At 62.0% G+C, this 54474-nt stretch carries 55 protein-coding genes and 3 pseudogenes (2 of these 58 only partly in view); 31 read left to right on the top strand and 27 right to left on the bottom strand.

Features of this window, described 5'->3' with window-relative positions:
- On the top strand, nt 1–331 hold the 3' end of the coding sequence (locus ACMUVN_RS29675) for an NADH:flavin oxidoreductase/NADH oxidase (protein WP_063476607.1). The gene continues 767 nt to the left of window position 1, outside the view; only the last 331 of its 1098 coding nucleotides appear in the window; its start codon lies beyond the left edge, outside the window; its stop codon occupies nt 329–331.
- 108 nt (nt 332–439) lie between these two features.
- Here the strand turns inward: ACMUVN_RS29675 and ACMUVN_RS29670 are convergent.
- The 4 genes and pseudogenes from ACMUVN_RS29670 to betI form a co-directional block, all read right to left on the bottom strand.
- Nucleotides 440–593 (bottom strand): annotated as a pseudogene (locus tag ACMUVN_RS29670) (oxidoreductase); the annotation flags it as partial.
- Between the two features lie 10 nt (nt 594–603).
- Entirely contained in the window at nt 604–2256 is a 1653-nt protein-coding gene (betA, locus tag ACMUVN_RS29665; protein ID WP_097623260.1) for a choline dehydrogenase, read from the bottom strand.
- A gap of 203 nt (nt 2257–2459) precedes the next feature.
- The gene (betB, locus tag ACMUVN_RS29660) at nt 2460–3923 is read right to left on the bottom strand and encodes a betaine-aldehyde dehydrogenase (protein WP_414815849.1); all 1464 of its coding nucleotides are present in this window, start codon (nt 3921–3923) and stop codon (nt 2460–2462) included.
- Complete coding sequence (betI, locus tag ACMUVN_RS29655; protein ID WP_047614175.1) at nt 3920–4546, bottom strand: transcriptional regulator BetI; 627 nt, start codon at nt 4544–4546, stop codon at nt 3920–3922. The genes betB and betI overlap by 4 nt, the downstream gene beginning before the upstream one ends.
- A 155-nt stretch (nt 4547–4701) precedes the next feature.
- On the opposite strand from betI, the gene ACMUVN_RS29650 reads away from it, so the two are divergent.
- The 4 genes from ACMUVN_RS29650 (at nt 4702) to ACMUVN_RS29635 (ending at nt 8833) form a co-directional block, all read left to right on the top strand.
- Nucleotides 4702–5298: an HdeD family acid-resistance protein gene (locus ACMUVN_RS29650; RefSeq protein WP_063476611.1), complete on the top strand. Its 597-nt coding sequence runs from the start codon at nt 4702–4704 to the stop codon at nt 5296–5298.
- Between the two features lie 169 nt (nt 5299–5467).
- Nucleotides 5468–5710: a type II toxin-antitoxin system ParD family antitoxin gene (locus ACMUVN_RS29645; protein ID WP_047614177.1), complete on the top strand. Its 243-nt coding sequence runs from the start codon at nt 5468–5470 to the stop codon at nt 5708–5710.
- Nucleotides 5711–5867: 157 nt separating this feature from the next.
- Nucleotides 5868–7706 carry a GGDEF domain-containing protein gene (locus ACMUVN_RS29640; protein ID WP_183844667.1) on the top strand — a complete coding sequence of 613 codons (1839 nt, stop codon included), beginning with the start codon at nt 5868–5870 and terminating at the stop codon, nt 7704–7706.
- Between the two features lie 125 nt (nt 7707–7831).
- On the top strand, nt 7832–8833 hold the full coding sequence (locus tag ACMUVN_RS29635) for an NAD(P)H-quinone oxidoreductase (protein WP_414815848.1): 1002 nt from the start codon (nt 7832–7834) through the stop codon (nt 8831–8833).
- Between the two features lie 56 nt (nt 8834–8889).
- Here ACMUVN_RS29635 and ACMUVN_RS29630 read toward each other — a convergent pair whose 3' ends face one another.
- A complete protein-coding gene (locus tag ACMUVN_RS29630; RefSeq protein WP_414815847.1) occupies nt 8890–10317 on the bottom strand; it encodes an MFS transporter in 1428 nt (475 codons plus the stop codon).
- 103 nt (nt 10318–10420) lie between these two features.
- On the opposite strand from ACMUVN_RS29630, the gene ACMUVN_RS29625 reads away from it, so the two are divergent.
- Nucleotides 10421–11044 (top strand): helix-turn-helix transcriptional regulator, encoded by a 624-nt coding sequence (locus ACMUVN_RS29625; RefSeq protein WP_127430424.1) that lies wholly within the window; start codon nt 10421–10423, stop codon nt 11042–11044.
- Between the two features lie 25 nt (nt 11045–11069).
- Here ACMUVN_RS29625 and ACMUVN_RS29620 read toward each other — a convergent pair.
- Nucleotides 11070–12280: pseudogene (locus tag ACMUVN_RS29620) on the bottom strand (MFS transporter).
- A gap of 648 nt (nt 12281–12928) precedes the next feature.
- On the opposite strand from ACMUVN_RS29620, the gene ACMUVN_RS29615 reads away from it, so the two are divergent.
- On the top strand, nt 12929–13936 hold the full coding sequence (locus ACMUVN_RS29615; RefSeq protein WP_097623255.1) for an asparaginase: 1008 nt from the start codon (nt 12929–12931) through the stop codon (nt 13934–13936).
- 129 nt (nt 13937–14065) lie between these two features.
- Entirely contained in the window at nt 14066–14809 is a 744-nt protein-coding gene (locus ACMUVN_RS29610; protein ID WP_414815846.1) for a hypothetical protein, read from the top strand.
- On the opposite strand, the gene ACMUVN_RS29605 is transcribed toward ACMUVN_RS29610, so the two are convergent.
- On the bottom strand, nt 14784–15539 hold the full coding sequence (locus tag ACMUVN_RS29605) for a DeoR/GlpR family DNA-binding transcription regulator (RefSeq protein ID WP_097630610.1): 756 nt from the start codon (nt 15537–15539) through the stop codon (nt 14784–14786). The genes ACMUVN_RS29610 and ACMUVN_RS29605 overlap by 26 nt on opposite strands.
- Nucleotides 15540–15680: 141 nt before the next feature.
- Here ACMUVN_RS29605 and ACMUVN_RS29600 point away from each other — a divergent pair, with 141 nt between their 5' ends.
- Nucleotides 15681–16037, top strand: a complete 357-nt coding sequence (locus tag ACMUVN_RS29600; protein WP_047614493.1) for an NUDIX hydrolase — start codon at nt 15681–15683, stop codon at nt 16035–16037.
- A gap of 356 nt (nt 16038–16393) precedes the next feature.
- Entirely contained in the window at nt 16394–17014 is a 621-nt protein-coding gene (locus ACMUVN_RS29595) for a glutathione S-transferase family protein (protein ID WP_047614494.1), read from the top strand.
- On the opposite strand, the gene ACMUVN_RS29590 is transcribed toward ACMUVN_RS29595, so the two are convergent.
- Both ACMUVN_RS29590 and ACMUVN_RS29585 read right to left on the bottom strand, forming a co-directional pair.
- Nucleotides 16999–17358 (bottom strand): MmcQ/YjbR family DNA-binding protein, encoded by a 360-nt coding sequence (locus ACMUVN_RS29590; RefSeq protein WP_047614187.1) that lies wholly within the window; start codon nt 17356–17358, stop codon nt 16999–17001. The two genes, ACMUVN_RS29595 and ACMUVN_RS29590, sit on opposite strands and share 16 nt — an antisense overlap.
- A gap of 38 nt (nt 17359–17396) precedes the next feature.
- On the bottom strand, nt 17397–17591 hold the full coding sequence (locus tag ACMUVN_RS29585) for a hypothetical protein (RefSeq protein WP_047614189.1): 195 nt from the start codon (nt 17589–17591) through the stop codon (nt 17397–17399).
- Between the two features lie 177 nt (nt 17592–17768).
- Here ACMUVN_RS29585 and ACMUVN_RS29580 point away from each other — a divergent pair, with 177 nt between their 5' ends.
- The gene (locus ACMUVN_RS29580; RefSeq protein ID WP_132574042.1) at nt 17769–18665 is read left to right on the top strand and encodes a LysR substrate-binding domain-containing protein; all 897 of its coding nucleotides are present in this window, start codon (nt 17769–17771) and stop codon (nt 18663–18665) included.
- Between the two features lie 3 nt (nt 18666–18668).
- Here the strand turns inward: ACMUVN_RS29580 and ACMUVN_RS29575 are convergent, their stop codons facing one another.
- Together ACMUVN_RS29575 and ACMUVN_RS29570 are read right to left on the bottom strand one after the other, a co-directional pair.
- A complete protein-coding gene (locus ACMUVN_RS29575; protein WP_132574040.1) occupies nt 18669–19334 on the bottom strand; it encodes a glutathione S-transferase family protein in 666 nt (221 codons plus the stop codon).
- A 175-nt stretch (nt 19335–19509) separates the two neighbouring features.
- Entirely contained in the window at nt 19510–20877 is a 1368-nt protein-coding gene (locus ACMUVN_RS29570; RefSeq protein ID WP_414815845.1) for a TIGR03808 family TAT-translocated repetitive protein, read from the bottom strand.
- Nucleotides 20878–21132: 255 nt separating this feature from the next.
- Between ACMUVN_RS29570 and ACMUVN_RS29565 the strand changes: the two genes are divergently transcribed.
- Nucleotides 21133–23430 (top strand): EAL domain-containing protein, encoded by a 2298-nt coding sequence (locus tag ACMUVN_RS29565; RefSeq protein ID WP_047614196.1) that lies wholly within the window; start codon nt 21133–21135, stop codon nt 23428–23430.
- A gap of 16 nt (nt 23431–23446) precedes the next feature.
- On the opposite strand, the gene ACMUVN_RS29560 is transcribed toward ACMUVN_RS29565, so the two are convergent.
- The gene (locus ACMUVN_RS29560; RefSeq protein WP_047614496.1) at nt 23447–24169 is read right to left on the bottom strand and encodes a helix-turn-helix transcriptional regulator; all 723 of its coding nucleotides are present in this window, start codon (nt 24167–24169) and stop codon (nt 23447–23449) included.
- A gap of 665 nt (nt 24170–24834) precedes the next feature.
- Between ACMUVN_RS29560 and ACMUVN_RS29555 the strand changes: the two genes are divergently transcribed.
- Nucleotides 24835–26703 carry a diguanylate cyclase gene (locus ACMUVN_RS29555; protein ID WP_063476620.1) on the top strand — a complete coding sequence of 623 codons (1869 nt, stop codon included), beginning with the start codon at nt 24835–24837 and terminating at the stop codon, nt 26701–26703.
- Between the two features lie 45 nt (nt 26704–26748).
- Here the strand turns inward: ACMUVN_RS29555 and ACMUVN_RS29550 are convergent, their stop codons facing one another.
- Entirely contained in the window at nt 26749–27720 is a 972-nt protein-coding gene (locus ACMUVN_RS29550; protein WP_414815844.1) for a glycerophosphodiester phosphodiesterase family protein, read from the bottom strand.
- A gap of 121 nt (nt 27721–27841) precedes the next feature.
- Here ACMUVN_RS29550 and ACMUVN_RS29545 point away from each other — a divergent pair, with 121 nt between their 5' ends.
- The 3 genes from ACMUVN_RS29545 to ACMUVN_RS29535 all read left to right on the top strand — a co-directional run bounded on the left by ACMUVN_RS29545 (nt 27842) and on the right by ACMUVN_RS29535 (nt 31590).
- A complete protein-coding gene (locus tag ACMUVN_RS29545) occupies nt 27842–28654 on the top strand; it encodes an alpha/beta fold hydrolase (RefSeq protein WP_414815843.1) in 813 nt (270 codons plus the stop codon).
- 70 nt (nt 28655–28724) lie between these two features.
- Complete coding sequence (locus ACMUVN_RS29540; protein WP_414815842.1) at nt 28725–29735, top strand: ligase-associated DNA damage response exonuclease; 1011 nt, start codon at nt 28725–28727, stop codon at nt 29733–29735.
- Between the two features lie 229 nt (nt 29736–29964).
- A complete protein-coding gene (locus ACMUVN_RS29535; protein WP_414815841.1) occupies nt 29965–31590 on the top strand; it encodes a cisplatin damage response ATP-dependent DNA ligase in 1626 nt (541 codons plus the stop codon).
- A gap of 53 nt (nt 31591–31643) precedes the next feature.
- On the opposite strand, the gene ACMUVN_RS29530 is transcribed toward ACMUVN_RS29535, so the two are convergent.
- Nucleotides 31644–32369 carry a nucleotidyltransferase family protein gene (locus tag ACMUVN_RS29530; protein WP_342588817.1) on the bottom strand — a complete coding sequence of 242 codons (726 nt, stop codon included), beginning with the start codon at nt 32367–32369 and terminating at the stop codon, nt 31644–31646.
- A 28-nt stretch (nt 32370–32397) separates the two neighbouring features.
- Between ACMUVN_RS29530 and ACMUVN_RS29525 the strand changes: the two genes are divergently transcribed.
- The 7 genes from ACMUVN_RS29525 (at nt 32398) to ACMUVN_RS29495 (ending at nt 36863) form a co-directional block, all read left to right on the top strand.
- Nucleotides 32398–33318, top strand: a complete 921-nt coding sequence (locus ACMUVN_RS29525; RefSeq protein WP_414815840.1) for an alpha/beta hydrolase family protein — start codon at nt 32398–32400, stop codon at nt 33316–33318.
- A 190-nt stretch (nt 33319–33508) separates the two neighbouring features.
- Nucleotides 33509–34315 carry a L,D-transpeptidase gene (locus ACMUVN_RS29520; protein ID WP_414815839.1) on the top strand — a complete coding sequence of 269 codons (807 nt, stop codon included), beginning with the start codon at nt 33509–33511 and terminating at the stop codon, nt 34313–34315.
- 140 nt (nt 34316–34455) lie between these two features.
- Nucleotides 34456–35190 (top strand): L,D-transpeptidase family protein, encoded by a 735-nt coding sequence (locus ACMUVN_RS29515; RefSeq protein WP_414815838.1) that lies wholly within the window; start codon nt 34456–34458, stop codon nt 35188–35190.
- Between the two features lie 303 nt (nt 35191–35493).
- A complete protein-coding gene (locus ACMUVN_RS29510; protein ID WP_003546468.1) occupies nt 35494–35703 on the top strand; it encodes a cold-shock protein in 210 nt (69 codons plus the stop codon).
- 235 nt (nt 35704–35938) lie between these two features.
- Nucleotides 35939–36223 (top strand): hypothetical protein, encoded by a 285-nt coding sequence (locus ACMUVN_RS29505; protein ID WP_029868111.1) that lies wholly within the window; start codon nt 35939–35941, stop codon nt 36221–36223.
- A 56-nt stretch (nt 36224–36279) separates the two neighbouring features.
- On the top strand, nt 36280–36516 hold the full coding sequence (gene rpsU, locus ACMUVN_RS29500; RefSeq protein WP_003569533.1) for a 30S ribosomal protein S21: 237 nt from the start codon (nt 36280–36282) through the stop codon (nt 36514–36516).
- A gap of 113 nt (nt 36517–36629) precedes the next feature.
- Nucleotides 36630–36863: a hypothetical protein gene (locus ACMUVN_RS29495; RefSeq protein ID WP_029868110.1), complete on the top strand. Its 234-nt coding sequence runs from the start codon at nt 36630–36632 to the stop codon at nt 36861–36863.
- Between the two features lie 43 nt (nt 36864–36906).
- Here the strand turns inward: ACMUVN_RS29495 and ACMUVN_RS29490 are convergent, their stop codons facing one another.
- On the bottom strand, nt 36907–37392 hold the full coding sequence (locus ACMUVN_RS29490; protein ID WP_414815837.1) for a MarR family winged helix-turn-helix transcriptional regulator: 486 nt from the start codon (nt 37390–37392) through the stop codon (nt 36907–36909).
- 124 nt (nt 37393–37516) lie between these two features.
- On the opposite strand from ACMUVN_RS29490, the gene ACMUVN_RS29485 reads away from it, so the two are divergent.
- Nucleotides 37517–37939: an organic hydroperoxide resistance protein gene (locus ACMUVN_RS29485; RefSeq protein WP_029868108.1), complete on the top strand. Its 423-nt coding sequence runs from the start codon at nt 37517–37519 to the stop codon at nt 37937–37939.
- Nucleotides 37940–38027: 88 nt separating this feature from the next.
- Here ACMUVN_RS29485 and ACMUVN_RS29480 read toward each other — a convergent pair whose 3' ends face one another.
- Genes ACMUVN_RS29480 through ACMUVN_RS29470 form a run of 3 tightly spaced genes read right to left on the bottom strand, consistent with a single transcriptional unit; the run spans nt 38028 to nt 39150 of the window.
- The gene (locus tag ACMUVN_RS29480; protein WP_414815836.1) at nt 38028–38345 is read right to left on the bottom strand and encodes a LysE family translocator; all 318 of its coding nucleotides are present in this window, start codon (nt 38343–38345) and stop codon (nt 38028–38030) included.
- A 27-nt stretch (nt 38346–38372) separates the two neighbouring features.
- Nucleotides 38373–38621 carry a hypothetical protein gene (locus tag ACMUVN_RS29475; RefSeq protein ID WP_414815835.1) on the bottom strand — a complete coding sequence of 83 codons (249 nt, stop codon included), beginning with the start codon at nt 38619–38621 and terminating at the stop codon, nt 38373–38375.
- A gap of 7 nt (nt 38622–38628) precedes the next feature.
- Nucleotides 38629–39150: a MarR family winged helix-turn-helix transcriptional regulator gene (locus ACMUVN_RS29470; RefSeq protein WP_048338328.1), complete on the bottom strand. Its 522-nt coding sequence runs from the start codon at nt 39148–39150 to the stop codon at nt 38629–38631.
- 68 nt (nt 39151–39218) lie between these two features.
- Here ACMUVN_RS29470 and ACMUVN_RS29465 point away from each other — a divergent pair, with 68 nt between their 5' ends.
- The 3 genes from ACMUVN_RS29465 to ACMUVN_RS29455 all read left to right on the top strand — a co-directional run bounded on the left by ACMUVN_RS29465 (nt 39219) and on the right by ACMUVN_RS29455 (nt 41322).
- Nucleotides 39219–39947 (top strand): DUF899 domain-containing protein, encoded by a 729-nt coding sequence (locus ACMUVN_RS29465; protein WP_414815834.1) that lies wholly within the window; start codon nt 39219–39221, stop codon nt 39945–39947.
- A 50-nt stretch (nt 39948–39997) separates the two neighbouring features.
- Nucleotides 39998–40462: a DUF1579 domain-containing protein gene (locus ACMUVN_RS29460; RefSeq protein ID WP_047614219.1), complete on the top strand. Its 465-nt coding sequence runs from the start codon at nt 39998–40000 to the stop codon at nt 40460–40462.
- A gap of 80 nt (nt 40463–40542) precedes the next feature.
- Nucleotides 40543–41322, top strand: coding sequence for a VOC family protein (locus ACMUVN_RS29455; RefSeq protein ID WP_414815833.1), 780 nt, complete (start codon nt 40543–40545; stop codon nt 41320–41322).
- Between the two features lie 138 nt (nt 41323–41460).
- Here ACMUVN_RS29455 and ACMUVN_RS29450 read toward each other — a convergent pair whose 3' ends face one another.
- Complete coding sequence (locus tag ACMUVN_RS29450; RefSeq protein WP_414815832.1) at nt 41461–42981, bottom strand: ABC-F family ATP-binding cassette domain-containing protein; 1521 nt, start codon at nt 42979–42981, stop codon at nt 41461–41463.
- A gap of 168 nt (nt 42982–43149) precedes the next feature.
- Nucleotides 43150–43590, bottom strand: coding sequence for a hypothetical protein (locus tag ACMUVN_RS29445; protein WP_164735922.1), 441 nt, complete (start codon nt 43588–43590; stop codon nt 43150–43152).
- On the opposite strand from ACMUVN_RS29445, the gene ACMUVN_RS29440 reads away from it, so the two are divergent.
- Nucleotides 43572–44564, top strand: coding sequence for an AraC family transcriptional regulator (locus ACMUVN_RS29440; protein ID WP_127430414.1), 993 nt, complete (start codon nt 43572–43574; stop codon nt 44562–44564). The genes ACMUVN_RS29445 and ACMUVN_RS29440 overlap by 19 nt on opposite strands.
- Before the next feature lie 81 nt (nt 44565–44645).
- On the opposite strand, the gene ACMUVN_RS29435 is transcribed toward ACMUVN_RS29440, so the two are convergent.
- The 6 genes and pseudogenes from ACMUVN_RS29435 to ACMUVN_RS29410 form a co-directional block, all read right to left on the bottom strand.
- Nucleotides 44646–45122, bottom strand: a complete 477-nt coding sequence (locus tag ACMUVN_RS29435; protein ID WP_127430413.1) for a chemotaxis protein CheW — start codon at nt 45120–45122, stop codon at nt 44646–44648.
- Nucleotides 45122–47080: a methyl-accepting chemotaxis protein gene (locus ACMUVN_RS29430; protein WP_414815831.1), complete on the bottom strand. Its 1959-nt coding sequence runs from the start codon at nt 47078–47080 to the stop codon at nt 45122–45124. Before ACMUVN_RS29430 ends, ACMUVN_RS29435 begins: the two co-directional genes overlap by 1 nt.
- Before the next feature lie 476 nt (nt 47081–47556).
- Nucleotides 47557–47733 (bottom strand): annotated as a pseudogene (locus tag ACMUVN_RS29425) (ABC transporter ATP-binding protein); the annotation flags it as partial.
- A gap of 66 nt (nt 47734–47799) precedes the next feature.
- A complete protein-coding gene (locus ACMUVN_RS29420) occupies nt 47800–48402 on the bottom strand; it encodes a hypothetical protein (protein ID WP_127430412.1) in 603 nt (200 codons plus the stop codon).
- A 226-nt stretch (nt 48403–48628) separates the two neighbouring features.
- Entirely contained in the window at nt 48629–50221 is a 1593-nt protein-coding gene (locus ACMUVN_RS29415) for an ABC-F family ATP-binding cassette domain-containing protein (protein WP_414815830.1), read from the bottom strand.
- 319 nt (nt 50222–50540) lie between these two features.
- Entirely contained in the window at nt 50541–52106 is a 1566-nt protein-coding gene (locus ACMUVN_RS29410; protein WP_025554710.1) for a helicase HerA-like C-terminal domain-containing protein, read from the bottom strand.
- A gap of 232 nt (nt 52107–52338) precedes the next feature.
- Between ACMUVN_RS29410 and ACMUVN_RS29405 the strand changes: the two genes are divergently transcribed.
- The 3 genes from ACMUVN_RS29405 to ACMUVN_RS29395 all read left to right on the top strand — a co-directional run bounded on the left by ACMUVN_RS29405 (nt 52339) and on the right by ACMUVN_RS29395 (nt 53756).
- Nucleotides 52339–52731: a hypothetical protein gene (locus ACMUVN_RS29405; protein ID WP_003546502.1), complete on the top strand. Its 393-nt coding sequence runs from the start codon at nt 52339–52341 to the stop codon at nt 52729–52731.
- A gap of 114 nt (nt 52732–52845) precedes the next feature.
- Nucleotides 52846–53301: an NUDIX hydrolase gene (locus ACMUVN_RS29400; protein WP_097595749.1), complete on the top strand. Its 456-nt coding sequence runs from the start codon at nt 52846–52848 to the stop codon at nt 53299–53301.
- 131 nt (nt 53302–53432) lie between these two features.
- Nucleotides 53433–53756 (top strand): hypothetical protein, encoded by a 324-nt coding sequence (locus ACMUVN_RS29395; RefSeq protein WP_025554717.1) that lies wholly within the window; start codon nt 53433–53435, stop codon nt 53754–53756.
- Nucleotides 53757–53771: 15 nt separating this feature from the next.
- On the opposite strand, the gene zwf is transcribed toward ACMUVN_RS29395, so the two are convergent.
- Nucleotides 53772–54474, bottom strand: partial view of a glucose-6-phosphate dehydrogenase gene (gene zwf / locus ACMUVN_RS29390; protein WP_097630651.1) — the 3' end only. 815 nt of this gene lie beyond the right edge of the window; only the last 703 of its 1518 coding nucleotides appear in the window; its start codon lies off the right edge, out of view — the gene reads right to left on this strand; it ends in the stop codon at nt 53772–53774.

The following is a 54474-nucleotide window of genomic DNA, read 5'->3' as shown; positions in this document are numbered from 1 at the left end:
AGTGGCCGGCCTCGACTTCATTGACGTCAGCCTCGGTTTCTCGACCCCCGCCGCCAATATTCCCTGGGGCCCGGGGTTCATCGCGCCTTACGCCGATCGGGTCCGGAAGGCGGCAGCCCTGCCCGGTGCGGCGAGTTGGAACATCACTCAGCCGGAGCAAGCGGACGAGCTCATCCGAAGCGGACAGCTCGACCTGGTGATGGTCGGCAAGGCGATGCTCGCCGATCCGCATTGGCCCTACGCGGCCGCGCGCAAGCTCGGTGTCGAGCGTCCGTCCTGGACATTGCCTGCCCCCTACGCACATTGGCTCGCCGCCTACCGCACTGCCTGAGTGATCGGGGCTCTCGGACTCGTTGAGGGCCCCTCGTTCTCTTCGCTTTGAAAAAACGCGAAGCACGGCCGCTGATTCACGGTTGCGATGTCATAGACACATCGCGCCTCACGTCAGACGGTTGAGCCGTGGCCGGAGCAGGATTTCCTTGATACGACATCTCAGGCACGTTCACCGCGACAGCGACGGTTCGGGCGAACGTGTCGGGACCGACGATCTTGCTTACGAATTCCGTCGTGCCGGCCTGAATGTCCTTCACTGATGTTGGTTTCTCATCGGTCGCTGACGGCCGCGCGCGGATTGATCCACGGTTCCTGGTTCGAGCGTGCCAGCGGCTGTTTGCCGAGGATATGGTCGGCCGCCTTTTCTCCGGTCATGATCGACGGCCCGTTCAGGTTGCCATAGGTGACGTGCGGGAAGATCGAGCTGTCGGCGACACGCAGGCCGTCGACGCCGATCACCCGCGTTTGCGGGTCGACCACCGCCATCGGATCGTCCTTGGCGCCCATGCGGCAGGTGCCGCAAGGGTGATAGGCGCTTTCCAGATGTTCGCGCAGGAAGGCGTCGATTTGTTCATCGCTCTGCACGCCTTCGCCCGGCTGGATCTCCGGGCCGCGATAGTCGTTGAAGGCGCTCTGGCCGAAGATCTCGCGGGTGAGGCGCACGCAGTGGCGGAATTTTTCCCAATCCTCGGCATGGCTCATATAGTTGAAGCGCAGCACCGGATCGGCCTTGGGGTCTGCGGAGCGCAAGCTCACGCTGCCGCGCGATTTCGACAGGTTGTAGCCGACATGGACCTGGAAGCCGTGGCTTTTCGCCGCCGCCTTGCCATCATAGCTGATCGCCACCGGCAGGAAATGATACTGGATATCGGGCTGCTTCAGCCCCGGTGCCGAGCGCAGGAAGGCGCAGGCTTCGAACTGGTTGGAGGCGCCGAGACCGCCACGCGAGAGCAGCCATTGCGCGCCGGCCACGCCCTGCCAGAACCATGGTAGCCACGAATAGAGCGACACCGGCTTGGTGCTCACCTGCTGGAAGTAGAATTCCATATGGTCCTGCAGGTTGGCGCCGACGCCCGGCCGGTCGGCTTTGACTTCAATGCCCATGTCCTGCAGATGGCCGCCGGGACCGATGCCCGACAGCATCAGGAGCTTCGGCGAATTGAAGGAGGAGGCCGAGACGATCACCTCGCGGTTCGCCTTCACCACCTCGATCTTGCCCTTGCGTTCGATCTCGACGCCGGTGGCGCGTCCGTCCTCGATCACGATCTTCCGCGCCAGGCCGTAGACGATCCCGACATTATCGCGCTTCAGCGCCGGTTTCAGATAGGCATTGGCGGCAGACCAGCGGCGACCGCCGAAGATGGTCTGCTCCATCAGCCCGAAACCTTCCTGCTTGCTGCCGTTGTAATCCTCCGTCGTCTCGAAGCCTGCCTGTTTGCCGGCCTCGATGAAGGCGCGGAACAGCGGATTGGTGAAGCCGCCGCGCTGCACGTGCAGCGGCCCGTCCGTGCCGCGCCAGCCGTCTTCGCCGCCATGCGAATGCTCCATCCGCTTGAAATAGGGAAGCACGTCGGCATAGGCCCAGCCGCTGGCGCCGAGTTCCTCCCAGCGGTTGAAGTCTTCGGCATGGCCGCGCACATAGACCATGCCGTTGATCGAGGAGGAGCCGCCGATTACCTTGCCGCGCGGCGCGGTGATGCGCCGGTTGTTGAGGTTTGCCTCCGGCTCGGAGAGATAACCCCAGTTATACCGCTTCATGCTCATCGGCCAGGCAAGGGCTGCCGGCATCTGGATGAACGGCCCGAAATCGCTGCCGCCCGCCTCGATGACGAGGACGCTGTTCTTGCCGTCTTCCGACAGGCGATAGGCGAGGGCGGAACCGGCCGACCCGGAGCCGATGATGACGAAATCTGCTTGTTGCATGACGTTCCCTTAGATTCTTTGCAACGGTTCCGAAGACCCCGGACATTAAGACCCCGCCCCAAACCCCTCCCCACAAGGGGAGGGGCTTAACTTGCGGCACTGCCTCACTTCAAAATCAGCGCCGCAAGCGATGCGATGGAAGGAGGGCAGAACCGGTGCCCCGGATTGGCCCCTCCCTCTTGTGGGGAGGGGTCTTCACTCCTTCAATAAGGCGCCGCCACCGGTCCCATGCCGACATAGACCGTCTTCAGCTCGGAATAATGCTCCAGCGCGGCCAGCGAATTCTCGCGGCCGAAGCCGGATTGTTTCGAGCCGCCGAAGGGGATTTCGACCGGGCAGAGATTATAGGTGTTGATCCAGAGCGTGCCCGCCTCCAGCCGGTCGACGACGCGGTGGGCGCGGGTGAGGTCGGCGGTGAAGACGCCGCCGGAAAGGCCGAATTCGCTGGCATTGGCGCGCGCGATCACCTCGTCTTCGGCGTCGAAATCGAGCACTGACATGACAGGCCCGAAGATCTCTTCGCGGGCGATGCTCATGTCGTCGGTGACATCGGCAAAGACCGTCGGCTGCACGTAATAGCCTTCACCGGAGACGTTGTTCGGAATGCCGCCGCCGGCAATCAGCGTTGCGCCCTCGGCCTTGCCCTTCTCGATGTAGGAGATCACCTTCTCGCGCTGTGCCCAGGAGACCATCGGGCCGATCTGCGTCGCCTCGTCCATCGGATCGCCGATCAGCATCGCCTCGGTGCGGGCCTTCAGCCGCTTCAGGAACTCGGCTTTGATCGTCTTCTGTACGAAGACGCGCGTGCCGTTCGAGCAGACCTGGCCGGTCGAATAGAAATTGCCGAGCATCGCGCCCCCGACCGCCGAATCGAGATCGGCATCGTCGAAGACGATGAGCGGCGACTTGCCGCCGAGTTCCATCGTCACATGCTTGAGGTTGCCGGCCGCCGCCGCCGCGACCCTGCGGCCCGTCGGCACCGATCCGGTCAGCGATACCTTGGCGACGTCGGGATGGTTGACGAGCAGCGGCCCGGTGTCGCGGTCGCCCTGGATCACATTGAAGAGCCCCTTCGGCAGTCCTGCCTCATAAAGGATCTCGGCGATCTTCAATGCGCCGAGCGGCGTATTCTCGGACGGTTTGAACACCATGGCATTGCCGCAGACAAGCGCCGGCGCAGCCTTCCAGCAGGCGATCTGCTGCGGATAGTTCCAGGCGCCGATGCCGACGCAGACGCCGAGCGGCACCCGCTTGGTATAGGCAAAGTCCTGGCCGAGCGGGATCTGCGAACCGTTGAGACCGGCCGGCGCAATACCGCCGAAGAATTCGAAGGCATCGGCACCCGAGGTCGGGTCGGCGACTATTGTCTCCTGGATCGGCTTGCCGGTATCGAGCGTTTCCAGTTCGGAGAGCGCCTGGTTTCTCTCGCGCATGATGTCGGCCGCCCGCTTCAGGATGCGCCCGCGCGCCATCGGGCTCATCGCCGCCCACTCCGGTTGGGCGCGTTTGGCCGCCGCGATCGCCCGCTCGACGATCGCAGGCGTTGCGGCATGCAGCCGGGCGATCACTTCGCCGGTCGCGGGATAGAGGCTCTCGATGACGGTGCCGTCGGTATCCTCGACATATTCGCCGTCGATGAAGTGCGAGGCTTTCGGCTGGGCTTTCATGTCATTTGTCCTTGGGTGGTTCGATGGGGTCGTCCCTTCTCCCCTCGGGAGGAAGGGGAGGCGGTGGCCAGGAGCGCATTCAGGTAATCCTCGGTCAGCGCGATCGAGGCTTCGATGCCGATCGGCGCTGATTTCAGACTTTGCCTGATATAGAGCCCGTCGATCATCGCCGCAGCGCCTTCGGCGATGCGTTCTGCGGCGTCAGCCGGCAGGAGTGCTTTCAGATCGGCCAAGAGATTGGAACGCAGCCGCCGGGCATAGATCACCAGGAAACGGCGGGTCTCTTCCGAGCGCTGCGCCTCGGCGTAGAAGGCGAGCCAGGCGGCAATCGTCTCCGGCGCGAACTGGTCGGCGTGGAAGCTGACGCGGATGACGGCCGAAAGCCGCGCCCGCGGCGTTCTGACCGCCTTGAGTGCTGCCACCGTATCGCTGCGCAGCTGTCGGAGAAGCGAGCGGATCGTCTCGATCAGCAATTGCTCCTTGCTGCCGAAATAATGATGCGCCAGGGCTGGCGACACGCCGGCCTGCCGGGCAATGTCGGACATGGTGACGGCAAGCGAGCCGTGATCGCCGATCACCCGCAGCGCCGCATCGACAAGCGCTTTGCGGCGCACCGGCTCCATTCCGACCTTTGGCAAGCTGCCAGCTCCTGTAAAAATTTGAAGCAGGTTATTTTTGATTGACTGATCAATCAATAAAAATCTTTCTCGATTTGATCTGGCGCAGATCTTTCCGTGAAAAATTGCTGCAACATATTCCAAATCTCAGGAGGTGCATCATGGCCGATGTCTTTGAGGGAACACCGACATCTTCACTGCAGTCGAAATGGATCTGGTTCGTCGGCCTCGGCGTGGTGTTGCTCGTCTGCGGTCTGATCGCGCTCGGCAATCTGATGCTCGCCACCGTCGTCTCGGTCTACTATGTCGGCATGCTCATGCTGTTCGGCGGCGTGATCTATCTCGTCCATGCCTTCCAGGTGCGCGGCTGGGATCACGCGCTGTTCTGGGTGCTGAGCGGCCTGCTCTACCTGCTTGCCGGCATCTGCGCCTTCATCAATCCGATCCTCACCTCGGTGGCGCTGACGCTGTTTCTCTCTTTAACCCTCGTCATCGCCGGGGTCTTCCGCACCTGGGTCGGCATGCGCATGAAGCCCACCAAGGGCTGGCGCTGGATCGTCGCAAGCGGCGTCATCACCGCCCTTGCCGGTTTCGTCATTGCGCTTGGCTGGCCGGTGAACAGTCTCTGGATTCTCGGCCTGTTCCTGGCCGCCGACCTCATTATCCAGGGTTGGACGATGATTGCCTTCGGCATCGGCATCCGCAGTGGGGCTGTGGAAAGTGATGCTCCGGCGTCGCTTTCCGACCGTTCTTTTTGACAAGGGGATGACAGGGGATTAGACTTTAAGGGTTAATGCCGGTCCAAAGACAGAGGACCGGCTACGTGCGAATGCACCAAGGCACCGGCTGGTATCGCCGAGAATGCTGAAAATGGTCATGCGTCCCCCAGAGGCAGGGTTCTGCCTGATCAGAAAAGGGAGGAAGTTCATGCCGATGGTCACCGTATCCATCTCTCCGCAACAGGCAGCGGGTATCCGCGCCGCCGTCGACAATGGCGGCTATGCCTCGAGCAGCGAGGTCGTCCGCGAAGCGCTGCGCCTGTGGGATACCGCCCGCAAGCTCAACGAATTCCGGGACGATGTCCTCGACGATGAGGGCGCTCCATCCGGCGGCAGATGCGTCGCCGACATGTTCGCCGATCACGAGGCGGAGCGCCGTCGTTCCGCCTGAGCAAGCATTTGATTGCATTTGAAAAATTGAATAAACGCGGAACGCGCGGCGAGTCTCTGCGCGTTTCATAAAACCTTCATACTGGCGAAAGAGTTCGTTGATCCTTCTGCGGCATGTTCCGGACGAAAAGAACAAGTCACAGTGGAGATCCGCCACAATGAATACCGGCCACGTGAAGACCGACATGTCTTTGGTTGCTACCGTCGAGCCGGGTGTTCTGCGCCGCTACGCCAGCGATCAAATCATCACGCTTGCCAAGCTCGTGGTCGAGAACGCCTTCCAGCCGATCGTCGAGGCCGGCACCGGCACGGTCTTCGGTTATGAATCCCTGATGCGCGGCCAGGAACGCATCGGCTACGACACGCCGGTCGAACTCCTCGACGAGGCCCATCAGCTCGGCCAGCTGCTGCAGCTCGAACAGATGCTCGCCAGCCGGGCGCTCGCCAAATTCGCCACGCTGTCGAATTTTGCGACCTCCACGCTGTTCCTTAATCTCGACGTCCGGCTGATCCCGCATGGCGAACGCCTGGTCGAGAACCTGCTGCAGCATCTGCGCAAGGCCAATATTCCGCCATCCTCAGTCTGCTTCGAATTCTCCGAACGTTTCGACAATACCAGCGTGCCGGAATTTTCCGCCCTGGTGTCCAGGCTGCGCAAGGCCGGTTTCAAGCTGGCGATCGACGATTTCGGCGTCGGTCACGGCGAGATGAAGCTGCTCTGCGATTATGCCGTCGATTACCTGAAGATCGATCGACATTTCGTCGCCGAGATCGACCGCAGCCCGCGCAAGCGCCATCTGTTGAAGAGCATCGTCAACATCGCCCATGTGCTCGGTACCCGTGTCATCGCCGAAGGCATCGAGACCGAGGCCGAATTCATCGCCTGCCGCGAATACGGCGTCGACCTCGTCCAGGGCTGGTTCATCTCCCGCCCGACGACGCATATATCGGAGCTGACGCCGTCATTCCCGCATCTGCAGGAGCTCGGCAAGAGCAAGCGGGGCAGCCAATCGCTCGACGAAATCCTCATCCGCAAGCAGATCGAACTGTTGCCGACGGTTTATGAGAACGACAGCATTGACAGCGTCTTCGAACTCTTCCGCCGCAATCCGCGCCAGGCCTTCTTTCCGGTTCTGAATGCCAATGACGAGCCGCGCGGCATCATCCACGAGCATCACCTCAAGGAATATATCTACCAGCCCTTCGGCCGCGATCTCCTGAAGAACAAGATGTATGAGCGCTCCATCTCGCATTTCGTCGAGATGGCGCCGATCGTCGGCCTCGACAGCGATGCCGAGCAGCTGATGGCGATCTTCGCCAATATGGAGGGCAGCAACTGCCTGATCCTGACCGACAATATGCGTTATGCCGGCGTCGTCTCCGCTGCCTCGCTGATCAAGGTCATCAACGAGAAGCAGTTGAAGACCGCCCAGGACCAGAACCCGCTGACCGGCCTGCCGGGCAATCGCGCCATCCGCGATTTCATGCGCCAGTCCGGCCGCGACGGCGATGAGGTCCGCCACTTCTGCTATTGCGACTTCGACAATTTCAAGCCGTTCAACGATGCCTACGGCTTCCATCTCGGCGACCACGCGATCTCGCTGTTTGCCGCGCTGATGCGCCGCTATTTCTTCGCCGAGCGCCATTTCCTCGGCCATGTCGGCGGCGACGATTTCTTCATCGGCGTCGTCGGCTGGACCGAGGAGGAGTTGAAGGAGATCCTCGACCGGCTGATCAGCGATTTCCACGACGATGTGCGCGATCTCTATTCCGACGAGGACCGGGCCGCCGGCCGCATCCTCGGTCACGACCGCACCGGCGCCGAAGCCCTGTTTCCGCTGATGCGCTGCTCGATCGGCGTTATCGAACTGCCGGAAGGCCTCGTCATCGACGATATCAACCGCGTCAGCGCCGAGATCGCCATCATCAAGTCGGCCGCCAAGGAAAGCGAGGAAGGGCTCGTCTTCCACCTCCTACAGCGCCGCGCGTCTTTCTAGACGCGCAAAGGACGCTGTAGCACTGATGCAGTGGCCGAGGCGAATTGACGCCCTTGCCACTTCCAGCCTTCCCAAGCCTCCGGGGCTGATCTATTCCGAACATTCGGGATCAGGAGGGCCGCGACATGTCACTGCCTCAGGAAATGCACTTCGTCGATCTGCCGTCCTTCGGCGGGCCGGAGGTGATGGTGATCGGCAAACGCCCGCTGCCGGTGCCTGGTGAAGGTGAGATTCTCGTGCGCGCCGAGGCCATCGGCGTAAACCGTCCGGATATCGCCCAGCGCCAGGGCAGCTATCCCCCGCCCAAGGGTGCGAGCCCGATCCTCGGCCTGGAACTTGCCGGCGAAATCGTCGCGATCGGCCCAGGCATCACCGGCTACGCCGTGGGCGACAAGGTCTGCGGCCTTGCCAATGGCGGCGCCTACGCCGAATATTGCCTGCTGCCGGCAGGCCAGATCCTGCCCTTTCCCAAAGGCTATGACGCGGTCAAGGCGGCGGCTCTTCCCGAGACCTTCTTCACCGTCTGGGCCAATCTCTTCCAGATGGCCGGGCTGACGGAAGGCGAGAGCGTGCTGATCCATGGCGGCACGAGCGGCATCGGCACCACGGCGATCCAGCTTGCCCGCGCCTTCGGCGCCGAAGTCTACGCGACGGCAGGTTCGAAGGAGAAATGCGAGGCCTGCGAAAGGCTGGGCGCCAAGCGCGCGATCAACTACCGGACCGAGGATTTCGCCGCGGTTATCAAGGCCGAGACCGGTGAGGGCGTCGACATCATCCTCGACATGATCGGTGCAGCCTATTTCGAGCGCAACCTCGCCTCGCTCGCCAGGGACGGCTGCCTGTCGATCATCGCCTTCCTCGGCGGCGCGATCGCCGAAAAGGTCAATCTCTCGCCGATCATGGTCAAGCGCCTGACGGTCACCGGTTCCACCATGCGCCCGCGCACGGCGGAGGAAAAACGCGCCATCCGCGACGATCTGCTCTCGGAGGTCTGGCCGCTGCTCGAAGCCGGCACCGTCGCCCCGGTCATCCACAAGGTCTTCGCCTTCGAAGAGGTCGTTGAGGCGCACCGCCTGATGGAGGACGGCAACCATATCGGCAAGATCGTGCTCACCGTCCGAGGTTAGTGGACAAGGCGCAGCGTTCAATTGTGAAAAGGCGCCCCGAACCCGAGGCGCCTCTTTCAATTCCGGCGGTCTCTCAGCGTCATCGCCGCCGCAATCGCGACGATGCCGGGCAGCGCCATCAGCAGATAGAGCCAGCGGGCCGCCGAGATGCTGCCGGCAATACCGCCCGGATCGACGAGGCCGGCGCCATTGGCAATGACCCCTGAGAAGGCCGCGCCGAAAGCCCCGCCGAGCGAACTCATCGTCGGGATCGCCGAAGAGGCCTTGTCCTGCTCATTGTCGGCAACGAGCCTCAGGACCATGGCGACGAGATGCGCCCAGCCGAGACCGATGCCGAAGCCCATCATGAACATGCCGATTGCCGCCGGCACGATGAGGAGCAGATGCCCTTCCGGATTGTCGCTGCCGAGGAAGACGGCGAGCAACGCGGTCGCCGCCGCCTCGATGAGAGCGCCGATGACGATCGCCGCATAGGCTCGGCGGCCGGTCAGCGAGCCGCTGAGGAAGGCCGCGAATGTCCAGCCGAGGGCGACCAGCGCCACCAGATAACCCGATAGGAGTGGCGTCACCCCATGCAGCGTCTGCAGGAAATAGGGAATGAAGACGTCGCTGACCAGCACGACGGTCAGGGCGAACATCGTCAGATAGACCCGTGCAATCGGCCGGGACAGGCTGACGGCGCCGGAGGGCAGCAACCGGTTCGCGCTTCGCCTCTCGATGAGAAACATGCCGGCGACGGCGGCGACCGCGGCGGCAATCAGCGCTCCTCTCGCGCCCGTCGTCTCGATCGCGCCGGCCGCGCTGACCATCAGCACGGCCGCCAGCAGCAGCCCGATCTGCGCAACCGGCGTTTTCGCCTGCTCGCGATCGTCCTCGACTTCGGGCAACAGCCGCGGCGCCAGCGCCGCCATCAGCAGGCCGAGCGGCACGAGGACGATGAAGGCGTAGCGCCAGTGGCTGCCGGACGAAAAGAAACCGCCGAGCGTCGGCCCGATGACGGTCGCCACACCCCAGATCGCCGCATAGAGCGTCGAGGCCTTCGGCCAGAGCGGCTCGGGATAGACGAAGCGGATGAAGGCATAGCCGAGCGCGGCCAGTGCCCCGGTTCCCAGACCCTGGACGGCGCGTCCGATCAGCACCACCGGCATCGAGGGGGCGGCTGCGGCAATCAGGCTGCCGACGCCGAAGACCAGTGCTGCGATCACATAGACGGTGCGAAGCCCGATCCCTCGCGGCCGCATGGCGACGAAGATCGAGCCAAGCACGGCAGCCGCTACGAACAGGCTGGTGACCCAGGAAAACAGCGCCAGCCCGCCGATATCGCGCACGATCGAAGGCGCGATCGTCGCCATGATGTAACTCTCGATGGCGTAAAGCATCACGCCGCCGGCCAGCATCAGCGTTGCCGGCAGGTGCTCGGGCAGGAACAGGCGAAAGACGGAGCTAGGATTCGAGAGAGCTGCGGTCTGGTCGATATTCGACATGGGAGAATCCCCGAGATTTTGACTGGCCAAGGATTATTTTCCAAGTTATAAATTGGAAAATTGCATGCCGTCTCAAATTAAACAAGACTTGACTTGGAAAAATATGCGCCAGTCCCCTGCCAACCGCATTCTGATCCTGATCAAGACCGACGGCCCGCAGCTCGCCGCGGCGATCGGCGATGCGCTCGGCATCTCAGGCGAGGCCGCTCGCCAGCAGCTTTCGAAGATGGCGGAGGAGGGGCTGGTGGAACCGGTCACAACAGCCGCCACCGGCAGGGGCCGGCCGCGCCAGCTCTGGCAGCTCACAGCGAGCGCCAATCGCCAGTTTCCCGATGGTCACGCCGAATTGACGGCAAACCTGCTCGGCACGCTGGTCGAACAGCTCGGACCCGCAGCCCTCGATACCGTCATCTCCGCCCGCGAGGCCGAGACGCTGCAGCGCTATCGGAAAGAGCTGGAGACTGCCGGCGACCTTGCTGCCCGCGTCGAGGGGCTTGCCGGCATCCGCACCCGCGAAGGCTATATGGCCGATCATTGGCAGGAGGCGGACGGCGCCTATATACTGGTCGAAAACCATTGCCCGATCTGCGCCGCCGCCACCGCCTGCGCCGGCTTCTGCCGCTCCGAACTCGAAACCTTCCGCACCGTCCTTGGCGCCGATGTCGAGCGCAGCGAACACATCCTCCTCGGCGCCCGCCGCTGCGCCTATCGCATCACGCCGCGTTGAGGCGGATTGTTCGGAACGTCGCACTTCATGCCGGCTGCCGCGCCTGACGCTTGCTGCTTTCGAGATAGAGCAGGGCGCCGATCGACGCCAGACCCGCGACCGCACCGACGAAAGCGGTGCCGGAATAATCGGTGATCGCGGTGCCGAAGGCGAAGAGGCCGGCGCTGATGCCAACCCCGATGAAGGTGTTCAGCGAGATCAGCGAGCTTCCGAGCCCCGGCCGATCGGCGATCAGGTCCTGCAGATAGGTGATCGGCACGCTGAGGATCGCTGCCACCCCGCAGGCATTGACCAGCAGCAGCGCATAGATGTGCCAGCGCGCGGACGCAAAGCCGAGCAGCGAGAGATAGACGCAGTAGATCAGCGCGCCGAAGGCGAGCACGTGCACGGTCCGGAAGCGGCGCTGCGCCAAGCCCCACATCACCATGAACGGCATTTCGAGAAAGGCCGTCAGCCCGGCCATGAAGCCGACATCGACCACGGTGCCGCCGGCCGCATGGGTGATGATCAGCGGCGAGAGCATGCCGTTCAGCCGCTGCAGCCCGAACAGCATCGACATGACGATGACCCGCGACAGCACATAAGGCTCAAAGATCCGCTTCAGCGACGCAAGGAAGCCGACATGATCGGGGGCAGGGCCGGCGGCACCATTTCCGGGCGCGAAGAAGAAATACAGGCAGAAGCAGGTGCAGCTTGCCAGCGCCGCGATCCCATAGGCCGGCGTCATCGACGGCGAACTGACGAGAGCAAGGCCGATGATCCCGGCGCCAGCGCCCATGAGCCGGAATAGAGTGCCCGCACCGTCGCGGTGATCGCCGCACCCTGGCCGCGCTCCATCTGGTTGGTCCTGGCGCGCAGGCTGGCAAACAGCAGTGAATAGGTGGAGTTGCTCATCGGCACCAGCAACAGCGTGGAGAAGATGAAGACTGCGGGACTGTGGATGATCGCGATCGACCCGAAGCCGAGCATGCCGGCGACGGAAAGCCCCAGCACCAGCGGCCGCCGCTCTTTCAGCCTGTCCGACCAGATGCCGAGCGTCAGGCTCGTCGTGACGTTGACGATCGCCGAGAAGAACACCAGCGCCGAATAGGCGCCGTTGCTCAAGCCCAGTTCATTGATCCCGATGATCGACTGGTAGGGCACGGTCGAGGCATAGGTGAAGGCGAGCGCGACGAGCGTCACCGTCGGGATGCGGATCCTGTTGTCACGAAGGATCAAGGAAAAAGTAGAGGGCATGGCGCGGTTCCTGATGCACCACTCTTAGCTGCATCGGACCTATCAGAGAAACGATAGTTTTCGATCCTCTCCGTCAACTTTTGTGATGGATGTCCGCACGATGTGATCGCCGTCCAAGCCCGCAACAGGGCTGAACGCCTATTTTAGAATTTCGCGAGCAGATTGGAGAGCCAGAAGTCGATTTGCCCGAATGGAAGAACATTTCCCAAAAATCCGACCAGAGTTGATGTGATGATTATCAATGCCAGCCCTAGAAGGACTCCAAGGGTGATTCCAACGCTCGTCTTTGCGGGCCGGCGCGCCAGCCAACACGCCAAGCTCAGAGAGACAATCGTGAAAAGTGCCAGCAATGTGGACTCGGTGATAGATATGCCCGATTGCAAAAACAATTCCTCGGATTGTGAAAACTGGATTGCAAGGCATATCGTCTCGAGGCGTCTAAACTCAAGGGATAATGGAGGTTGGGGAGCGCGGCCGGCGGGAGGGCGCACTTCCGCTGCCGCGGTGACGTCCAGCCACATATAGAGCCGGCACTATCAGCAGGCATCCGCCTAGCCACCTAAACCTGGCAAAACGTCAACCCCGTTGGCTTTCGCCGCGTGACGCGTTATGGACTGCGCAACCCAGCCAGCATCCGGATGAGAGCCTATGTCCAATCCCGTCACCGTCGAAGTCACCCGCGGCCTGCTCGTTGAAAGCCGCCATCGCGGCGCGGTGGCGGTCGTTGATGGAGACGGCAAGCTTGTCCTTTCGCTGGGCGATATCGAGGCCGCCATCTTCCCGCGCTCGTCCTGCAAGGCGATGCAGGCGCTGCCGCTGGTCGAGAGTGGTGCTGCCGATGCCTATGGCTTCGGCGACAAGGAATTGGCGCTGGCCTGCGCCTCGCATAATGGCGAGGACGCGCATGTGGCGCTGGCCGCTTCGATGCTGTCGCGAGCCGGTCGCGATGCCGAGGCGCTGGAATGCGGCGCCCATTGGTCGATGAGTCAGAAGGTCCTGATCCATCAGGCCCGCACGCTCGATGCGCCGACCGCGCTGCACAACAATTGCTCGGGAAAACATGCGGGCTTTATCTGCGCCTGCTGCCATCAGGATATCGATCCGAAGGGCTATGTCGGCTACCAGCACCCGCTACAGGTCGAAATCCGCGCGGCGATGGAAAGCCTGACCGGCGCCGTGCTCGGAGCGGAGAGCTGCGGCACCGATGGCTGCTCCATTCCGACCTATGCCGTGCCGCTTCGCAGTCTCGCCCACGGTTTTGCCAAAATGGCGACCGGCACCGGCCTGGAACCTCTACGCGCCAAGGCGTCCCGCCGGCTGATCGAAGCCTGCATGGCCGAGCCCTTCTATGTCGCCGGTTCCGGCCGCGCCTGCACGGAATTGATGCAGATCGCCCCCGGCCGCATCTTCGTCAAAACCGGCGCCGAGGGTGTCTTCTGTGCGGCGATCCCGGAAAAGGGCATCGCCATCGCGCTCAAATGCGAGGACGGCACGACCCGTGCTGCCGAAGCCATGGTGGCGGCGACGCTTGCCCGTTTCTTCGAGACGGAGGGCGAGGTGCATGCGGGCCTGATGGCCCATGCCGCATTGCCGATGCGCAATTGGAACGGCATCCATGTCGGCGATGTCAGGGTCACCTCCGCCTTCGCCGGATGAGCGTGGCTCTGCATATATAAGTTATTAGAAAGATAAGAATTACCTAATATAAAAGGGTACGTCCCGCGATCGCGGATGCACCCCTTCGCGGCGGCGTGAGCACAGTCCTGGAAGCCATGAGGGCAGGGCATGTTTGCAGGCCGCTATCTCTGGTGGATGCTGATGGGGATCGGCATCTTCCTATTCGCCGCGCTGAGCCTCGATTATATCACCTGGCTCACCATCCAGCTGTCCGGCTGCGGAGAAATGGCCGGCGCCTGCCAGCCGACCCTCCGGCTGATATCGGGCTTGCTCAAACCCGCCTGCATCTGGACCGCGATCGGCATTCTCTTCGTCGCCACGCTGCTGCGTCTTCACAGGCTCTCGCTCCTCTGGTTCTGGGGGCCTGTTGTCACCGTCTGGTTCGTCGCCTCCACGCCGATCCTTCTCTTCCTGGCCGCGGATGCGGCGGCTCTGACGCAACCCGCCACCCTCGCCGCACTGCCCGTCGCCTTCCTGTTCCTGGCGGCTTTCGTCGCCTATCTCACGCTTGTGCTCGAGGATGGTGACACGCTGCCGCTTGCCGCCTCGGTGCCGTTGCGCCGCACAATCCGCCTGACGGCGGTCTACGGCGCGCTTGCTGGCGCAGCCTTCATGTCGGAGCTGTCGCGGATCGCCGGGACACTGCTCGACATGCCGGCGCTTGCCGTCGTCATCGCGCTGGCGCAGCCATATCTGCAGATGGTGCTCACCCTTGGAACCGGCAGTATGACGCCGGCCTATGCCGTGCTGGCGGCCTTCATCGCGGCTCTTGCCGCCAGCCTGCTGCCGCACGCCACGGCGCGGCAACAACCCTCGCGCAGGGCCATCATGCTGCGGCGATCGCGCCGTTGAGATCGCGATAGGGTTTCAGCCGCTCTGCCGTCATCTCCATCGGCACGATCAGCCCTGCCACCTCGGAAATGCCGAGCACCGGGCAGGGCGAGACGAGGTCGAACTTCTCCTCGGTCAGCAGCACATGGGTTTCGGCCGCGCAGTGGGCGATATGCCGCTTGATCGCCGCTTCCTCGAAATCGCCGGTGGAAAGCCCGTGCACGGGATGGGCGGCGGTGACGCCGAGGAAGAACAGATCGGGGCGCAGCTGCGAGATTGCCGCCATCGCCGCCGCGCCGGTCGCCACCATCGAATGTTTGTAGAGCCGTCCGCCGGTGAGGATCACCTCGGCTGTGGCGTGGTGCTCCAGTTCGGCGGCGATGGTCGGGCTGTGGGTCGCCACCGTCAGCGGCATGTCGCGCGGCAAGTGCCTGGCGATCTCCGCCGTCGTCGTGCCGCCGTCGAGGAAGATCATCTGTCCCGGCCTGACCATCGCTGCCGCCGCGGCCCCCAGCCGCGCCTTGATCTGCGACGAGACGCTGCGCCGGGCGGTGAAATCAGGCAGGTCGGGCGCCAGCGGCATCGCCCCGCCGTGCACCCGTTTCAACAGCCCCTCCGCCGCCATTTCCCGGAGATCGCGGCGGATCGTGTCCTCCGAAAGCGCGAAATCCTCGGCGACACGCTTGGCGATCACCTGTCCGTCACGGCGCAGGATATCGAGAATGAGGGTCTTGCGTTGCGTCGTCAGCATCGGCTCTCTGCACGAAGTTAAACATAATCACCCGATATTGCACGAAGTGACTCGACATTCAAGAAATATCGTGCATTTTCACGACATCCCGTGCATGAGGCCGGGAGTGCTCCCGCAGAAGCGGGGCGAATGGAGTGGATCATGTTGATTTTGATTGCCGGGCCTTACCGGTCCGGAACGGGCGACGACCCGGAGAAGATGGCCGCCAACCTGAAGCGGCTGGAAGAACCCTCGCACGCACTGTTTGCAGCCGGCCACGTGCCGATGATCGGCGAATGGGTGGCCCTGCCGATCTGGCACGCTGCCGGCGGCCGATCGGTCGGCGACGCGCTCTACGAAGAAATCTTCCACCCGGTCGCCGGCCGGCTGCTGCAGCTCTGCGAGGGCGTGCTGCGCCTGCCCGGCGATTCCAAGGGGGCTGACAACGACGTGCGCATCGCCAGGGAGCGCGGCATCCCCGTCTGGCACCGGCTGGAGGATGTGCCGGGCTGCGGGTGAGGGTGGGCCTGGCTGCGTTAGCTGACAAGGCGAGTTGACGTGCAAAATCTGCCCCTCACCCTAACCTTACCGGGGTCGAGCCACTCGTCTCGCCCCATCCTTCGGACCCCCGTAAAAACGGGGCGAGGGGACGTGCCCTGCGAGAGGTGAGTGAGGAACCGCGAGGTTGCGGCTATCCCCCTTCGCCCCGCCCGCGGGGAGAAGGTGGCGGCAGCCGGATGAGGGGCGCGGCACGGCACACCGATCATGCCCTCACACTCGCACCCACCCTTGTCCCGATGGAGGATCAAAACCCAATCCCCCAGTTCCGGCGCACCCACCGCTACGCTATAACCCTCGCCGAAAGGGAGTCGAACATGCTGACACTGTATTACGCGCCGGGAACCTGTGCGCTCGCAAGCCTTATTGCCCTGGAAGAATCCGGCCTGGCCTTCGACGTAAAGAAGATCAGCCTGCGCGATGGCGAGCAGCGTTCGCCGGACTATTTGAAGATCAACCCGAAGGGCCGTGTGCCGGCACTTGTCACCGATCGCGGCGTGCTGACGGAAACGCCGGCGATCCTGGCTTATATCGCCCAGAGCGCCCCGGCCGCCAAGCTGGCGCCGCTTGGCGATGTCTTCGAATTGGCCAGGCTCCAGTCCTTCAACAGCTATATCTGCTCGACCGTGCATGTGAACCATGCCCATCGCCCGCGCGGCTCCCGCTGGGCCGACGAGCCGGCCGCCATCGAAGCGATGAAAGCGAAAGTGCCGCAAAACATGGCCGATTGCTTCACACTGATCGAGCAGACGATGTTCGAAGGCCCATGGGTGATGGGCGAGGCCTATTCGATCGCCGATCCCTATCTTTTCGTCATGACCGACTGGCTGCCGTCCGACGGCGTCGATCCCACCCGCTTCGAAAAGGCGAGCGACCATCACGCCCGCATGCTGCAGCGCCCCGCCGTCCAGCGGGCGCTGGCCTACGATCGGGCCTGATAGCGGGCAGCAAGCTTCTTCGGCACCCGGAACAGCCAGGCGCCGATCAGCCGCAACCGCAATTCCGCGTCGCCGATCATGGCGGCGCGCACCGGCAGATGCGGCCAGCCGACATAATGATCGGTTTGAAAATAGACGTCGGGCGCCATCTCCAGCAGGTGGTCCTTGTCGTCGAGCGAAATCGAGATGACGATCGTCTCGGCGTTCTTCACCGCCACAAAACTCTTGCCGCCGACCTTCAGCGCCGGATTGCCATAGGAGGTGCTCTCCTCGACATCAGGCAGCCCGGCTTCCGCCGTCAGCCGCTTCAGCCGTTCGAAGATCGCATCGACATCACCGGCCATGGTTCCGCCCTTTCTGCCGGGGCGAACCTACCACGTTTTCACGCGCATTTCGCCAGCGGCGGCTTGGCCTCTTTGGGAAAGCCCGCCTGTATCCCGAGCGGCAGATCGGCAATTTCGCGCATCGACATGCGTTCGACCTCGGGATGCCGCAACGGATCGTCCTTCCAGGCCGGGACAATGTCTGCCCTTCCGACGGCAAGGGCAGGTCTCAAGAAAAACTTCAGCAATGACATGGCAGGCCTCGCTTTCTTCGGTGGCGTAGAAGGATGATCGCAAAGTGGCTTCCGCCTGCTGAACTATCTTGTCCGCCTCACGCACTGAGTTCGAATGGATTGCCTATGCTTGCAATGTCGGCCTCTCCAGGCAGAATTTCAATTGAGATTAAAGCGGAGCCGTTATAGAAAAACTATATGAAGAACCTGAATACCGTCCATCTCAACGGACTGCGGGCGCTGGAAACCGTCGGCCGTCTTGGCTCGCTCCAGGCCGCCGCCGAGGAACTCGGCGTCTCGGTCGGCGCCGTCAGCCAGCAGGTCATCAAGGCCGAAGCCCAGCTCGGCCAGGTGATCTTCGAGCGCACCGCCCGGGGAATGATTGTCACCGAAGCCGGCCGGCCAGTTCTCCTGGCGCTGGACGAGGGTTTCGCCCGGCTTTCGGCGGCGGTGTCGATCGCAAACCGCAAGGACGATACCATCCTGACCATATCGGTGGCGCCGGTTTTCGCCGCCCGCTGGCTGGTCTGCCGGCTCGATCGCTTCGCCGAGCGCCACCCAGACATCAAGCTGCGGCTGGATGCGACCACCAACCTCGTCAGCCCGGCGCTCTGCGACGTCGATATCGGCATCCGCGTCGGCAACGGCAAATGGCCTGACGTGAAGGCCGAACTGCTCCTTGAGCAGCAGGTCTTTCCCGTCTGTTCGCCCGAGATGGCGGCGAAATTGAAAGAGCCCGCCGATATCCTCGAACTGCCCGCCATCATCGATGGCCATGCCATGTTCACCTGGGAGGTCTGGATGCGCGAGGCCGGGCTATCGGGCGCGACGCTTTCGACCCGCCACGTCTTCAACGATGCCTCGCTCTGCCTTGATGCGGCGATCGCCGGCCAGGGCGTCATGCTCGCCTGGCAGACCCTTGCCGCCTTCGCGCTTGCCGAAGGCCGGCTCGCCGCCCCCTTCGGCATTCGCGCGCCGACCGGCTTCGGCCACTATTTCGTCACCGCCGAAGGCGTGCGCGAGCCGAAGAAGGTCAAGGATTTCAAGGCCTGGATCCGCGAGGAAATGGCCGGCACACTGGCTCTCTTCCGGTAGTCCTCACACCTCGATCGGCTCTTTGCCGCGGGTCGCCTGCATCGCCTTGTAGGCCGGGCGGGATTGGCAGCGCTCGATCCAGGCTTTGATATTCGGATGTGCCTGGAACAGCGCCTCCTCGCTCTGGGCGTAGCGCAGCACTTCGGCGAGGTTGAGGTCGGCGACGGTGAAGCGGTCGCCGACGATCCATGGCCGGCCGGCAAGATGGCCTTCGAGAACTTTTAGCGGCCTGCGCAGCGAGCGGCAGGCGACGGCGATCGTCTCTTTGCCGCCTTCGCTGTTTTCAAGCCCATTATCATAGGTGAGCACGATCCGCACCGTATGCGGCTCGACCTCTGCCGCCGCCCAGACCGTCCACATCGTCAACAATCCGTCTTCTTCGACGGTTTGACCGGAAAGCGGCCCGCCGTTTTTGCGGCCGAGGTAGAGATTGATCGCCAGCGACTCGTGCATGACGAGATCGCCGTCCCGAATGCTGGGGATCTGCCCCATCGGATTGACGGCGATGAATTCAGGCGAACGCGTGTTGAGCGGCGCATCCTCCGCCAGCGGATCTGCAAGCCGCCTTGCCTGCAGCACTGGCACCGAGCGGAATTCGAGCCCAAGCTCCTCCGCCATCCAATAGACGCGGGAAGCGCGCGACCGATAGACCCCGTAGATTGTCAGCATGAACGTATCCCCTCGATATTGTCCGCGGGAGCGTAGATGCCGGATCGGCGTGGGAAAAGTCCCTGTGGCTGATGGGATGATGAAAGCTTTTGATGGCCTCGGCAACTCCAGCAAAGTGTATCGCGGTTTTGCCAGGCAAGGCGCGAAGCGCTTTTGCCGGGAATTGTCTAACCGGTCACGAGACCCGGTTGCGCTCGACGGTCAGTTGCGCATAAGGCGAGCCGCCGCCAGCCATCTCGGCGGAGACTTTCTTCTCCCACTGGAAGCCTAAAACTGCGCCTTCTGTGGTCTCCTGGAAGATGTTGTCGGTGATGACGGCGGTGCCGGCGCCGTCGGCCACCGAGACGGCGCATCCCACGGGGGCCTTGCGCACCACATTGCCTGTGACAACGACGTTGCGCAGATACGGACCCCAGCCGATCTGCAGACCCCAGCGCGGCGCGCCCTCGATCACATTGCCGGAAATCAGCGTATCGGCCTCCGCCGCGATGCCGATGCCGAAACCGACCTCGTGGGTGTAGGGGCCTTTCAGCGTCAGGTTGCGCACGACGTTGCCGGTGACGCTCGCCAGCCGGCCGCCTTCGTCGAAATTGGCGATCGAAATGCCGTTTGCCGCACCGTCGATCATATTGGCGGAAACCACGGCGCCCTCGAAGGCGAATTCGACATAGATCGCCGTCTCGCCGGAGCGCCGGCACTGGTTGCTGTTGATCTGGATGTTCGAGGCAGAATTGGCGCGGATCGCCGTGAAGGCACAGTCGGAGATATGGTTATCCGTCACCATCACGCCGTCGGCACGGAAGATATTGATGCCGTTACCGTTTTCGCCGGTGCCGCCGTCATTGGCGCGGATGTTGGAGATGCGGTTGCCGGAAACGACGGTGCCGTCCTCCGCCTTCTTCCAGCGATGCACCAGGATGCCGCCATTGCCGCAATCCGAAACCGTGTTGCCGGTGACCGAAAGATTTGCCGATTCCACCGCGTAAAGCCCGGATTGGGCCGCACCCGAAATGCGGCTGCGCTCGATCCGCCCGCCGCAGCGTTCCAGTTGCAGGCCGTGTTTGCGGCTGCCGCCGATCTCGCAATTGTCGATCAGCACCTCGTCGACGCTGGTAAATTGCAGCAGCGCGCCGGCGTAATCGCCAAGCCAGCGATTGCCGCCGTCGATGACGAGATTGGAAAGCTCGATGCGGCGCACGTTTTCGGCCGAAAACAGGTGGCCTTCGCCGGTGTAGACGATCCGCGAGGCGCCGGGCACGCCAGTGATACGGGTATTGTCGGGCAGGGTGAGATTGGAGATCCGGTAGGTGCCGGGCGGAAGGAAGACCGGCACGTTCTCGCGCGCCGCCCGTTCGATCATCTGCTCAAGGTTGCGGGTCTTGCGGTCGCCGCTTTCGGGAACGGCGCGATATTCCACCGCGTCGATCGCACCGCGCAGATCGGGCTGGGCGGCGGCCGTCAGCGGCGAGGCAAGCGCGCGCGATGCCCCTCCCGCCACCGCCGAGGCAGCGAGAAAGAGAAGCATATCGCGGCGTGAAGGCATTCGGCGCACTCCTGTCATAACGCGCCCGTAGCAGGAAACGTGCCAGGTGGGCATGTATTCTTTTGGTACAAGCTTGGCAGAGGTGAGCGAAATTGCAGGTGTAGCCGCCGCCGACGGCAGGATATCGCCGCTTATATTGTCGTCTTGTTCACCCTTTCATTTAAGCAAGCCGAAGGAAATGAGGACTACTTTGAAGGGAAATTCTACGATGACAAGGGCGGGATACGGCCTTCGGCCGCGGGGGAGAATGGCGTTATGCACGAACCGAGTGCCAGGCGATGGGAATCGACCGATGCCCTGACAGCCGAAACGCGGCGCATCGTCGCCGCGACGGAGGCGATGATGGCATCGACCGCCCATCATCTTTCCGAGGGCATCGAGAACCTGCGCCTCAAGGAAATCGTCCACGAGCTTCCGGATTTCCTCTACGTCAAGGATCGTGACAGCCGCTTTGTCTTCGCCAATGCCGTCACCGCCAGCAGCCTCGGCGTGCAGAGCGCGGCGCAGATCACCGGCAAGCGCGATTTCGACCTGTTCGATTTCGAAACGGCGCGCCACCATTTCGATATCGAGCAGCAGATCATGGCGACGGGCGAAGCCCGCATCGACATGGAGGAATCCTACATCCTTCCCGGCGGCAAAAGACCGATATGCCGGCTGACCTCGAAGATACCGTTGCGCAACGATCGCGGCGAGGTCGTCGGTCTGATCGGCGTGTCCCGCGATATCACCGAGCGCAAGCTTCAGGAGGATCTCCATCGCGGCCAGGCGAAACTGCTCGAAATGATCGCCCGCAACGAGCCGTTGCCGATGATCCTCGAGGCGCTGGTGCTGATGATCGAATCGCAGCTGACGGGGATCGACGGATCGGTGCTGCTGCTCGACAGCGAGGGCACCAGGCTCTATCACGGCGCCGCTCCCAATCTGCCCGGCGGTTATAGCCGCCTGATCGACGGCGTCACGATCGGTCCCAAGGTCGGCTCCTGCGGCACCGCCGCATGGCGCGGTCAGACCGTCATCGTCGAGGACGTGATGGTCGATCCGCTGTGGGAGGATTTTCGCGCGCTGATTGCGCCGTTCGGCTTCCGCTCCTGCTGGTCGACGCCGATCGCCACCTCGCAGAACAACGTGCTCGGCACCTTTGCGCTCTATTCCAGGGAAGTCCGCCGTCCCACCGAGCATGAGATGACGCTGGTGGCGCTCGCCACCCACATCGCCGGCATCGCCATCGAGCGCAAGCGCGTCGATGACCGCATCCATTTCATGGCCCATCATGACGATCTCACCGGCCTGCCGAACCGGGCTTTCCTCAAGGAGCGGCTGGCCAATATCCTCGACCAGGCCCGGCGCAACAACCGCAAGGTGACCGTCGCCTATATCGATCTCGACAATTTCAAGGATATCAATGACGGCCGCGGTCATGCCGCCGGCGACGAGGTGCTGAAGGAGGTTGCCGCCCGCATGGCCAACAGCGTGCGGGCCTCCGATATGGTCGTGCGTCTCGGCGGCGATGAATTCCTCGTGGTGCTCGTCCACCAGTCGAGCCATGATGCCGGCATCACGCGCCGCCTTCGCGAGCTGCAGAAGGCGATCAACCGGCCGATCCGCGGTGAGGATGGCGAGCTCACCGTCACCGCCAGCATCGGCGTTGCTGCCTTCCCGTTCGATGGCGCCACCTCGCAAGAGCTTCTCGCCAATGCCGACCGCGCCATGTACCGCGCCAAGGAGCTCGGTCGCAACACATTGCAGCATCATGAGGGCGGCAGCACGCCCGTCGGAATGCCGCTTGGCGAACAGGAGGAACTGCACCAGGCAATCACCGGCGACCAGCTCTTCCTGCAATACCAGCCGCAGGTCGATGTCGCCACCGGCCGCATCACCGGGCTCGAGGCGCTGGTGCGTTGGAACCATCCGGCCAAGGGCAGGGTGCCGCCGGTCAATTTCATTCCGCTCGCCGAAGAGACCGGCCTGATCGTCCCCCTTGGCCTCTGGGTGCTGAACGAGGCCTGCCGCCAGGCGCGCCAGTGGCAGGATATGGGCCTGACGCCGCTGACGATCGCCGTCAACGTCTCGGCCAAGCAGTTCGCCGATCCGGATTTCGCCACCCATGTCGCCGAGGCGCTCGATCGCCACCGGCTGCAGTCGCGCTGGCTGGAGCTTGAGGTCACCGAAAGCGTGGTGATGCAGGATGCCGAGCGCGCGCTTGCCATGATGGAATCGCTGCGGGCGCTGGGTGTGCGCCTGTCGATCGATGATTTCGGCTCCGGCTATTCCAGCCTTGCGGCACTGAAGACCTTCCCCTTCGACCGGTTGAAGATGGACCGTTCGCTGGTCGAGGCCCTGCCGGGCGACAAGACCGCCGTCGCCATCGCCTCGGCCGTCATTTCACTGGCGCAGACGCTGAAGCTTTCGGTGCTGGCCGAAGGCGTCGAAACCGATGCCCAGATGGATTTCCTGCGCCACGCGCATTGCGAGGAGGCGCAAGGCTACCGCTTCTCCAAGCCCGTCTCTCCGGAGGAGATCCCGGCATTGCTGAAGGCGCGCAGCCTCTAATCGGCCGCCTTGATTTCTAAACGCGAATGACATTGAGCCGCAGAGCGCTGACGACGGCCTGCGTTCGCGTGGTGCATCCCAGTTTCTTGATCGCGCTGCCGATGTGATTGTTCACCGCGTTTTCGGAGAGATCGAGAAGTTTGGCAATTTCATTGCCTTTCCTGCCGCCGGCGGTCAGCCTCAGGCAGTCCAGCTCGCTCGCCGTAAACTCGATGGGCTTGTGTTTCTCGTTCAATGTCAGCTGCGAGAGCCGGTCGTAGATCAGCGTGGCGATGAACAGCAGCTTCGCCATCTCGATCATGCTGAAATTCCGCGACCCTGAAATCGACATGGCGCCGCGTCCGCCCGCGGCATCGTGGACAGGAAAATAGGCGCCTTTTTCCATGCCGTATCGGTTGAACAGCTCGATGACCGTCGACTTCTTGCCTTCGCCGCGATTGGTATTGATTGCTTCGACGTCATAGTTGAACGGGCTGGTCGATCTCAGCATCCGGCGGATGACCGGGCTGTCGATCATCAGGTTATGGGCGTCATAGAAATCCACCATCTCCGCCGGCCAATTGGTGATGATCTTCGTCGCGCCGATTTCGAGGATGTCGACGGTCGGCAGCGTCATGAACAGGAAGGCATTCATTCCAAGGTCTTGCGTGAGACCCTTCATATATTTGAACACTTCGTAATGCGTGTTGAAGCCTGCGGCGACTTCCTCGATTCGATTGAATTCGGCCTCGAGCTTCATGTCTTCTCCATCAGCCGCCGCATCCGGGCGCTTGGCGACGGCCGCCTCATTCCTCAAATCGCAATCGATACAGAGAATGATGCAGCAATTCAAAGTGTTACAGCGTCCTTTGCGCGTCCGAAAGACGTGCAAGGGACGCTGTAATGTGCCGGGCGAATCCGCTCGGATCGGATGTGGATTCTACACGGTTGGAGGACGCTGCAACATGTGGCAGCGGAAGAAAAAGACAAGGCCTCACCTGCCGGGAAAAGTACGCTTACGAGACAACGAGCCCTTAACAAATCGTAAAGGCGCTTTCTGGCTTCCGGGCACAAAAGCGGTGAAAAATCGCCAATGTCGGCATGGAAAATCCACCGCGGCAAATCTTGTATCGAACCGATACGTTCGAAACGAATGCTTATATCAGATTGATTTTATTGACACATTTCTCCTATGCCTGATTGGCTCGAAGAGCCTGTATGGGTGAATGACCGGGTTAATGGATACTTAAAGAATTTGCCGGATTTTATCTTCAGATTGCTCGTCCAGCGCAAGCTCGCAGTGGGAGCGCTGCTGGCACTCTTTGAGGGGACCGCATACCGACCGCCAATCGACGATGTCTTCCGCCAATTCGTTTTGATCGATGAAATTGTAATAAGTAACTGTAAATATTAGAGGAATATGTCGTGCCCTGGCAAGTCTTGATCGGAAATGTGGCTGCGGTTGCGCTCGTCATTTCGGTGTGGATGCACCTGCATTACAAGTTCTACCGCCTGTCGAAGGTCCAGGCAGAACTTGGTTTCGGCTTGATGATGGGCCTTGGGGCAGTCTTGTCGATGCTGCTGTCCGTCGAGGTCGACAGCGGCTATTATCTCGATCTCCGTTCGACCTTGCTGGCGGTCTCGGCAGTCTACGGCGGTCCGCTGGCGGTTCTGACGACAGCCGCCCTCACATCCGTGCAGAGGATCTCCATGGGTGGCGCCGGTGTCGAGCCGGCACTGATCTCGATCATGCTGGTATCCGTGTTTGGACTGGCGGTCCACTTGCTGTTTGGCAGGGGCTCGGCGGATGTCAAAAAGGCTCTGGCTTGTGCCGTAACGGTGGCCGCGGTCACATTGGCGATGAGCATTTTCCATCGAGGTGGCTGGTCGCATATCACGACTGTCAGCCTTGCCGTCATAGGCGTGAAATTCGCCGCGACCTTGGCCGCGGCATCCGTCATTACCTATTTCCATGCCTTTACCCTCGAGCGGGATATCTTGAAGGCCGCGCTGACCCAGGCGCCGGATTTCCACTATGTCAAAGACCGGAATAGCCGCTTCGTCGTCACCAACCTCAACGTCGCGCGAAACCACGACCGCACCAAGTCTTCGGAGATGGTCGGCCTGACGGATTTCGATCTCTATCCCAGCGAAATGGCGCAAGCGTTCTTCGATCACGAACAGGAGATCATGGCGACCGGCGAACCCATCGTCGACTTCGAGGAACCGCTCGTCCAAGAGAATGGCCGGGAACGCTGGTTCATGACGTCGAAGGTCCCGTTGCGGAACCGCCACGGCGATCTGATCGGACTTTCCGGCGTGACCCGCGATATCACCGAGAAAAAGCGCCTCATTCAGGAAGCGCTCGACAGCAAGAACGTGCTGTCCCAAGCGATGACGGAAATGTCCGATGGGCTTGCCATGTTCAATTCCGCGGGCCGGCTGGTGTTTTGCAACGATCAGTATCGTGCCGCCTTTCCCCGTTCAGCCGATGCCAGACGGCCCGGCGCTGCTATAACCGACATCCTGCAGGCCGTTATGCGCAACGGTGAGCGGATCGACGTCGGCCCGGATGCCGGCGAGGACTGGATAGAGACGGAAGCAGCCCAGCTTTTCCTGACCCATGATAGTGACATACCGATGTTCGATGGACGCTGGCTCAGGCAGCGCACCCGTTTGGCGGCCGACGGCTCCGCCCTGGTGGTGGTTTCCGACATCACCTCGATGAAGCACTCCGAGGAACGGCTGACGCAGCTCGCCATGAAGATGAAAGGGCTGGCCGACACCGACGCATTGACCGGTATTGCCAATCGCAGAGTGTTCAACGAGGCGATCTCGGAAGAGTTTGCCCGCGCCCGCCGGGCCGAATCCGCTCTCAGCCTGCTGCTGATCGATGTCGATCACTTCAAGGCCTACAACGATACCTATGGTCATCTCGAAGGAGACAACTGCCTGAGGATGATCGGCGAGGTCCTCAGGTCGATTGCCAAGCGCCCCTGCGACCTCGCGGCGCGATTTGGCGGGGAGGAGTTCGCCATCCTGCTGCCCGGCACGGACAGGGACGGCGCGGTCCGGCTTGCCAAGATGCTGCGCTCGGCATTGCATCGGCGCGCAATCCCGCACAGTGAGAGCAGCAAAACGATCGTGACGGTCAGTATCGGTGTGGCGAACATCTTGGATCGATTTGCGACGCCGGCAGAATTGGTCGCGGCCGCAGACCGGGCGCTTTACGCGGCGAAAAAGCACGGTCGCGACCGTATTGAAGCCGCTGCAGTTCAAGCAAGAGCGGCGTGAGTTCCGACACTTCGGACACGTCTCGCCCCTTTTTCTCAGCGAGCCTCACTTTGCAAGCTTGCCGATCGCCTCGATCTCGTTCGTCCATATGCCCGCTGCATAGTCTTGCGGCAGCTGCGCCAGTTGCGCGGGGTCGTCGATGCCGGTGGAAAAATCGCTGCCGCGATAGGGGCCGAGCACGAAGACCTCGGTCCCGGCATCCTGCATCCGGTTGAGAAAACGGTCCGGCCAGCCCCAGAGCCACGGCGCGATATTGATCGGCACCAGCATCATCCGATGTTTGCAGGCGTCCGGCAGCACGCCGCTCCAGCCATAGCCGATATAGCCGAACAGGCAGCCCTTCAGGCTCTTGCGCGAGGCGGTCCTGATATCGGGCGAAAGCCGGCGCAGGACGTCGATCGGCTCGTCGCCGCCATAGACTGTGATATCAGCCCGTCGCGCGGCGGGAAGCCCGTTGAGCACGGCGGCGAGCTTTTCGCCCTCGGAAGGGTCGCGGCTCTTGACGTTGATGAGGAAGCGCCGATCCGGAAAGGTCGTCAGCACCTCGGCAAGCGTCGGCATCATGCCGATGCCCTGGCCGCGAAAGGGAAAGCTCTTGCCGCCATCGGCCGTATAGCCATAGCCGAGGTCGAGCTTCTTCATGTCGGCCATCGAATGCTCGCGCGTGACGCCGTGCCCGTCGGTGCGGCAGTCGAGCGTCCAGTCGTGAAAGACGGCGAATTGCCCATCCGTCGTCGGATGCACGTCGATCTCGACCATATCGGCGCCGGCTGCAAAGCCTGCCTGCATCGAGCGGATGGTATTTTCGAGATAATCGTGTTTCGGCGGCAGCATGCGGGCGGCCGTGCAGGTATCGTTCTTCAGATCGGTTTCGTCGAACCGCTGGGCGATGCCGCGATGGGCGAGCAGCACCGGTTTTCCCGGCCGATGCTCTGCGAGCAGGTTGGTATTGTTGAGGTAGATGCCGGCGGCTGCAGCGGCGATTGCCGCCGCGCAATAGAGAAGCTTCCTGCCCAAGATTTATCCCCCTCCGGTTGCATCGAACGCACAAGGGCTAGAAAGCGATTCCGGTTGTTCTTGGGCCCTTTTCCGGCTTTTCTATGCCATCGCCTATTTGCCGGACGGGAGCCTGATCGCTATGGAACCACAAGACGACGAGCTCATCCATTTTGAAGCGCATGGCGCCGCCCCGTTGCCGCCGGCAGCAGTCGAAGGCCATGTCGAGCACGACGGCGCCCGCATCTGGTATGCGAGCTACGGCGCCGGCCCTCCCGTCATTCTGTTGCATGGCGGCCTCGGCCATAGCGGCAACTGGGGCTATCAGATCCCGGCACTGTTGCTGAGCCGCCGCCGCGTCGTGCTGATCGACAGCCGCGGCCACGGAAGAAGCAGCCGCGATATCAGGCCCTATGCCTATGAGTTGATGGCTGCCGACGTGCTTGCCGTCATGGACGAACTCCATATCGATAAGGCGGCGATCGTCGGCTGGAGCGACGGCGCTTGCATCGCTCTGATCCTGGCCATGACGGCGCCGTCGCGGGTTGAGGGCGTCTTTTTCTTCGCCTGCAACATGGATCCGAGCGGCACGCTGGAATTTCATCCGACCCCGGTCATCGACCGATGCTTCAGCCGGCACGCCAGCGATTATGCCGCCTTGTCCGCCACGCCGGACGATTTCCATCCTTTTGTCGAGGCGGTCAGCCTGATGATGCGGACGGAGCCGAATTATGACGCGGCCGACCTCGGCCGGATCCGCGTGCCGGTCGCCATCGTGCTCGGCGAACATGATGAATTCATCAAGCCCGACCATGCCGAATATCTGGCCCGCAGCATTCCGGACGCTGCGATGATCTATCTCCCGGGCGTCAGCCATTTCGCGCCGCTGCAGCGGCCCGCCGAGTTCAACGCCGCGGTGGTCACCTTCCTCGATGGGATAGGATCACCGGCGTGAGCGGCGCATTCGATCGTGAGCTTTTCCAGCCCCTCTGGCCTCGCGCCCATTTCCCGCTATCTCTCGTTTCATGAGACCTGATGCGCTGCTCTATCCCGCCCCCGAAGGGCTCTATTGCCCCGAAGGCGGCTTCTATCTCGATCCGGTGCGGCCAGTCGAGCAGGCGCTCGTCACCCACGGTCATTCCGATCACGCCCGGCCGGGCCATGTGAATGTGCTTGCCACCCGCCAGACGCTCGACATCATGCGTCTGCGTTACGGCGAGGGTTTTTGCGCCAGCGAGCAGGCCGCCGCCTTCGGCGAGGCGCTGCTGGTCAACGGAGTCAAGGTGAGCTTTCATCCGGCTGGCCATGTGCTCGGCTCGGCCCAGATCGCCATCGAAAAGAACGGCACCCGCATCGTCGTCTCCGGCGATTACAAGCGCCGCCCCGACCCGACCTGCGAGGCCTATGTGCCGGTTCCCTGCGATGTCTTCATCACCGAGGCGACCTTCGGCCTGCCGGTCTTCCATCATCCCGATCCGATGGACGAGATCGGCAAGCTGCTGGCGTCGCTGCGGCAATTTCCAGAGCGCACCCATCTCGTCGGCGCCTACGCGCTGGGCAAGGCCCAGCGTGTCATCCGGCTGCTGCGCGATGCCGGTTATGCCGAACCGATCTATATCCATGGCGCCATGGAAAGGCTCTGCGACTATTATATCGGAGAGGGCATCGATCTCGGCGAGCTGCTGCCGGCCACCATCGAAAGCCGCGACAAATCAGCCTTCAGGGGCGCCGTCGTCATCGGTCCGTCATCGGCCTTCGCCGACCGCTGGGCTCGCCGTTTCAACGAACCGTTGCCGGCCTTCGCCTCCGGCTGGATGATGGTGCGCCAGCGCGCCAAACAGCTCGGCGTCGAACTGCCGCTCGTCATCTCCGATCATTGCGACTGGCCGGAACTGACGGAAACGATCCGGGAACTGCACCCGGCCGAGGTCTGGGTGACGCATGGCCGCGAGGAGGCCCTGGTGCGCTGGTGCCAATTGCAAGGCATCAAGGCGAAACCGCTGCATCTGGTGGGGTATGAGGACGAGGGGGATTGAGGATGGAGTTCGTTGCTGAAAATCCCTCCCCAAACCCTCCCCACAAGGGGGAGGGGCTGCCGCGCCTCGCCCGTCGCATTTTACCTCTGACGGCCTTGCATGCAGCGACGTTGCCTTGGGGCGAGGCGTTGCCGCAGGTTAGTTCCTCCCACTTGTGGGGAGGGCTTGGGGAGGGGGCTTTTCCATACGGCATTGGGGAGGGGTCTTCCTCAAGAGCCGGGAGGCGCCCATGAAAGCCTTCGCCGACCTCCTCGACCGTCTGGTGCTCACCCCCAGCCGCAACGGCAAGCTGAAGCTGCTCACCGATTATTTCCGCGACACGCCGGACCCCGACCGCGGCTATGGCCTTGCCGCCATCGCCGGCACGCTGGAGGTGCGCAACGTCAAGCCCGCCATGCTGCGCGAGCTGGTGCTGGAGCGCATGGACGAGGTGCTGTTCCGTTATTCCTATGACTATGTCGGCGATCTTGCCGAAACCATCTCGCTCGTCTGGGACAATGAGAGGGATATCGACCGTTCGGCACTCGCTCAGCCGCGTCTCGGCGAAGTCGTCATCGGCATGAACGCGCTCGGCCGCACCGAAGTGCGCAGCTTCGTCCGCGACCTGCTCGACCGGCTGGATTCGTCCGGCCGTTTCGCCTTCATCAAGCTGGCGACCGGCGCCATGCGCATCGGCGTTTCCGCCCGCCTTGCCAAGCAGGCGCTCGCCGATCTCGGCGGCAAGGACGTGACCGAGATCGAAACCCTCTGGCATGGCCTGCAGCCACCTTACGAGACCTTGTTCACATGGCTGGCAGGCGGCGGCGAAAAGCCGGTGCTGGCCACACCGGCGATCTTCCATTCCGTCATGCTCGCCAATGCGGTGGAGGAGGGCGATCTCGCCGGCCTCGATCCGGTGAATTACGCCGCCGAGTGGAAATGGGACGGCATTCGCGTCCAGCTCTCCCGCTCGGGCGACAGGCGCAAGATCTATTCCCGCTCCGGCGACGACATTTCGGGCGCCTTTCCCGATATTCTCGACGCGATCAATTTTTCCGGCGTCGTCGACGGCGAGCTGCTGGTCGGCGGCACCGCCCGCTCCAACAGCCCGACCCGAACCTTCTCCGACCTGCAGCAGCGCCTGAACCGCAAGACGGTGACGGCGAAGATGCTTGGCGATTACCCCGCCTTCATCCGTACCTATGACCTGCTCTTCGACGACGAGGAGGATGTCCGCGGCCGCTCCTATATCGATCGCCGCGACCGGCTGACCGAGATCATCGACCGCGCCCCCCATGACCGTTTCGACCTCTCGCCGCTCGTGCCGTTCTCCTCATGGGAGGAACTCGACGCCCTGCGCGCCGCCCCGCCCGATCCCGTCATCGAAGGCGTGATGATCAAGCGCCGCGACAGCATCTACCAGGCCGGCCGCATGAGGGGCCCCTGGTTCAAGTGGAAGCGCAATCCTTACAATGTCGATGCGGTGCTGATGTATGCCCAGCGCGGCCATGGCAAGCGCTCCAGTTATTATTCCGATTTCACCTTCGGCGTCTGGGCCGACGACGAGGACGGCGAACAGCTGGTGCCGGTGGGCAAGGCCTATTTCGGCTTTACCGATGCCGAACTCGAGGTGCTCGACAAATTCGTGCGCAACAATACCACCGAGCGTTTCGGCCCGGTGCGGGCCGTGCGGGCCGACAGGGATTTCGGCTTCGTCGTCGAGGTGGCTTTCGAGGGCATCAACCGCTCGACCCGGCACAAATCCGGTGTCGCCATGCGTTTTCCCCGCATCGCCCGCCTGCGCCCCGACAAACCCTCCTACGAGGCAGACCGGCTGCGCACGCTGATCGCCATGATCGACGCCAAGCCGGGGTGACCGGATGGATAATGAATGACGCAGACTGTAGCAGAAGCCGTCAAGCGATCCGCCTACAGGTCCCAGGCGATGATTTCAAGATCCGGCCACAGCGTGCCCCACCGCGCGATCTTCTTCTCGTAGATTTCCCGGGTAATCTGCTTCTTGTTGGCTCGCACCACCGGGGCCAGGAGGTCCTTCAGGCCGTAGGGTGCAAACAGATCCAGCCCCTTGTCCACGGGGCGAATGCCGACGGCAGCGGCCGTGGTCGGAAAGGTCGTGATCGCCTCATCTGTGGATGTATACGGCGTTATCGAATGCCCGAACTTTTCCTTGTACCAAATATGAACTCTGGCCTGGTTCTTCACGTCTATCCAGACAGGCAGATTGGATAATAGCCCCCGAATACGGGCAGAGTGATCTGCTTCGGCGCTTTCGGACAGATCATTGCCATCGAAATAAACAATATCGATGTCATTGATGCCGTGATCGTGGGCAAAGCCAAAGGCGTGGTTCCATACTGTCTGGGCGATCGCCCCGGCCACCAATCGCGCATCAGGCAACCCGATACGGTCCCAGTGATCGAGCACCGTCGAGAGAAGCGGACTGTCCGAAATGATCGCCTGGAGTTTCATGTGCGGATTCAGCGTCAATTCCCCCTTTTCGCTTACCCAGCGCGATTCCCGATATAAGATTGTTGCGATAAGGTTTGCGTGGCAACCTGCGCAACAATGACGCAGGGCAATATTTTCAACACCATGTGTATTGGCGGCAACGATCTTCCGGTGCAGATTTTGCATGCCGGGGAGATGATTTGGGTGCTGCGTTATGAGCTCGCGTGAACAAAATTCCTTTTTCCTCCAACGCCGTGCCGTGCTGGCGAGTCTTGCCGGTGCATTCGTCCTGCCGCGGATGGCGGCCGCCTTCGATGTCCCGGACGAGCCGCGCCTCGCCAAAGGCGACTATGCCAAAGTCCGCCACCATTTTCGCACCAAGCTGTTGCAGAAGGGCCCGGCGCCCGACAAATACGAACCGCTGAATGCGCCTGCCGATGCAGACAAGATCTTCTACCGCTCCGGCTACGGCGAGTTGGAACTGGCGGCCTGGGTTTCGAAATACAAGCGCGAGCGCGCCGCCAAACCGGCCGTGCTCTTCCTGCACGGCGGCAATGCCATGGGCATCGGCCACTGGCAGTTGATGAAGCCCTATATGGATGCCGGTTATGTCGTGATGATGCCGTCGCTGCGCGGCGAAAACGGCCAGATGGGCAATTTCTCCGGTTTCTATGACGAGGTCGACGATGTGCTCGCCGCCGCCGAGCGCCTGGCGCATCTGCCGGGTGTCGATCCCGAACGCCTGTTCATCGCCGGCCACAGCATCGGCGGCACGCTGACCATGCTGGCGGCGATGAGCACCGATAAGTTCCGTGCCGCGGCGCCGATTTCGGGCAATCCCAATGCTTTCCGCTTCTTCAGCCGCTATCCCCAGGATATCCGCTTCGACGACAGCAATGCGCATGAGTTCGAGGTGCGGTCGGCGCTGTGTTACGCCCACAGCTTCAAATGCCCGGTCCGTGTCGTCCACGGCACCGAAGAGGCCCATTTCAACGACCGCGCCGATCTGCTTGCCCGCCGCGCCCGCGCCGCCGGCATCCATATCGAAACCGATACCGTCGCCGGCAACCACACCTCGGCGCTGCCGGCCGAGATCGAACAGAGCATCCGCTTCTTCCACGGGGTGGCGGCCTGAGTTTTGCCGATACCGGCAGCAGCGATGAAGTGTGACGGATGATTGATTGCGATCCCGCCGCCGCCCACGGTGGCGGGCTCATCGTTTGCTGATCTTGCTTTTCCCACCCCAACACCAGCCTCGCGCCAGCCGCAGATGCCATCGTCCCGGCAGATGTCGTTGTCTGCCGATCGTTGATAAGGGTGGTTCCATGAATTTTCTGCGCCGGGTCTTCCCGATTGCCGGGCTTGTGATTGCCGTTGCGTCGCTGAGCGGCTGCAACATTCTCATTCCCGATGTCGCCGCCGATTCGCCCGCCCGCTTCGTCCAGGAAACCTCGCCGGTGTTTTATCAGCCGCCAGGCGTCGATCCGCGCCGGGTGCGGCCCATTCCCGATCAGCCGGTGCCGCAGACGCGCGAACTCTACAAGACCCAGTTCCATCAGACCTACGGCCTGCCGATCACCAATCCCGTGCACATGGCGATGTATGGCCAGGTTCGCGACGAGGATTTCACCCTGCCGGCGATCCCGATCAGCCGCGTGCAGCCGCAGTTCCTGCGCCAGGAGGTCGATTACCAGACGACAGAGCGGCCTGGCACCGTGATCGTCGATACCAAGACGCGCTTTCTTTATTTCGTCGAGGGCAACGGCAAGGCGATGCGCTACGGCGTCGGCCTCGGCCGCGACGGTTACGCCTGGTCGGGCCGCGGCACCATCCAGTGGAAGCAGAAATGGCCGCGCTGGACGCCGTCGGTCGAAATGGTCTCGCGCCAGCCTGAGGTTCGCGCCTTCGGCGCGGAGAATGGCGGCATGAATCCGGGACTGATGAACCCGCTCGGCGCCCGCGCCATGTATATCTTCAAGGGCGGGCAGGACACGCTCTACCGCATCCATGGCACGCCCGACTGGCAGTCGATCGGCAAGGCCACTTCATCTGGCTGCGTGCGCATGCTGAACCAGGACGTCATCGATCTCTACGACCGCGTTCCGGCCAAGGCTGAGATCGTTGTGATGTAGCGCTGCAACAGCGCGACCCATATCGTCTGCCCCAGGCCGGACACGTCTGCGTGAAGCTATGGTTTATTTGGCGCAAGCCGATAGATTCACTGATGTCGTTATCCCAGGATTCCCGCATCAAAGGAAATCAGTCCCGCGTCATGAGCTTCGATAGACATCTTTCCCGCCGCAGCTTTCTTTCCTTTTCGGCATTGACCGCAGCCTCCGCACTCACCGGCTGCGCCTCCAGCGCCAACACGGTGACATCAGGCGATACAACGATCATTTACCGTTCGCCCATGCGCCTGTTCCAGTCCCCGGGGGCGTCGAGCGTGCCGAGCGGAGCCGAGCTTGCCGTCATGTATGGCCCCATCGAGGACGGCGGCTTTCTCATTCCCGCCGTTCCCTACGAACAGATCGATCCGCGCTATTATCGCCAGCGCGTCGTCGATCCCACCGGCCAGTCGCCGGGCACCATCGTCGTCGATACGCCATCGCGTTTCCTCTATCTCGTCCAGAGCGATGGCATGGCGATGCGTTACGGCGTCGGCATCGGCCGCGAGGGTTTTGCCTGGCAGGGCTCGGGCGTCATCCAGTGGCGGCAGAAATGGCCGCGCTGGAAGCCGCCGAACGAGATGGTCGCCCGCCAGCCGGAACTCGTCAAATATTCGATCGACAACGGCGGCATGGAGCCGGGCCTGAAGAACCCGCTCGGCGCCCGCGCGCTCTATATCTTCTCGAATGGCGAGGACACGCTCTACCGCCTGCACGGCAATCCCGACTGGCGCTCGATCGGCAAGGCCGTCTCATCGGGCTGCGTGCGGCTGATGAACCAGGATATCATCGATCTCTACGACCGCGTGCCGACAAAGGCGCCGATCGTCGTCTGGCAGTAATTATCACCGGGACGGCCGTAATCCGGCCGCCCCGGATCGATCCTTTTCCCCGAGGAAGTCGTTGCTTCCGCCCAAAAGCACCAGCTTTCGCTTGAGCAAGAGTTTTCATTTTGCGCCGCCAGGGGATTTTATTTTTCGAAATACCATTGCTTAATTCGATAAATATCCTACATGGTGCGTATCGAATTGCTTGCGACCTTTGTCCACGCGCTGAAGCGCTCCGTCAGATATCCTCTCAACATCGATACGGCTTGTCGGATATCTCTCCGCAGGCGAACACAAACGGTTGAAAAGGAGATCGTTATGAATTCAGGCGTCGTCAAGTGGTTCAATGGCACCAAGGGCTTTGGCTTCATCCAGCCCGATGATGGTTCTACCGACGTTTTCGTTCACATTTCAGCGGTTGAACGCGCCGGCATGCGCGAACTCGTTGAAGGCCAGAAGATCCGCTACGATCTCGTCCGCGACAAGAAGTCCGGCAAGAACTCGGCTGATAATCTTCAGGCCGCATGATTTGTCATTCGCCTGCGCTGACCATGAACATGGCGGCGGGCTGACCAAATGCTGGCAGCGAGCTGACCACGGATGTACTGGCAGCGAACTGACCAAAGATTGGCAGCGGGCTGAGTGACTGGAAGAGGTCGGGTCCGAGCCCGGCCTTTTTGCTTTGATCGCCTGGCTTTGCTGATTTGATCGCCCGGCCTTTGATTGATCGATTGCGCAGCCGAAGAGTCGAAGGGACGCTGAAATGGGCAGACCAAACTATAAAGTCGGCGACATGATCGTGCTGAAATCCGGCCTCACCCGCACGGCCAAAGCCGACAAGCGGTGCCGGATTTCCAGCATACTGCCCAACGACCACGGGCATGTGCAATATCGGGTCCAGTTCGATGCGGAGAATTTCGAGCGCCGCATCACTGAGGCCGATATCGATACGGGGGAAACGCCATCCCGGGTTTCTCCCGAGGCGGCGGCCAAGTCCGATGGCGCCGAGCCATGGCTGAAGTTTTCGAGCATCAAGATCGGGAAGTAGTCCCGCCGTTTTTACTATGACAGCGCGGCCTTGCCGCCGACAGGAAGGATATCGTTTTGCAGGTTCTCGTCAGGGATAACAACGTCGATCAGGCGCTCCGCGTGCTCAAGAAGAAGATGCAGCGGGAAGGTCTGTTCCGGGAAATGAAGGCGCGCAGCGCCTTTGAGAAGCCGTCCGAGAAGCGCGCCCGCGAAAAGGCCGAAGCCATTCGCCGCCAGCGCAAGCTTGCCCGCAAGAAGCTGCAGCGCGAAGGTCTGCTGCCGGCACCGAAGAAGGTTCTTCGCGCCCGCTAAACCTAGCCGTGGAATCACGGCGCCTGCCGTGGAATCGTGGCGCCAAACATGGAGCCGCGGTTCCAGCCGCGGAGCCACGACTCTAGCGCCGCCATCACCTGAGAAAGGGGCACATGACCGCCACCAAGGGAGAATTCTTCAATCCCGCCAAGCTCTCGTCTCGCGACAAGGCGGAAGCGACCGATCATACGGCGCGCGCCATCATCGCCGCTGAGGCATCGGCTCGTGACAAGAAGACGGAGAAGCTGAAAGCACTGCGCCTGCAGCAGGAGGCCGAAGCCGAACCTAAGGCGCCGCCTGCAAAGAAGCGCCGGTCGCCGGCCAAGCCGGCTGCGGGACGGCCCTGATCCTCGGTGAGTGCCCTTATTTAGGCTGACCGGGTGGATGCGTTCAGCCGTCCGTGCCGGCGTGGGCGAGATTGCCGCGCAGCCGATGCAGCATGTCGCGCATCTCGGCCATTTCCTTGAGCGTGCAGCCGGCGGCTTGCCCGATCGCCGTCATGATCGTATCGATCTCCCCCTTCATCGCCTCACCTCTCGGGGTCAGTGACACGATTACCTGCCGTTCGTCGCGCAGGTCGCGGATGCGCTTGATCAGCCCGCCCTGTTCCAGCCGTTTCAACAGCGGCGACAGCGTGCCGGAATCGAGATCGAGCTGCTCGCCGATCGTCTTCACCGGCAACTCGCTGCGTTCCCAGAGCACCAGCATCACCAGATATTGCGGATAAGTCAGCCCGACCCGGTCGAGGATTGGCTTGTAGGCGCGGGTGAAAGCATGCGCCGTCGCATAGACCGCGAAGCACAACTGCTTTTCCAGTCGTTTCTCCTTTTGCGGTATCTCCATCGTCTTCGTCGTGTGCGCTTTCATATCCATCATCCTTGAGGCCTTATTGTCCTCTTTTCGAATTCGAAATGCAATTTGCAAAATTCACTTGCGTACAATTTAATTGTGCGATATTGAAAATCCAACCCGATCGAAGGGCCAATCAAAGGAGATCGTCATGCCTATTCTCTATACGACCAAAGCCTCTGCCACCGGCGGCCGCGCAGGCCGCGCCGTTTCCGAAAACGGCGTTCTGGACGTGACGCTGACCGTTCCCAAGGAACTCGGCGGCGACGGCGCGACCGGCACCAATCCCGAACAGCTCTTCGCTGCCGGTTACTCCGCCTGCTTCCTCGGTGCTTTGAAATTTGTCGCGGGCCAGCAGAAGGTCAAGATTCCGGAAGAGACGACGGTTTCCGCCAAGGTCGGCATCGGCCCGCGTGAAGATGGCGGCGGCTTCGGCATCGAAGTGGCGCTGACGGTCAATATCCCCGGTCTCGACCGCGAAACCGCCGAAAAGCTCGCCGCCGCGGCCCACATCGTCTGCCCCTACAGCCACGCCATGCGCACCTCGACCGAAGTTCCGGTCACGGTTGCCTGATCGGCTTTAAGAAAAGCGGCAGCCGCGATGGCTGCCGCAATCTGCCGGCAGGGCAGGGCCATTGACCTGGTGGGAAATCGGTTCGATTTCAGCTCCGCATCGCGATCAGCGCCGCCGAACCCGCCATCAGCCCTGCCGCCGACCGGTTCACCGCCCGCATCTGGCGTGGTGAGCGGATGAAGGCGCGGGCTCTTGCCGCGACCATGAGGTAGGCGACTTGCACGCCGAGATCGATCGCAAGGCCGAGAGCGACGATCACGGCAATCTGCGATACCGACAGCGCCGTCAGATCGAAGGCCTGTGGCAGCACCGCCCCGAAAAACACCACCGCCTTCGGATTGCCGAGCGTCAGCAGCATGCCGGCGAGCAAGCCGCGCTTTGCCGCCCGCCTGCGCCTGGATGCCATCAGGCGCGCTCGTCCAGAGCTTCCAGGCTATGAACAGCAGATAGGCGACCCCCAGCCATTTGACGATGACGAAGGCGGCATCGAAGCGCAATGCCAACGCCGAAAGCCCTGAGATCGCCGCCACCGCCAGAGCGAATTGCCGGCGACCATGCCGAGGATGAAGGTAAGCGTCGAGCGCCCGCCACGGGTAAGCATCTGCGCGATCAGCGCGCCCTGGGCCGGTCCCGGAAGGGCGGCGGCGAGTGTGAAGGGAATGATGAAGAACCAGATGCTCATAGCTCGCCTATTCCGCCGTTGCCCGCCTGTTATGACGGGACGGCCGCGGTGACGCAGCGGCCTTCAGCGTTTCGGCCGGCATGGATGATAGCGCCTGCAGGTCCTGCCGCAGCCGCGCGGAACCGCCATCCGAGAGCCTGCCGTCAAGCAGCGCATGCGTCGCTTCCCAGATCGGCAGCGCCTTTGCCAGCGCCGCCTTGCCATCGGCGGTGAGGCTCAGCAGCCGGCCGCGCCTATCCCGGGGGTTCTCCATCACTGCGACCCAGCCCTTGCGCTGCAGCGGCTTCAGCGCCGCCGTCAGCGTTGTCTGGTCCATGGCGAGCAGGGCGGCGACCGGTCCCATCGGCGGCGGTTCCGGCCGGTTCAGCGACATCATCAGCGAAAACTGCCCATTGGTCAGCCCCGCCGGCCTCAGCGCATCGTCGAACAGTCGGGCAAGTGCGCGCGCCGCCCGCTGCACATGCAGGCAGAGGCAGGTGTCGCGCACCATCAGCGTCGTGGAAAAGGGAATCTCGATCGAATTTGACATGCTCCATTTCTATTGATATCAATGTAATTAGTCAAGGAAAAGGAGCGTGCCGGAGGAGGGCGCATTCCATGCAGAATGAGGTTGTTTCCCGAGAAGAATGGCTCGAAGCCCGCCGCGCCCTGCTGGTAAAGGAGAAGGAGGCGACGCGGCTGCGCGACAGCGTCAACGCCGCCCGTCTGGCGATGCCCTGGGTGAAGGTCGACAAGGATTATGTCTTCGACACGCCGGAGGGAAAGAAATCGCTCGCCGATCTTTTCGACGGCCGCAGCCAGTTGCTGGTCTATCATTTCATGCTCGGTCCCGATTGGGATGCCGGCTGCACCGGCTGCTCCTTCCTGTCGGATCATGTCGACGGCGCTCTGCCGCATCTGAACCATCACGACGTCACCTGGGTCGCCGTTTCGCGCGCGCCGCTCGACAAGATCGCCGCCTACAAGCGGCGCATGGGCTGGCAATTTCCCTGGGTCTCTTCCTTCGGCAGCGATTTCAATTTCGATTATCACGTTTCTTTCAGCCCGGAGGATCTTGCCAAAGACAAGGTCTTTTACAATTTCACGCCTATGCCGCCGGCTGATGCCAATGACGAGCTGCCGGGCCTCAGTGCTTTCTACCGCAACGACAAGGGCGAGGTCTTCCATACCTATTCGAGTTTTGCCCGCGGCCCGGAAGAACTGATCGGCACCCTGATGATCCTCGACCGCGCCCCGAAGGGCCGCAACGAGGACAGCACGATGAATTTCGTGCGCCGCCACGACGAATATGAGGGGGCCCCGAAGGCGCCATCCTGCTGTCACTGAGCCGGGATGCGGAAAGACGACGCCACCATCACTCAAGGGAGAAGAGGACGATGAAGACCGCTGAAGTGCTGAAGGAACATTCCTTCCTGGAAAGACTGATCGGCGAATGGACCGTCACCGCACCCGATATGACCGGCAGCGAGCCCTGGACGGAAACCGTGCGCTCGCTGCACGGCATCTGGTTCGTCGCCGAAGGGACCGGCCGCATGCCGGATGGTAAAGAGGCGACCAGCATCCTGACGCTTGGCTACAACGCCGCAAAAGGCAAATATATCGGCAGCTGGATCGGCAGCATGATGGACTATATGTGGGTCTATGAGGGCGAGCTCGACGCATCCGGCAATGTGCTGGACCTCTATACGACAGGTCCCGACTTCAATGGCGAGGGACTTGCCGATTACCGCGAGCAGATCACCTTCACCGACGCCGATCACCGCACCTTCATCTCCAGCGCCAAGCAGCCTGACGGTTCCTGGAAGCAGTTCATGGAAGCACATTACGCCCGCAAGATCTGACAATCACGGCGCTCGACCTTGAAAGAAGGGGTTTCGAAAAAGAGGCCTCGGGAAAGGAGCGTCGAAAAAGGGAGAGTAGGATGTCCGAGACGCATGGAAAGTTCATCTGGTGCGAGTTGATGACCCCCGACACAGCGGCTGCTGCGAAATTCTACAGCTCCGTCGTCGGCTGGACGACCTCCGAAATGAAAATGGAGGGCATGCCGACCTATACGATCTTCGAGGCGAACGGCATCGGCGTCGCCGGCCTGATGGAGTTTCCGGCCGAACTCGAGGGCAAGGGCATTCCACCGAACTGGACGGGTTATGTTGATGTCGACGACGTCGATCAGTCGGCCAAGGATTTCGCCGCCAATGGCGGTTCGGTCCGCCGTCCGCCGGAAGACATCCCGACCATCGGCCGCTTCGCCGTCGTCGCCGATCCGGGTGGCGCGGTGATCTGTATCATGACGCCGGCGCCGATGGACAGAACCTGGCCGGAACTGGCCTTCGACGCGCCCGGCAATATCGGCTGGCACGAACTCTACGCCGGCAATGGCGAACAGGCGCTGGCCTTCTATTCCAAGCTGTTCGGCTGGACGAAGCACAGCGATTTCGACATGGGTCCGATGGGCGTCTACCATCTCTTCGCCCATGGCGGCCGGCAGATCGGCGGCATGATGACCAAGCCGGAAAACATGCCGATGCCCTTCTGGTGCTATTATTTCATCGTGCCGGCGATCGACGCCGCGATCGAACGCGTTACCTCAGGCGGCGGCAAGGTCGTCAACGGCCCGATGGAGGTCCCCGGCGGCAGCTGGATCATCCAGGCCACCGACCCGCAAGGCGCCTTCTTCTGCCTGGTGGCGCCGAAGCGGTAGGTTTTGCCGCATTTTGGGCGGTGTGGCGTAAAGCCCCCTTATCCGCCCTACGGGCACCTTCTCCCCGCGGGGAGAAGGTGGCGGCAGCCGGATGAGGTGGCTTCACGGCACACGGCCAACACCAATCACACCCATCCATCACCCCGCAACCGAAGCAAAGAACACTTCCGGGCTCTCCACCTCCACCAGCCGCTTCTTCTCGATCAGCCAGAACCGGTTGCCCACCGCCCGCACGAAACTGCGGTCGTGCGAGACCAGCAGGCAGCTCGCTTCATGCGACATCAGTTCGCCCTCCAGCGCTTCCTGTCCATCGATGTCGAGGTGATTGGTCGGCTCGTCGAGCAGGTAGAAGTTCGGCTCCGCCAGCCTCAGCACCAGCATGCCGAGCCGCGCCTTCTGGCCGCCGGACAGCTGGCCGATCGGTTTTGCCTGCATGTCGATCGTCATGCCGGCGCCGGCCAGCAGGGCCCGTGCCCGCTGGTCGCCGACATCGAAGCGGCGGATGATCGTGCCGATTGGCGTGTCGCCGTCGGCGAGATCGGCAAGCGCCTGGTCGCCATAGCCGAGCACGAGCGAAGGCGTCGCCTTGATGCTGTCGCGCGCCGTCTCCGGCCTTTCGATCGCCTGCTTCAGCATCGACACCAGCCGCGACTTGCCGGCGCCGTTGAGGCCGAGCAGCACGATGCGGTCGCCCTGGCAGATGAATTGCCGGCCGGTCTTGAATAGAGGCGTCCCATCCGGCGTCGTCACGGCCGCATCCTCCAGCGTCACGAGCACCTTGGCATGCGTGCCGCGATTGGCGAGCCGGATGGCGCCGGCCGAGCGCTCGAGATGCGCCGGTTTTGCCGCATCCTCCAGCTTCTCGGCCCGCTGCTTGAGCTGCTTCGTCTTGACGACGAGCAGGTCGCTGCCCGAATTGATGCCGATATTGTTGAGCTTCGCCGCCTGCTTGCGCAACTGCTCCGCCACCTTCATGTCGCGCTCGTAGCGCCGCGCCTCTGACGCATCGGCTTCGTCCACGGCGGCGCGCGCTCGTGTGTAGGGCAGGGCGAAGACCGGCGATTGCTCCGGCCGCAGGAACAGCGTTCGGTTGGTCGTCGCATCGAGGAAGGCGCGGTCGTGGCTGGACAGGATCACCGGCACGTCGCGCGGCAGCGCATTCAACCAGCCTTCGAGCTGGGCGATCTTTTCAAGGTCGAGATGGTTGGTCGGCTCGTCGAGCAGAAGCACGTCGGGTTCGCTCACCCAGGTGCGGGCAAGCATGGCCAGCCGCTGCCATCCGCCGCTCAACTGCTTCAGCGGCCGAGCGCGCATGGCCTCCAGCACCTCGAGCGATTCCAGCACCACGTCGACGCGCCAGCTCTCGCTTTCGGCCTGATCGGCCGGCAGCGCCTGCAGCACGGCATCATAGAACGGCGTGTCGAAAAGCTCCGGCGGCACATTCTGCGCGACATGGCCGACGGTCAGCCCGCGCGCCTTGGTGATCTCGCCCTCGCTCGGCTCCAGCGCGCCGGTGATGCAGGCAAGCAGCGTCGATTTGCCCCGCCCGTTGGCGGCGACGAGGCCGATGCGATCGCCTGTGTTGACGACGAGATTGAGCTTGGAAAACAACGGATTGCCCAGCGTCACGCCGAGATTGCGGATATTGATGAGTGTCATGATCGTTCTCTGGTCTTGACCGGGTATCACGCGCGATCCGGGGCATTCAGCCATCACGGGATTGCGTGTATCGGGCCTGGAAATTGAGAAGAATGCGCGCTGTCAGCTACGGCGTCGCATTGGCCACGAAGGGCAGACCAGGAAGAGATGTCGAGAAACGGCCTCTGGTCAGCCCTGCAAACGCGTTTGCAGGGCGTTGACGGGACCACGCTGGCGATTAAACCGAAAATAATACTGCATTGCGTGATCCTCCTTTCTCAAAAAAGGTTGCCGGATCCAAATAACATTGCCCGCAAAAAGAGGCAAGTGAGCCGCAAGGACGCCGATATCCGCCATAAGCCGCTGGTCTAGATACCGTCGCCCGAGCTCTGGCTTGCGCCATTCGGCTGCTCCCCCTTCAAGCTGACGACCGTCCCGGCGATCCACAGCAACTGGGTCTATTCGAAGCGACAACAAACACGAGATTAAGTCCGGGCACTGTGAAAATATGGCACGCGATTTGCTTTCTGCCCGCGAGAATCGCTCGTCTTTCGCCGACGAGGCGTTGTCTTTCAATTTCGCCACATCTTGGCCGTTTCGATTGAGCTTGTATGCCTGAAAACGCTCCATTTGGCTTCCCGCCCCGCTTCCAAGGGTCAACTTTTGAGCAGATGGTTGAGAGTCACACGGAGAATTTCGGCCCTTTCGAAGCATGGCCCGCTAGCCCGGCAGGAAAATTTCTCTGGAAATCAGATACCCGATCTGACGGCACCGTGACGGTGGTCTCAGCGCAGTATTCGTCGCCGTGGCAGCTAAAAGCTGCGCCCGAAACTCCGGAGTGGCTATCGATTATTTTACCTCGCAGCGGTGCAGTCGTTGCAACGCTTGGCCGAAGAACAATCGAAGGCACGCCTGGTGGGATGCTCCTGGTGAACTCTCATGAGGCAGAGCGTTTTGACGTGAAGGGGGAACCCCATCTATCAGACGTGCTGCGACTGGATTGGAAAATAATTTCAAAGACCATCGCCGCGGTCTTTGAAATACCGTTTACCGGAGCGCTGGAGTTGTTGCCGGCGATGGATCTTTCCACCCAATCTGGCCAATTGATCGGCAAGGTGGTCCAAACCTTCGCCATTGGGATGCGCGACAATGGACTGCTGCTCCAATCGCCGGTCGCGATGTCGCACCTGACGGAAGTGCTGGCGGATCTGGTGGTGCGAACGATCCCGCATCGCTTCTCGGCGCTTTTGGACAAGAAGCCTTTGACGATTGCGCCTCGGCACGTTCGCCGCGCAATCGATTTCATGCAGGCCAATATCGACCGGCCTATTGTAACGCAGACGGTGGCTGAGGCGGCCGGCGTTTCCATTCGCGCACTTGAAAACGGCTTCCGCGTTTTCAGGCAAACGACGCCGGCGGCCTATCTGCGCACGATGCGCTTGCAGGCGGTCCGTCAGGACCTTCTGGATCCGTCGAACCATCAATCGGTGAGAGAAATATGCCAGAGGTGGGGCTTCTCGCATTTCGGTCGCTTTTCCGCCATCTATCGAGCTGCCTACGGCGAGAATCCATCGGACACCAGGAAACGATCTTTTGTTGTTTGACTGGCGCTGCGATCCGGTGAATGCGCATAATTTAAAAGAGGATTCAGGTTTTAGGCCGACCCGGCCTAAAACCATCCTGTTCTAGGCGGCGTCCGCCAGGTCGAGGTTTGCGAACAAATGATCGAGGTTCAGGAAGCAAACCATGCCCTGTTCGAGGGGGATGATGCCGTGTGAGAAGGCAGGATCGAATGCGGCGCCCAGATCAGGCACAGGCTGGATCAGTTTCTCGCTGATCGACAGGATATCGGAGACCCGATCAACGACCAGGCCAACGATGTTTGTGCCGACCTCGGCGACGACGATGGCGCTGCGACTGGTATCGACGACACTGAGCACACCGAGCTTCGCTGCCAAGTTTATGACGGGAATGACCAAGCCACGCAGGTTCATCACGCCGAGAACATGCGGCGGCGCATGGGGCAGCGGCGTTGCCGCTGCCCATCCCCGGATTTCCCGTATCACGGTCGTCCTGATGCAGAATTGCTGGTCGCCGAGGTGGAAGGCGATGATTTCCAGAGCCGTGCTTGAGCGCTGCTCGCCGGAATGCTGATCAGGCATCAAAAGTCCTCCCATTCTTTCACAGCTGCAGCTGTGGCCGTCCTGCTGCCGAAGGCGCTGGCGAGCCTATTTCCGAGCGCGCGGGCGGGCGAAGCCACCGGTCGGTTCGCGGAGACAGCTGCACGTGGCTGGGTGGCCGCGCCTTCAAGGCTGAAGCGGGCGACGAGATCGCGCAACTTGGCCGCCTCCTGGGCGAGGTTTGAGGCTGCCGCGGTCGATTGTTCCACCATCGCTGCGTTCTGCTGGGTGCTCTGGTCCATCGAATTGACCGCGGTGTTGATCTCGGCCAGCCCTGTCGACTGCTCCCGCGCCGAGGTGGCGATCGCGTTCATATGGCTGTTGACCTGCCCGATGAAGCCGCCGATCACGTTCAGCGCCTCGCCGGTTTCGCGCACCAGCCTGACGCCGCTTTCAACTTCCGTCGACGAATTCTGAATCAGCCCCTTGATTTCCTTGGCGGCCTGAGCGGAGCGCTGCGCCAGTTCACGCACCTCTTGGGCGACGACGGCAAAGCCTTTGCCGGCTTCGCCGGCGCGGGCCGCCTCGACCCCGGCGTTGAGCGCCAGGAGATTGGTCTGGAAGGCGATCTCGTCGATGACACCGATAATGTTGGAGATCTGCTGCGAGCTCTCCTCAATGCGGCGCATGGCTTCTTCCGCATGAGAGACGACCTGGGCTGATTTCTGCGCACTCAGATTGGCCTCGGTGGCAATCGAACGCGCCTCTTCGGTTCGCTTCGTCGAAGAGCTGACATTGACGGTGATCTGATCGAGGGCCGCTGCCGTCTCCTCGAGCGAGGCCGCCTGCTGTTCGGTGCGCTTCGACAGATCCTCGGCGCTCTGGCCGATCTCCTGTATGCCGGTATCGATTGCGCCGGTCGCATGAGCAACAGCACGCAACGTGCCGGCGAGCTGGGCCACCGCCGCATTGAAGTCGGTGCGCAGGCTTTCAAAGTCGGAGGCGAAGGGCTCGGAAAGCTGGATCGACAAGTCGCCGCTCGCCAAATGCTTGAGACCTGCCCCAAGGCCTTCCGTCGCCTGCGTCATTTCCTCGGCGCGACGCTGGTCCGCATCGGCCTGGCGGCGGCGTTCCTCCTCGGACATGTTGCGATTGGCTTCGGCTTCTTGTTCCAGCTTCCGGTTGGTGAGCGCATTTACGCGAAAGACTTCGACTGCTGCTGCCATTTCGCCGATCTCGTCTCGACGCGAGATCTGGGCCACATCGACATCGAGCTCGCCTTGTGAGAGCCGCCGCATCGCAATCGTCATGGTCTGGATCGGTTTGGCGATGCTGAACATCAGGCCGATGGCCGAAGCAAGAAGGACAAGAACGACACCGGCACCAACGATCAGCGCAATCGAGTCGCCCCTTGCTACCGTCGCAGCCAATGCGGCTTTTGCTTCTTCGGTGAAATGGCGCGCATTCTTGATGGACGCCTCGGTTGCGACGCGGGCTTGATTCATCGTCTGTCCGATTTCATCGTTCGAAACGACAGCCAATGCGGCAGAGATGTCCGTCTGGCTCAGTGCCACCCCTGGTTTGTTCGCCATGGCGCCAGACAGCGCAGAGGCACGTTTGGCAATCAACGCTTCGTAGGCTCTGAGGGTGTTGCGGATATCGTTGAGAACATCGGGCTTCAGGGCAATGCTTATGGGTTGGGCGAGGCCATCCCAAGCCTGTTGGCTGGCGGTTTTGGCTCGATTGAGTGCCGCTTGCAATTCCTCACCAGATATCGCGAAATCGACATCGCGAGCGGCAACGCGCATTTCGGCGAGAGACAGAGAGGCCGTCTGGATACCGTTGAGGATGATCTGTTCCCGATCAACGGTTTGGTTCGCCAGGGCTATATCCCGCCCTGCCAGCTGTTGATTGACGATCATGCAAATGATGAGAAGGATTCCGACCGCCGACGATACGGCAAGCTTTGTTCGGACTCTGGCGTTCTTGAAGAAAAGCATATCAACTCCTTAAATTGCTGTAATATTCGCTTGCAGCCAAGCGCAAAGGATCGTCTTCCGCGGATGGCGAAAACCGGTGAATAGGCATTCATGCCTGTGAAATAGCGATGCTCGGCCAACGCTTGGGCGGCGTTGATCTCAGGTGGCCCTTCAATCGGGTGAAAATGAGCGCCTCTGTCGACGATGTCATTTCGCCGACATGTTCCCTCGCTCACGGGCCACCAGAAAGCTCCTAGTGGATCGCGTCTTTTGGCAATTGGAGCAAACCATTGTATTGGTTAATAAAATTTTGCGTGAAGAAATGCGCCAGCTTTAATCGACGCGAATTGGACAGGAGAGTGGAGACCAGGATAGCCAAGACACAGATCTTGTAAGGCAAACATCACGCGAACCAGAAGCTCGGCTGTCTTGGCTGAGGTCGTGATGGTGCTTCAAAGGGCTGGATTTAACACCGCGTCTACCCGCCAATTCCTCATTTATCCACTCAGCCCAGCGGCAGTCAGCTCCAGCCGCCGCGTTATCCCGATGCTCCTGAGAAAGGTCTCGTCGTGGCTGACGAGGAGCAGCGCCCCGTCATAAGCGCGCAGCGCGGCCTCGACCGCTGATATCGAGTCGATGTCGAGATTGTTGGTCGGCTCGTCGAGGATCAGGAGCGTCATCGTGACCAGAAGTGTCGCAATGGCTCACCATATCTGCACCAGAATTGGGCCGTTCAGAAGTCATTGGCGGCAAAGGTTACTTATTGCTCCAACCTTTTGCTGCAGGTCCGCAAGGGCTTTGGCAGTCAGTTCAGTGCCCAATTGTTTGTACGTCGTGATGTCGGCCATCTTCTCGGTCAAACAGGTGCAATAGGTTTGGATTTGCTGCTGGGTAATAGCTTGGTTGAGTGAGGCCTGCTTCTGAACGCACGCAAACTGGGTGTCAGCTATGAATGATTTTCGCGCTTCGCCACCGATTGCTTCATCGCGAGAGAACACAAACTCTCCGTAGGTAAAAAGGCCGGCGAAAATTGTGACAAAGAGCGCCGCGAACGTGATTGCCCCCCGAATGGCACTTGCGTTCGACTTAGCTTGCCCCCTTTTGAAAACGTTTCGTATGGCCGCAATCACAACAAATAATAGTGGTGCGGCGAGAACCTGCCCACCTAAAGCGCCAATCGTTTCCGCACTCCGAGTGTGGGCGTAGTTTGCTAGTTCAAAGCCTCGACCGTTGGCGACCTGAAGTAACAAGGTGACAGCGCTAACGCTAACGCCAATATTGGCGCTTCTCCAAAGGCTCCACTTTTGGGCTGCACGATGCCCGATCGCCTCTTCCATAGTCATGCCCTTCTCCTCCAAGCCGCGGCGGTGACTGTCATAGGTTGAATGCGTTATATCTTGCAAGTAGGGTATTGCTTTCGAACTAGCGACAGGAAGCCCTTTCATGGCGAAACGGGCTAGTGGAGCAATCGAGATTGAGCGAAGACTTGATGGCAGGCCGAAAGGCAAAATACCCCAGGGCAGCCGTCAGAGCGTCGCTGGCGGGAGGCACCGATGCTCCCCCCTAAAATCACTTAACCCCATCACCCGGTAATTCCAGCCGCTGCTCTATCCCGATACTCTCGAGAAACGTCTCGTCATGGCTGACCACCAGCAGCGCCCCGTCATAAGCGCGCAGTCCGGCCTCAACCGCAGCAATCGAGTCGATGTCGAGATGATTGGTCGGCTCGTCGAGGATCAGGAGCGGCGGCGGTGCTGAGCCCAGGACGCAGGCAAGGCCGGCGCGCAGCAATTGCCCGCCGCTCAGCGTCGAGACGGTCTGCAGCGCCGCATCCGCCCTGAACATGAAGCGGGCAAGGGCCGCCCGGCAAGTGTTTTCATCGGAAAGCGGATTGATCCGGCGGAAATTGTCGCGGATCGAGGCCGAGGGGTCGAGCAGGCTGACCTTCTGATCGAGTATCGTGAAAGCGGTCATGACGGCGACGGTGCCGGCCCAGGGTTCCAGTTCGCCGGTGATGAGCGCCAGCAATGTGGTCTTGCCCGAGCCGTTGGGGCCGGTGACGGCGATCCGTTCCGGCCCCGTCACGTCGAAGGAGAGATCGCGGATGACGGGATCACCCGGCTGGTAGCCCGATGTCACGTCATCCATCCTGAGCACGATCTTGTTGGCGGGCAGCCCGGTCGGCGGCAAGGTGACCGACAAGGGTTGCAGGATCTCGATCTTTTCGCGCGCCGCCTTTGCCTCTTCCAGCGCCTGGGCGCGCCGCCGTTCGGCAAGCCGCGCATTGTCGCCGCCCGTCGTTTCGCTCCGCTCCTTCATGCCACCGAGCATGATGCGCGGTATGCCGCCCTTGGCGGCCATCTTCCGCCCGGTATTGTCCCTGTGCGCCTGACGCTCCACCGTCGCCTGCGCCTTCCGCGCCACCTCGGCCACGCGTTTATCGGCTTCAGTGAGATCATGTTGTGCCGCCGCAAGCTCGAGCGCCTTGCGCTCGCGATAATGGCTCCAGTTGCCGCCATAGCGCGTGGCGCTGAGCGAGGTCAGTTCGATGATCGCATCGACGCTTTCAAGCAATTCCCGGTCATGGCTGACGATGATGGCGCCGGCCCGCCAGCCTGAAATCAGGCCGATCACCGCCTCGCGGCCATCGCGATCGAGATTGTTTGTGGGTTCGTCGAGCAGCAGGAAATCCGGTTCGGTGAAAACAAGCGCCGCAAGCCCGGCACGTGTGCGCTGCCCGCCCGAGAGTGCCGCAAGCGGGGTCTGCGCGGCCACGTCGAGGCCGGTGCGATTGAGCGCTGCGGCCATGCGCGCCTCCAGCGTCCAGTCGGCCGATGCCAGCTCGTCGGCCGTCGCCTCGCCGGCTTCGGCACGATGCAGAATAGCCAGCGCATCGATGACGCCGAAGAGATCGCCGACCGTCTCGTCAGACGCCACCTGAACGCTCTGCCGCAGCACGCCGAAGCTGCCGCTGACGGATACCGTCCCCGAATGCGGTTGGATATCGCCGCAGACGAGCTTCAGCAGCGTCGTCTTGCCGACGCCGTTGCGCCCGACAAGACCGGTGCGCTCCGACCCGAAGCTGAGGTCGAGATTGGAAAAAAGCGGCCGCCCGTCAGGCGCGGACCATGAAATCTGGAAGAGGGTGATGGATGCAGGCATGGATGTGGATTTCCTCGTTGGCAAGGCGAACTGGCGTTGCGATCGAGTTGAAATCCATTGCGGCACACATCCTGTTGAAGTGATCGATGGCGGGGAATTTAGGGAAGAAAGGCGGAAGGTTCAAGGCAAAGAGCCAACTGACCGCCCGCTTTCTGGCTGGCTTCGTCAGGAGATTGCCCCTCACCCTAACCCTCTCCCCGTAAACGGGGCGAGGGAACGTGCCCTGCGAGAGGGTGGTGGGGAACGGAAAGGTCGAGACACGTGGCCCGACCCCGGTCGGTGCCGGCAGGCGGATGAGGGCTTACGGCGCGCCACAAACCTACCGCTTCAAACTCCCCAATATCCCGCGCACCAGCGCCCGGCCGACTTGGGTCGCCACCGTGCGCGCCACGCTCTTCATCGCCGCTTCCACCACCGTTTCGCGCTGGTAGCCGGAAGTCCTGCCACGCGATTGGCCGCGGCCCCGGTTGTCGTCGTCATTGCCGCCGCCGAAGCCCGGCAGGTTCCAGCCGGAGGTCGTGCCGCCCTGCTGCTGGGCCGCTTCTTCCTGCGCCCGCTTGGCGGCATCGGCATCCGCCGCCTTCTTCGCCCGCGCCGCCAGCAGCTCGAAAGCGGATTCGCGGTCGATATCCTCGTCATAGACGCCGAGAACCGGACTCCTGTCCATGATCTGCTGGCGCTCGGCATCCGTCACCGGGCCGACGCGGCCCGACGGCGGGCGGATCAGCGTGCGCTCGACGATCGACGGCGCGCCCTTGGCTTCCAACGTCGAGACCAGCGCCTCGCCCGTGCCGAGATTGGTGATGACGGTGGCGCAATCGAAGGCCGGGTTGGCGCGGAAGGTATCGGCCGCCGTCCTCACCGCCTTCTGCTCGCGCGGCGAATAGGCGCGCAACGCATGCTGCGCCCGGTTGCCGAGCTGGGCGAGCACCGTTTCCGGCACGTCGAGCGGATTCTGGGTGACGAAATAGACGCCGACGCCCTTGGAGCGGATCAGCCGCACCACCTGCTCGACGCGTTCGGTCAGCACCTTCGGCGCGTCGTTGAAGAGCAGATGCGCCTCGTCGAAGAAGAAGACGAGCTTCGGCTTTTCCGGATCGCCCACCTCGGGCAGTTCTTCGAAGAGCTCCGAGAGCAGCCAGAGCAGGAAGGTGGCGTAGAGGCGCGGGTTCATCATCAGCTTGTCGGCGGCGAGCACCGAGATCTGGCCATAGCCATTGTTGCTGGTGCGCATGATGTCGGTGATCTTCAGCGCCGGTTCGCCGAAGAAATGCTCGGCGCCCTGCTGTTCGAGAACGAGCAGCGCCCGCTGGATCGAGCCGACCGAGGCCCTGGAGATCAGGCCGTATTGGTTGGAAAGCTCGGTGGCGTTCTCGCCCATATAGTTGAGCAGCGAGGTGAAATCCTTGAGGTCGAGCAGCGGCAGCCCGGCCTGGTCGGCGATCTTGAAGGCGATGTTGATGACGCCTTCCTGCGGTTCGGAGGCATCCATCAGCCGGGCGAGCAGCAGCGGCCCCATCTCGGCGACCGTGGTGCGCACCCGGTGGCCTTTCTCGCCGAACAGATCCCAGAAGATCACCGGAAACTGGTCGAATTCATAATCGGTGAAACCGATCTGCTCGGCGCGTTTCGTCAGGAAATCCTTGGGCTCGCCCTTGGCGGCGATGCCGGAAAGATCGCCCTTGATATCGGCCGCAAAGACCGGAACGCCGGCCCGCGAAAAGCCTTCGGCGAGCACCTGCAGCGTCACAGTCTTGCCGGTGCCGGTGGCGCCGGTGACGAGGCCGTGGCGGTTGCCGAACTTCAGGTCGAGATATTCCGGCTTGTTGATGCTGTCATCGGGATTGCGGCTCGCGCCGATGAAAATCTTGCCTTCCTCGATCATTCGGAATGCTCCCTTCGGGCTTTGCCGCCATTTATGTCAGAAGGCTCGGTGTTCTCTCCCGCCGCCTTCATCGAACTATCGTTTCCCTGTTATAAGCAGGGAGAAGGATGCGGACAACTGTTTGCATTGAAAGCAAAACCGGACAAAGTGCCCCCCGCGGAGAGGCCGGCTTGAGTTGCTGTGGAATTTCCATTAACGTTGACGTTAACGTCAAAATAACAGGAGGCTAACGATGAATGAAATTGTGACCCAGATCGCCGATCGCGTGGGTATTGCGCCCGATTTGGCCGAAAAGGCGCTCGGCATGATGCTCGGCTTCCTGCAGCGCGAGGCTGCCGATGGTCCGGTCGCCAAGATGATCGAAGCGATCCCCGGCGGCGCCGACCTCGTCGCCCAGTTCAATGGGGCAGGTGCCGGCGGCGGCGGCCTGCTCGGCGGGCTGATGAGCTCGCTCGGCGGCGGCGGCATCATGGGCCTTGGCCAGCAGCTGATGGGCGAAGGCCTCGGCATGGGCGAGATCACCTCGCTTGCCAAGGAAACCATCGCCATCGCCAAGCAATATGCCGGCGAAGAGGTGGTCGACGAGGTCGTCGCTTCCGTCCCAGGCCTCAGCCAGTTCGTCTGAGACGATTGATCGGCAGGAGCCTCGCTTCGTTGCGGGGCTCATATTCTTGCGCCGGAAGCACTGGCTGAAGCAAGCGCTGTCCACTGGCTGCCCCTATGAACGGAAGGAGAGCAGATGACCGTCTGGCGCCCGTCGCAACAGATCAGGGTGAAGGTGATCGGCCTTGCCTGGCGGAAAGACCAACTGCTCGCCGCCGAAGTGGAGGATGACAGTGGCCGTATCAAGGGCGTTCGCCCGCTTGGCGGCGCCATCGAATTCGGCGAGAGCCGCGAAGAGGCCCTGCACCGCGAATTCCAGGAGGAGCTCGAAACGGCGATCCGCGTCGTCGGCCCCTGGCATCTGCTTGAAAACATCTACGAGCATCATGGCGCGACCGGCCACGAATATATCTTCGCCGCCGATATCGAACTGGCCGATGAAAGCCTCTATGAGCGCGACGAAATCCGCTATTCCGAACTCGATGAGACAGCGGCGACGGCGCGCTGGTTCGGCCGCGACAGGCTGCGCGAGGCCGGCATCGATCTTTATCCGACAGGTCTCGAAAGACTGCTGTCGCGCTGGCGAGACTGAGCCTGGTATCGCCCGCTTAGAGGGCTGATATCCCGATCGCCAAACTTTGATCGCCAGTGCCCGCTTCCGGGGGAACAATGAGGTCGTCCTGCTGTTTCTGTCGCATCGATGAAACCAGAAGGAATAGCATCATGCGCAGGTTTATTGCAGCAGCCTCGATCGCTCTCCTCAGCCTCTCCGCCCCGGTTCTTGCCCAGTCGAATATGGGCATGGATGCCAGCGGCCGGATCGACGGCACGCCGCCGCTCGGCACCGCGCCCGGAGCCGAAACGCAAAGCGGGCTGATAATCCCGCTCGACTCAATCGAAACCGGCAGCATCGACAATGAGCCAGTCAGCGGCCCCGTCGACTGGGCGCGCTGCCCGCCGCGCAAGGCGCGCGGAGCGCTCGCCACCGAAGGCGGCAACAGCGGCGCCTCGGTCAGCGCCGCATGCCGTGACGAGGGAAATCAGTAATATCAGGGGAGGGCGCTATTTGCCGTCCTTCTTGTCGTGATGCAGAATGACGCCGAGTTCATGCCACTCTCGCCTGTCGCGCTGGATCAGTTCGTCGGCTGAGGCCGGTCCCATGCTGCCCGGCGCGTAAGCGTCGGGCACGCTCTGATCCCTAGCCCAGATATCGAGGAAGGGCTGCACCGCCGCCCATCCTGCCTCGATGCCGTCGGCACGCTGGAACAGCGTCTGGTCGCCGATGAAGAGATCGTAGAGCAGTGATTCATAGCCGGTCGTCTTGGCGATATCGAATTTGTCCGCATAGCGGAAATCGAGAGAGACCGGCACGGTATCGACGGAAAGCCCCGGCGACTTGATCGAGATTTCCATGCTCATGCCTTCGTCCGGCTGCACCTGGATCACCAGCCGGTTGGGCGGCAGGCGGCGCTTGACGTCGGTCTCGCGAAACTGCGCGAAGGGAACCGGCTGAAAGGTGATGACGATCTCGGTATCACGCGCCGTCAGCGCCTTGCCGGTTCTCAGATAGAAGGGCACGCCGGCCCAGCGCCAGGTATCGGCATAGAGCTTCAGCGCCACGAAGGTCTCGGTCCTGCTGTCGGGCGAAATGTCCTTGGTGTCGCGATAGGCCGGAAGTTCAGCACCATTGAGCGGACCTGCGGCATAGGCGCCGCGCACGCCATGCGTCTTGGCCTCCTCCGGCGTGTAGATGCGCAGCGCCTTC

The organism is Rhizobium sp. IY2, from assembly GCF_047532935.1.
GTDB lineage: Bacteria > Pseudomonadota > Alphaproteobacteria > Rhizobiales > Rhizobiaceae > Rhizobium > Rhizobium anhuiense.
Note: the sequence above shows the minus strand (reverse complement) of the source record. Positions and strands in the feature narration are given on the sequence as shown.

Coding starts and splice junctions, on each gene's coding strand:
- betA (WP_097623260.1), bottom strand. CDS start 2,256: ATGCAACAAGCAGATTTCGTCATCATCGGCTCCGGGTCGGCCGGTTCC.
- betB (WP_414815849.1), bottom strand. CDS start 3,923: ATGAAAGCCCAGCCGAAAGCCTCGCACTTCATCGACGGCGAATATGTC.
- betI (WP_047614175.1), bottom strand. CDS start 4,546: ATGGAGCCGGTGCGCCGCAAAGCGCTTGTCGATGCGGCGCTGCGGGTG.
- ACMUVN_RS29650 (WP_063476611.1), top strand. CDS start 4,702: ATGGCCGATGTCTTTGAGGGAACACCGACATCTTCACTGCAGTCGAAA.
- ACMUVN_RS29645 (WP_047614177.1), top strand. CDS start 5,468: ATGCCGATGGTCACCGTATCCATCTCTCCGCAACAGGCAGCGGGTATC.
- ACMUVN_RS29640 (WP_183844667.1), top strand. CDS start 5,868: ATGAATACCGGCCACGTGAAGACCGACATGTCTTTGGTTGCTACCGTC.
- ACMUVN_RS29635 (WP_414815848.1), top strand. CDS start 7,832: ATGTCACTGCCTCAGGAAATGCACTTCGTCGATCTGCCGTCCTTCGGC.
- ACMUVN_RS29630 (WP_414815847.1), bottom strand. CDS start 10,317: ATGTCGAATATCGACCAGACCGCAGCTCTCTCGAATCCTAGCTCCGTC.
- ACMUVN_RS29625 (WP_127430424.1), top strand. CDS start 10,421: ATGCGCCAGTCCCCTGCCAACCGCATTCTGATCCTGATCAAGACCGAC.
- ACMUVN_RS29615 (WP_097623255.1), top strand. CDS start 12,929: ATGTCCAATCCCGTCACCGTCGAAGTCACCCGCGGCCTGCTCGTTGAA.
- ACMUVN_RS29610 (WP_414815846.1), top strand. CDS start 14,066: ATGTTTGCAGGCCGCTATCTCTGGTGGATGCTGATGGGGATCGGCATC.
- ACMUVN_RS29605 (WP_097630610.1), bottom strand. CDS start 15,539: ATGCTGACGACGCAACGCAAGACCCTCATTCTCGATATCCTGCGCCGT.
- ACMUVN_RS29600 (WP_047614493.1), top strand. CDS start 15,681: ATGTTGATTTTGATTGCCGGGCCTTACCGGTCCGGAACGGGCGACGAC.
- ACMUVN_RS29595 (WP_047614494.1), top strand. CDS start 16,394: ATGCTGACACTGTATTACGCGCCGGGAACCTGTGCGCTCGCAAGCCTT.
- ACMUVN_RS29590 (WP_047614187.1), bottom strand. CDS start 17,358: ATGGCCGGTGATGTCGATGCGATCTTCGAACGGCTGAAGCGGCTGACG.
- ACMUVN_RS29585 (WP_047614189.1), bottom strand. CDS start 17,591: ATGTCATTGCTGAAGTTTTTCTTGAGACCTGCCCTTGCCGTCGGAAGG.
- ACMUVN_RS29580 (WP_132574042.1), top strand. CDS start 17,769: ATGAAGAACCTGAATACCGTCCATCTCAACGGACTGCGGGCGCTGGAA.
- ACMUVN_RS29575 (WP_132574040.1), bottom strand. CDS start 19,334: ATGCTGACAATCTACGGGGTCTATCGGTCGCGCGCTTCCCGCGTCTAT.
- ACMUVN_RS29570 (WP_414815845.1), bottom strand. CDS start 20,877: ATGCCTTCACGCCGCGATATGCTTCTCTTTCTCGCTGCCTCGGCGGTG.
- ACMUVN_RS29565 (WP_047614196.1), top strand. CDS start 21,133: ATGCACGAACCGAGTGCCAGGCGATGGGAATCGACCGATGCCCTGACA.
- ACMUVN_RS29560 (WP_047614496.1), bottom strand. CDS start 24,169: ATGAAGCTCGAGGCCGAATTCAATCGAATCGAGGAAGTCGCCGCAGGC.
- ACMUVN_RS29545 (WP_414815843.1), top strand. CDS start 27,842: ATGGAACCACAAGACGACGAGCTCATCCATTTTGAAGCGCATGGCGCC.
- ACMUVN_RS29540 (WP_414815842.1), top strand. CDS start 28,725: ATGAGACCTGATGCGCTGCTCTATCCCGCCCCCGAAGGGCTCTATTGC.
- ACMUVN_RS29535 (WP_414815841.1), top strand. CDS start 29,965: ATGAAAGCCTTCGCCGACCTCCTCGACCGTCTGGTGCTCACCCCCAGC.
- ACMUVN_RS29530 (WP_342588817.1), bottom strand. CDS start 32,369: ATGCAAAATCTGCACCGGAAGATCGTTGCCGCCAATACACATGGTGTT.
- ACMUVN_RS29525 (WP_414815840.1), top strand. CDS start 32,398: ATGAGCTCGCGTGAACAAAATTCCTTTTTCCTCCAACGCCGTGCCGTG.
- ACMUVN_RS29520 (WP_414815839.1), top strand. CDS start 33,509: ATGAATTTTCTGCGCCGGGTCTTCCCGATTGCCGGGCTTGTGATTGCC.
- ACMUVN_RS29515 (WP_414815838.1), top strand. CDS start 34,456: ATGAGCTTCGATAGACATCTTTCCCGCCGCAGCTTTCTTTCCTTTTCG.
- ACMUVN_RS29510 (WP_003546468.1), top strand. CDS start 35,494: ATGAATTCAGGCGTCGTCAAGTGGTTCAATGGCACCAAGGGCTTTGGC.
- ACMUVN_RS29505 (WP_029868111.1), top strand. CDS start 35,939: ATGGGCAGACCAAACTATAAAGTCGGCGACATGATCGTGCTGAAATCC.
- ACMUVN_RS29495 (WP_029868110.1), top strand. CDS start 36,630: ATGACCGCCACCAAGGGAGAATTCTTCAATCCCGCCAAGCTCTCGTCT.
- ACMUVN_RS29490 (WP_414815837.1), bottom strand. CDS start 37,392: ATGATGGATATGAAAGCGCACACGACGAAGACGATGGAGATACCGCAA.
- ACMUVN_RS29485 (WP_029868108.1), top strand. CDS start 37,517: ATGCCTATTCTCTATACGACCAAAGCCTCTGCCACCGGCGGCCGCGCA.
- ACMUVN_RS29480 (WP_414815836.1), bottom strand. CDS start 38,345: ATGGCATCCAGGCGCAGGCGGGCGGCAAAGCGCGGCTTGCTCGCCGGC.
- ACMUVN_RS29475 (WP_414815835.1), bottom strand. CDS start 38,621: ATGAGCATCTGGTTCTTCATCATTCCCTTCACACTCGCCGCCGCCCTT.
- ACMUVN_RS29470 (WP_048338328.1), bottom strand. CDS start 39,150: ATGTCAAATTCGATCGAGATTCCCTTTTCCACGACGCTGATGGTGCGC.
- ACMUVN_RS29465 (WP_414815834.1), top strand. CDS start 39,219: ATGCAGAATGAGGTTGTTTCCCGAGAAGAATGGCTCGAAGCCCGCCGC.
- ACMUVN_RS29460 (WP_047614219.1), top strand. CDS start 39,998: ATGAAGACCGCTGAAGTGCTGAAGGAACATTCCTTCCTGGAAAGACTG.
- ACMUVN_RS29455 (WP_414815833.1), top strand. CDS start 40,543: ATGTCCGAGACGCATGGAAAGTTCATCTGGTGCGAGTTGATGACCCCC.
- ACMUVN_RS29450 (WP_414815832.1), bottom strand. CDS start 42,981: ATGACACTCATCAATATCCGCAATCTCGGCGTGACGCTGGGCAATCCG.
- ACMUVN_RS29440 (WP_127430414.1), top strand. CDS start 43,572: ATGCCTGAAAACGCTCCATTTGGCTTCCCGCCCCGCTTCCAAGGGTCA.
- ACMUVN_RS29445 (WP_164735922.1), bottom strand. CDS start 43,590: ATGGAGCGTTTTCAGGCATACAAGCTCAATCGAAACGGCCAAGATGTG.
- ACMUVN_RS29435 (WP_127430413.1), bottom strand. CDS start 45,122: ATGCCTGATCAGCATTCCGGCGAGCAGCGCTCAAGCACGGCTCTGGAA.
- ACMUVN_RS29430 (WP_414815831.1), bottom strand. CDS start 47,080: ATGCTTTTCTTCAAGAACGCCAGAGTCCGAACAAAGCTTGCCGTATCG.
- ACMUVN_RS29420 (WP_127430412.1), bottom strand. CDS start 48,402: ATGACTATGGAAGAGGCGATCGGGCATCGTGCAGCCCAAAAGTGGAGC.
- ACMUVN_RS29415 (WP_414815830.1), bottom strand. CDS start 50,221: ATGCCTGCATCCATCACCCTCTTCCAGATTTCATGGTCCGCGCCTGAC.
- ACMUVN_RS29410 (WP_025554710.1), bottom strand. CDS start 52,106: ATGATCGAGGAAGGCAAGATTTTCATCGGCGCGAGCCGCAATCCCGAT.
- ACMUVN_RS29405 (WP_003546502.1), top strand. CDS start 52,339: ATGAATGAAATTGTGACCCAGATCGCCGATCGCGTGGGTATTGCGCCC.
- ACMUVN_RS29400 (WP_097595749.1), top strand. CDS start 52,846: ATGACCGTCTGGCGCCCGTCGCAACAGATCAGGGTGAAGGTGATCGGC.
- ACMUVN_RS29395 (WP_025554717.1), top strand. CDS start 53,433: ATGCGCAGGTTTATTGCAGCAGCCTCGATCGCTCTCCTCAGCCTCTCC.